Source organism: Comamonas testosteroni TK102, from assembly GCF_000739375.1.
GTDB classification, from domain to species: Bacteria; Pseudomonadota; Gammaproteobacteria; order Burkholderiales; family Burkholderiaceae_C; genus Comamonas; species Comamonas brasiliensis.
The window spans coordinates 5,710,344-5,768,014 of record NZ_CP006704.1; the positions used below are offsets into that span (position 1 = coordinate 5,710,344).

At 59.0% G+C, this 57,671-nt stretch carries 39 protein-coding genes, 6 tRNA genes and 9 rRNA genes (2 of these 54 cut by a window edge); 20 read left to right on the top strand and 34 right to left on the bottom strand.

What is annotated here, in order from left to right:
• From O987_RS25890 to O987_RS25905, 4 genes are all read left to right on the top strand, one after another.
• Nucleotides 1-176, top strand: partial view of an urease accessory protein UreF gene (locus O987_RS25890; RefSeq protein ID WP_029158545.1) — the end only. Its footprint begins 541 nt before the window's first position; the window shows 176 of its 717 coding nt (coding positions 542-717); its start codon lies beyond the left edge, outside the window; the stop codon is at nt 174-176.
• Between the two features lie 13 nt (nt 177-189).
• Nucleotides 190-522: an antibiotic biosynthesis monooxygenase family protein gene (locus O987_RS25895; RefSeq protein ID WP_043375666.1), complete on the top strand. Its 333-nt coding sequence runs from the start codon at nt 190-192 to the stop codon at nt 520-522.
• A gap of 32 nt (nt 523-554) precedes the next feature.
• Nucleotides 555-1,214 (top strand): urease accessory protein UreG, encoded by a 660-nt coding sequence (gene ureG, locus O987_RS25900; protein WP_003060601.1) that lies wholly within the window; start codon nt 555-557, stop codon nt 1,212-1,214.
• Nucleotides 1,215-1,839: 625 nt separating this feature from the next.
• A complete protein-coding gene (locus tag O987_RS25905; protein WP_003060599.1) occupies nt 1,840-2,355 on the top strand; it encodes a GNAT family N-acetyltransferase in 516 nt (171 codons plus the stop codon).
• A gap of 106 nt (nt 2,356-2,461) precedes the next feature.
• Here the strand turns inward: O987_RS25905 and O987_RS25910 are convergent, their stop codons facing one another.
• Both O987_RS25910 and O987_RS25915 read right to left on the bottom strand, forming a co-directional pair.
• Nucleotides 2,462-3,598: a 3-deoxy-7-phosphoheptulonate synthase gene (locus tag O987_RS25910; protein ID WP_003060596.1), complete on the bottom strand. Its 1,137-nt coding sequence runs from the start codon at nt 3,596-3,598 to the stop codon at nt 2,462-2,464.
• Nucleotides 3,599-3,694: 96 nt separating this feature from the next.
• A complete protein-coding gene (locus O987_RS25915; RefSeq protein WP_003060594.1) occupies nt 3,695-4,012 on the bottom strand; it encodes a DMT family transporter in 318 nt (105 codons plus the stop codon).
• Between the two features lie 407 nt (nt 4,013-4,419).
• Between O987_RS25915 and fos the strand changes: the two genes are divergently transcribed.
• Entirely contained in the window at nt 4,420-4,830 is a 411-nt protein-coding gene (gene fos, locus O987_RS25920; protein ID WP_003060592.1) for a fosfomycin resistance glutathione transferase, read from the top strand.
• Here fos and O987_RS25925 read toward each other — a convergent pair whose 3' ends face one another.
• Both O987_RS25925 and O987_RS25930 read right to left on the bottom strand, forming a co-directional pair.
• The gene (locus tag O987_RS25925) at nt 4,831-5,328 is read right to left on the bottom strand and encodes a PIN domain-containing protein (protein ID WP_003060589.1); all 498 of its coding nucleotides are present in this window, start codon (nt 5,326-5,328) and stop codon (nt 4,831-4,833) included.
• Nucleotides 5,325-6,611, bottom strand: a complete 1,287-nt coding sequence (locus tag O987_RS25930) for a THUMP domain-containing class I SAM-dependent RNA methyltransferase (RefSeq protein WP_003060586.1) — start codon at nt 6,609-6,611, stop codon at nt 5,325-5,327. Before O987_RS25930 ends, O987_RS25925 begins: the two co-directional genes overlap by 4 nt.
• Nucleotides 6,612-6,790: 179 nt before the next feature.
• Between O987_RS25930 and O987_RS25935 the strand changes: the two genes are divergently transcribed.
• The 5 genes from O987_RS25935 to O987_RS29620 all read left to right on the top strand — a co-directional run bounded on the left by O987_RS25935 (nt 6,791) and on the right by O987_RS29620 (nt 11,886).
• Nucleotides 6,791-7,129: a tRNA-binding protein gene (locus O987_RS25935; RefSeq protein ID WP_003060580.1), complete on the top strand. Its 339-nt coding sequence runs from the start codon at nt 6,791-6,793 to the stop codon at nt 7,127-7,129.
• A gap of 64 nt (nt 7,130-7,193) precedes the next feature.
• Nucleotides 7,194-8,426 carry a DUF711 family protein gene (locus O987_RS25940; RefSeq protein WP_043375669.1) on the top strand — a complete coding sequence of 411 codons (1,233 nt, stop codon included), beginning with the start codon at nt 7,194-7,196 and terminating at the stop codon, nt 8,424-8,426.
• A gap of 134 nt (nt 8,427-8,560) precedes the next feature.
• On the top strand, nt 8,561-9,487 hold the full coding sequence (locus tag O987_RS25945) for an aspartyl/asparaginyl beta-hydroxylase domain-containing protein (protein WP_080731616.1): 927 nt from the start codon (nt 8,561-8,563) through the stop codon (nt 9,485-9,487).
• Between the two features lie 508 nt (nt 9,488-9,995).
• The gene (locus O987_RS25950) at nt 9,996-10,559 is read left to right on the top strand and encodes a hypothetical protein (protein ID WP_144244977.1); all 564 of its coding nucleotides are present in this window, start codon (nt 9,996-9,998) and stop codon (nt 10,557-10,559) included.
• Nucleotides 10,560-10,602: 43 nt separating this feature from the next.
• A complete protein-coding gene (locus O987_RS29620) occupies nt 10,603-11,886 on the top strand; it encodes a hypothetical protein (RefSeq protein ID WP_235214222.1) in 1,284 nt (427 codons plus the stop codon).
• 80 nt (nt 11,887-11,966) lie between these two features.
• Here the strand turns inward: O987_RS29620 and O987_RS25960 are convergent, their stop codons facing one another.
• The 6 genes from O987_RS25960 to argS all read right to left on the bottom strand — a co-directional run bounded on the left by O987_RS25960 (nt 11,967) and on the right by argS (nt 18,597).
• Nucleotides 11,967-13,568: an RNA polymerase factor sigma-54 gene (locus O987_RS25960; protein WP_043375674.1), complete on the bottom strand. Its 1,602-nt coding sequence runs from the start codon at nt 13,566-13,568 to the stop codon at nt 11,967-11,969.
• A 145-nt stretch (nt 13,569-13,713) separates the two neighbouring features.
• The gene (gene lptB, locus O987_RS25965; RefSeq protein ID WP_003060565.1) at nt 13,714-14,496 is read right to left on the bottom strand and encodes an LPS export ABC transporter ATP-binding protein; all 783 of its coding nucleotides are present in this window, start codon (nt 14,494-14,496) and stop codon (nt 13,714-13,716) included.
• Nucleotides 14,493-15,149: a lipopolysaccharide transport periplasmic protein LptA gene (gene lptA / locus O987_RS25970; RefSeq protein WP_029158548.1), complete on the bottom strand. Its 657-nt coding sequence runs from the start codon at nt 15,147-15,149 to the stop codon at nt 14,493-14,495. Before lptA ends, lptB begins: the two co-directional genes overlap by 4 nt.
• Before the next feature lie 130 nt (nt 15,150-15,279).
• Entirely contained in the window at nt 15,280-15,930 is a 651-nt protein-coding gene (locus tag O987_RS25975) for a thiol:disulfide interchange protein DsbA/DsbL (protein WP_003060558.1), read from the bottom strand.
• Between the two features lie 155 nt (nt 15,931-16,085).
• Nucleotides 16,086-16,790 carry an SPOR domain-containing protein gene (locus O987_RS25980; protein WP_003060555.1) on the bottom strand — a complete coding sequence of 235 codons (705 nt, stop codon included), beginning with the start codon at nt 16,788-16,790 and terminating at the stop codon, nt 16,086-16,088.
• A 97-nt stretch (nt 16,791-16,887) separates the two neighbouring features.
• Entirely contained in the window at nt 16,888-18,597 is a 1,710-nt protein-coding gene (argS, locus tag O987_RS25985; protein ID WP_019043171.1) for an arginine--tRNA ligase, read from the bottom strand.
• Nucleotides 18,598-18,791: 194 nt separating this feature from the next.
• Here argS and O987_RS25990 point away from each other — a divergent pair, with 194 nt between their 5' ends.
• The 3 genes from O987_RS25990 (at nt 18,792) to O987_RS26000 (ending at nt 22,948) form a co-directional block, all read left to right on the top strand.
• The gene (locus O987_RS25990; protein WP_043375676.1) at nt 18,792-19,355 is read left to right on the top strand and encodes a sigma-70 family RNA polymerase sigma factor; all 564 of its coding nucleotides are present in this window, start codon (nt 18,792-18,794) and stop codon (nt 19,353-19,355) included.
• Nucleotides 19,352-20,326: a FecR domain-containing protein gene (locus O987_RS25995; protein ID WP_043375678.1), complete on the top strand. Its 975-nt coding sequence runs from the start codon at nt 19,352-19,354 to the stop codon at nt 20,324-20,326. The genes O987_RS25990 and O987_RS25995 overlap by 4 nt, the downstream gene beginning before the upstream one ends.
• A 174-nt stretch (nt 20,327-20,500) precedes the next feature.
• A complete protein-coding gene (locus O987_RS26000) occupies nt 20,501-22,948 on the top strand; it encodes a TonB-dependent siderophore receptor (protein WP_235214223.1) in 2,448 nt (815 codons plus the stop codon).
• Nucleotides 22,949-23,012: 64 nt separating this feature from the next.
• Here O987_RS26000 and O987_RS26005 read toward each other — a convergent pair whose 3' ends face one another.
• Together O987_RS26005 and O987_RS26010 are read right to left on the bottom strand one after the other, a co-directional pair.
• A complete protein-coding gene (locus O987_RS26005; RefSeq protein ID WP_043375680.1) occupies nt 23,013-23,459 on the bottom strand; it encodes a DUF2214 family protein in 447 nt (148 codons plus the stop codon).
• 84 nt (nt 23,460-23,543) lie between these two features.
• On the bottom strand, nt 23,544-24,479 hold the full coding sequence (locus tag O987_RS26010) for a LysR family transcriptional regulator (protein WP_003060536.1): 936 nt from the start codon (nt 24,477-24,479) through the stop codon (nt 23,544-23,546).
• Nucleotides 24,480-24,867: 388 nt separating this feature from the next.
• Here O987_RS26010 and O987_RS26015 point away from each other — a divergent pair, with 388 nt between their 5' ends.
• Together O987_RS26015 and O987_RS26020 are read left to right on the top strand one after the other, a co-directional pair.
• The gene (locus O987_RS26015) at nt 24,868-26,067 is read left to right on the top strand and encodes a sensor histidine kinase (RefSeq protein WP_043375682.1); all 1,200 of its coding nucleotides are present in this window, start codon (nt 24,868-24,870) and stop codon (nt 26,065-26,067) included.
• Nucleotides 26,068-26,079: 12 nt separating this feature from the next.
• Nucleotides 26,080-26,766, top strand: a complete 687-nt coding sequence (locus O987_RS26020; RefSeq protein WP_043375684.1) for a response regulator transcription factor — start codon at nt 26,080-26,082, stop codon at nt 26,764-26,766.
• A gap of 69 nt (nt 26,767-26,835) precedes the next feature.
• Here the strand turns inward: O987_RS26020 and O987_RS26025 are convergent, their stop codons facing one another.
• On the bottom strand, nt 26,836-27,195 hold the full coding sequence (locus O987_RS26025; RefSeq protein WP_003060530.1) for a hypothetical protein: 360 nt from the start codon (nt 27,193-27,195) through the stop codon (nt 26,836-26,838).
• 476 nt (nt 27,196-27,671) lie between these two features.
• Between O987_RS26025 and O987_RS26030 the strand changes: the two genes are divergently transcribed.
• The 5 genes from O987_RS26030 to O987_RS26050 all read left to right on the top strand — a co-directional run bounded on the left by O987_RS26030 (nt 27,672) and on the right by O987_RS26050 (nt 31,724).
• Nucleotides 27,672-29,864 (top strand): malate synthase G, encoded by a 2,193-nt coding sequence (locus tag O987_RS26030; RefSeq protein ID WP_003060528.1) that lies wholly within the window; start codon nt 27,672-27,674, stop codon nt 29,862-29,864.
• A 206-nt stretch (nt 29,865-30,070) separates the two neighbouring features.
• Nucleotides 30,071-30,289 carry a cysteine-rich CWC family protein gene (locus O987_RS26035; RefSeq protein ID WP_029158549.1) on the top strand — a complete coding sequence of 73 codons (219 nt, stop codon included), beginning with the start codon at nt 30,071-30,073 and terminating at the stop codon, nt 30,287-30,289.
• A gap of 54 nt (nt 30,290-30,343) precedes the next feature.
• Nucleotides 30,344-30,532 (top strand): 4-oxalocrotonate tautomerase, encoded by a 189-nt coding sequence (locus tag O987_RS26040; protein WP_003060526.1) that lies wholly within the window; start codon nt 30,344-30,346, stop codon nt 30,530-30,532.
• A gap of 78 nt (nt 30,533-30,610) precedes the next feature.
• The gene (locus O987_RS26045) at nt 30,611-30,799 is read left to right on the top strand and encodes a 4-oxalocrotonate tautomerase (RefSeq protein ID WP_003060524.1); all 189 of its coding nucleotides are present in this window, start codon (nt 30,611-30,613) and stop codon (nt 30,797-30,799) included.
• Between the two features lie 157 nt (nt 30,800-30,956).
• Nucleotides 30,957-31,724, top strand: a complete 768-nt coding sequence (locus O987_RS26050) for a class II glutamine amidotransferase (RefSeq protein ID WP_029158550.1) — start codon at nt 30,957-30,959, stop codon at nt 31,722-31,724.
• A gap of 177 nt (nt 31,725-31,901) precedes the next feature.
• Here O987_RS26050 and rrf (O987_RS26055) read toward each other — a convergent pair.
• The 21 genes from rrf (O987_RS26055) to trkA form a co-directional block, all read right to left on the bottom strand.
• Nucleotides 31,902-32,014: ribosomal RNA gene (rrf, locus tag O987_RS26055) — 5S ribosomal RNA — on the bottom strand.
• Nucleotides 32,015-32,180: 166 nt separating this feature from the next.
• Nucleotides 32,181-35,058 (bottom strand): 23S ribosomal RNA (locus O987_RS26060).
• 411 nt (nt 35,059-35,469) lie between these two features.
• Nucleotides 35,470-35,545 (bottom strand) — tRNA-Ala (locus O987_RS26065).
• 28 nt (nt 35,546-35,573) lie between these two features.
• Nucleotides 35,574-35,650 (bottom strand) — tRNA-Ile (locus O987_RS26070).
• 93 nt (nt 35,651-35,743) lie between these two features.
• Nucleotides 35,744-37,276 (bottom strand): 16S ribosomal RNA (locus tag O987_RS26075).
• Nucleotides 37,277-37,627: 351 nt separating this feature from the next.
• A 5S ribosomal RNA gene (rrf, locus tag O987_RS26080) occupies nt 37,628-37,740 on the bottom strand.
• Between the two features lie 166 nt (nt 37,741-37,906).
• Nucleotides 37,907-40,784, bottom strand: a 23S ribosomal RNA gene (locus tag O987_RS26085).
• Between the two features lie 411 nt (nt 40,785-41,195).
• Nucleotides 41,196-41,271 (bottom strand) — tRNA-Ala (locus O987_RS26090).
• A 28-nt stretch (nt 41,272-41,299) separates the two neighbouring features.
• Nucleotides 41,300-41,376 (bottom strand) — tRNA-Ile (locus O987_RS26095).
• A 93-nt stretch (nt 41,377-41,469) separates the two neighbouring features.
• Nucleotides 41,470-43,002, bottom strand: a 16S ribosomal RNA gene (locus O987_RS26100).
• Between the two features lie 351 nt (nt 43,003-43,353).
• Nucleotides 43,354-43,466: ribosomal RNA gene (gene rrf, locus O987_RS26105) — 5S ribosomal RNA — on the bottom strand.
• Nucleotides 43,467-43,632: 166 nt separating this feature from the next.
• Nucleotides 43,633-46,510: ribosomal RNA gene (locus tag O987_RS26110) — 23S ribosomal RNA — on the bottom strand.
• Between the two features lie 411 nt (nt 46,511-46,921).
• Nucleotides 46,922-46,997 (bottom strand) — tRNA-Ala (locus O987_RS26115).
• A gap of 28 nt (nt 46,998-47,025) precedes the next feature.
• Nucleotides 47,026-47,102: transfer RNA gene (locus tag O987_RS26120), tRNA-Ile, on the bottom strand.
• A 93-nt stretch (nt 47,103-47,195) separates the two neighbouring features.
• Nucleotides 47,196-48,728, bottom strand: a 16S ribosomal RNA gene (locus O987_RS26125).
• Together the 16S, 23S and 5S rRNA genes with 6 tRNA genes alongside form the textbook arrangement of a ribosomal RNA operon.
• A 411-nt stretch (nt 48,729-49,139) precedes the next feature.
• Nucleotides 49,140-50,087 (bottom strand): glutathione synthase, encoded by a 948-nt coding sequence (gshB, locus tag O987_RS26130; protein ID WP_003060520.1) that lies wholly within the window; start codon nt 50,085-50,087, stop codon nt 49,140-49,142.
• 73 nt (nt 50,088-50,160) lie between these two features.
• Entirely contained in the window at nt 50,161-51,339 is a 1,179-nt protein-coding gene (locus tag O987_RS26135) for a benzoate/H(+) symporter BenE family transporter (protein ID WP_043375687.1), read from the bottom strand.
• 138 nt (nt 51,340-51,477) lie between these two features.
• Complete coding sequence (locus O987_RS26140) at nt 51,478-53,346, bottom strand: potassium transporter Kup (RefSeq protein WP_003060516.1); 1,869 nt, start codon at nt 53,344-53,346, stop codon at nt 51,478-51,480.
• 78 nt (nt 53,347-53,424) lie between these two features.
• Nucleotides 53,425-54,720 (bottom strand): glutamate--cysteine ligase, encoded by a 1,296-nt coding sequence (gene gshA / locus O987_RS26145; protein ID WP_043375691.1) that lies wholly within the window; start codon nt 54,718-54,720, stop codon nt 53,425-53,427.
• 78 nt (nt 54,721-54,798) lie between these two features.
• Nucleotides 54,799-56,265, bottom strand: coding sequence for a TrkH family potassium uptake protein (locus tag O987_RS26150; RefSeq protein WP_043375692.1), 1,467 nt, complete (start codon nt 56,263-56,265; stop codon nt 54,799-54,801).
• Between the two features lie 9 nt (nt 56,266-56,274).
• Nucleotides 56,275-57,671: the 3' portion of a Trk system potassium transporter TrkA gene (gene trkA / locus O987_RS26155; RefSeq protein WP_043375694.1), read on the bottom strand. It continues 64 nt past the right edge of the window; 1,397 of the gene's 1,461 nt are visible here — the last part of the coding sequence; the start codon falls outside the window, past its right edge; its stop codon occupies nt 56,275-56,277.

Below are 57,671 nucleotides of genomic sequence, written 5' to 3' on the forward strand. Positions count from 1 at the left end.
TTCCCCTGGGCCAGAGCGCCGGCCAGCGCATCCTGGCGCGACTGACTTCAGAGATTCCCGCCGCCGTCGAATACGCGCTGGCGTTGCCGGACAACGCAAGACAGGCTTTCTCGCCCATGCTGGCCATTCTCTCGGCCCAGCATGAACACCAGTATTCTCGACTTTTCCGTAGCTGAACCTCCATCCGCCATGTCTGCACTGTTTGCCGCCACGCCCCGGCCACCGTACTACGCCGCCATCTTCACTTCCTTGCGCAGCCCGGCGGACCAAGGCTATGGCGAGATGGCCGATCGCATGGCACAGCTGGCCAGCCTGCAGGCCGGCTATCTGGGCGCCGAAAGCAGCCGCGATGCCCAGGGCTTCGGCATCACCGTGTCTTACTGGGAAAGCGAGCAGGCCATCCATGAATGGAAGCACAACGCCGAGCACCAGATCGCCCAGGAAAAAGGTCACACCACCTGGTACCAGCACTTCGAGCTGCGCATTGCCAAGGTGGAGCGTGCCTATGGCAAGACCCGCTGATCGCAACCCTCTCATTCCCGAAAGAACTCACCATGTCGACCGCACTGCACCATATCCCCAACCGAACCAAGAAGCTGCCTCCGCTGCGCGTGGGCATAGGCGGGCCCGTGGGCTCGGGCAAGACCACGATTCTGGAGATGCTCTGCAAGGCCATGCGCGGCAAATGGGACCTGGTCGCCATCACCAACGACATCTACACCAAGGAGGACCAGCGCCTGCTGACCATCAGCGGCGCCCTGTCCGCCGAGCGCATCATGGGTGTGGAAACCGGCGGCTGCCCGCATACGGCGATCCGCGAGGACGCCTCCATCAACCTGGAGGCCATTGACCGCATGCTCAAGGACTTCCCCGATGCCGACATCGTCTTCATCGAATCGGGTGGCGACAACCTGGCTGCCACCTTCAGCCCCGAGCTGTCGGATCTGACCATCTACGTGATCGACGTGGCAGCAGGCGAGAAGATTCCGCGCAAGGGCGGCCCCGGCATCACCAAGAGCGATCTCTTCGTCATCAACAAGACCGACCTGGCTCCCCATGTCGGCGCCAATCTGGACATCATGCGCAGCGACACCATCAAGCAGCGCACCACGCCCAAGGGTCTCAAGCCCTTTGTGATGACCAACCTCAAGACGCTGGAAGGTCTGGACGAGGTGGTGACCTTCATAGAGAAACAGGGTCTGCTGGCGGCCTGAACACTTCCTTCAGGACGAAAAAAAGCCGCCTGGAGCGGCGGCTGTTTCTCGAACCAGTGCGTGATTACTGGTTGGCCAGATCCAGATGGAACTCGCGAGCTTCTTGGATGAATTCGATCAGGGAGTTGATAGCTTGGCGCATGATGAACTTTCTATGAAATCAAGAGATGCACTTCAAGCGATGGACAACACGCATCTCATGTGCTGTCGTTCGCGGGTTTAACCTTAAGGGTTAACCCTTGGCGCTAAGTATAAACCACTATCTGCATTTTTGCAAAGCCCGTCCTGTGCAAAGGTCGTCAGACTCGCCAGTGCATTGACTCGAAGTGCTTGCTCACGCAGTTGCAAGGCCTGTGCAGATCAATATTCGCGAGATTCCTGCATCAAAATTGCCGCGGTACGCTGTACTTTTCACCAGTACGTCACCGAATTTGCCCGCCGACTGCTACGCTATGGCCTGTTGACAATATTTGTGGCGGGCTCACAACTCCCGCAGTCGGAAAGTGGAAATGGCGCGAGATTGTGGTTTGCAGCAGATGGGCGGGCTTGCGTCCCATCGGATGAATGCCGACATCCAGCCCGGCCAATATGCCGCGCCCGCCTTCCACCGCAGCGGAGCGCGCGCATGACCTCCACGCCGACCGGCCCGAGCACGCCCGCCGCCTGGCATATCACCACCATGAACCCCGCAGAAGCGCCCTGGCATCTGCTGCTGCTGGCCGATCCCTCGCGCGAGCGCGTCAAGCGCTATCTGCCCGGCTCCACCTGCTTTGCAGCGCGCCAGACGGAACAGTTCACGCCCAGCGGCCTCGGGGCCTTGATCGGCGTATGCGTGCTGATCCCCGAGGGCGACGGCCTTCACCGATGGGAGCTGATGAATATGGCCGTGTCCACGGCTTGGCAGAGCAAGGGCATAGGCTCGGCCCTGCTGCTACGAGCCATCCGCGAAATGCGTGAACGCGGCGTGCAGCAGCTGGATGTGGGAACCGGCAGCTTTGGCGACCAGCTGCTGTTCTATCAACGCCTGGGTTTTCGCGTCACCGACATCGAGCGCGACTTCTTTTTGCAGAACTACACCACCCCGCTGTGGGAGCGCGGCGTGCAGCACAAGGACATGCTCAGGCTGACACTGGATCTCTGAAAGCATGGGCGGCCGGCCCAAGATCCGGAAGGCCGTGTGCCTGAAAAGAACAAAGAACAAGAGGCGCCGCGGCGCCTCTTGTTCATCCAGCCTCGTCCTTTCGGCCTCAGGCCGTCTTGAGGCGACGCGCGCGCACGGCGGCGGCCAGTTGCTCCAGCACCGGGGTGGTCTGCTCCATGCTGATGCAGGCATCGGTGAGCGAAACGCCGTATTGCAGCTCTTCACCCTCCACGATGTCCTGACGGCCTTCGTGAATATGGCTTTCGATCATCACGCCGGTGATGCGCGTGTCGCCCCCGGCAATCTGCCGGGCCACATCCGCCGATACATCGATCTGGCGGCGATGCTGCTTGCTGCTGTTGGCATGCGAGAAATCGATCATCACCTGCGGGTGCAGACCGGCTTTTTCCAGCACTTCGCACGCAGCCTGGACATGGGCTGCGTCGTAGTTGGGAGCCTTGCCGCCGCGCAGGATGATGTGGCAGTCCTGATTGCCACGTGTCTCGAAGATCGCGCTCTGGCCCATCTTGGTCATGCCCATGAACGCATGCGAAGACTGGGCGGCCAAAATGGCATCGCTGGCCACCTTCACGCCGCCATCGGTGCCGTTCTTGAAGCCCACGGGGCAGCTCAGACCGCTGGCCAGCTGGCGATGGCTCTGGCTCTCCGTGGTCCGCGCGCCAATCGCGCCCCAGCTGACCAGGTCGCTGATGAACTGAGGCGACAGCAGATCCAGGAATTCCGTGCCGGCAGGTAGACCCAGCGCCAGCACATCGAGAAGCAGGCGGCGTGCCAGCTCCAGCCCTTCGTTGACGGCAAAGCTGCCGTCGCGGTACGGATCGTTGATATAGCCCTTCCAGCCCACTGTGGTGCGCGGCTTCTCGAAGTAGACCCGCATCACGATCAGCAGATCGTCCTTGAGCGCATCGGCCTGGACCTTGAGCTGGCGCGCGTAATCCATGGCCTGATCGTGATCGTGAATGGAGCAGGGTCCGACCACCACCACCAGCCGGTCATCCTGGCCATGCAGCACGCGCGAGATGGCTGCACGGCTGGTTTCGACCAGCTGCTGCGCCTCTTCGGTCACGGGCAGCCACTCTTCCAGCAGTGCCGGAGTCAGCAGCGGGCGCACGATCTTGATGCGCGTGTCGTCAATGCGGGTCTTGTCCAGCGTGGTCAGTTTGGGCTGGGCCTTGCGGGCCGAAGCTGCGCCGGGATGCAGGGGCGTCGTGGAGGATGTCATCCCGCTATTGTCGCGCCATGCGCTTCACCCCACGCGTTCGTCCCCCGTCGTCATTCACAAGGAACTGCAGCGCCGGCCGGGACGAAGCCCGGGCATTCATTCCGCCGACAGCTTCATCAGCACCAGACCGCTGACGATCAGGACAGCCGCTCCCACGCGCATGGCGCTGAGCTGCTCGCCCAGCACCGTGACGCCCACCAGGAATGCACCCACGGCGCCGATACCGGTCCAGATCGTATACGCCGTCCCCAGAGGCAGACTGCGCATGGCCACCGACAACAGGCCAAAGCTGGCGATCATGGCCACGATGGTGATGGCGCTGTATTTGAGGTTGGTGAAACCATGGGACTGCTTCATGGTGAAGGCCCAGACCACTTCCAGAACGCCAGCCACCAGCAGATAAACCCAAGCCATAGAAAACCTCTTTGAAGATCGAATGGCCAGGCCGTCCCGGCAGGAATACAGGCCATGCATAGCATGGCCCGGCAAGGTCGTCCCTGCGGCATGAATCCTAATCCGCATGCGCAAATCCAGGCCAGCCATGGGTGGTTCGGCCGCCACAACCATGGCCCGGTGTCTCGTTGGCTCCGGCCGGCAATGCCTGCGGATTCCATGGGGCAGTGCAAGGTTTGACGGACAGCGACGGACTTCGCGGGCCCGATGCCGGCAGAAGCGGCGTCCTGGACTTCTGGATGCCCCGGGGCGCAACACAGGCGGTGCGCAGCTCCTGCTGACCCGCGAGGACTGCGCCATTCAGGGACAGCGCTGATGCAAGGCAATGACACACTGGACGGCATGTGCCATGCCCACCCATTGCCATCATGCTTTCAGGACTGAACCACCTCACTCTGGCCGTCGCGGACCTGCCACTCAGCGTGGACTTCTATGTCCGCGTGCTGGGCTTGCGTCTGCGCGCTCAGTGGGATCAAGGTGCCTATCTGGCACTCGGCGATCTGTGGCTGTGCCTGTCGTCAGACAAACAGCGAAGCCAGGCCCGCAGCGCTGACTACACCCACTACGCATTCACCCTTGCTCAGCAGGACTTCGCGCACTTTGTGGAGCATGCCAGGTCATGCGGTGTCCGGGAGTGGAAGAGCAACCGCAGCGAAGGCGATTCCTTCTACTTTCTGGACCCGGACGGCCACCAGCTCGAAGTCCATGTCGGCTCGCTGGAAAGCCGCCTGGCGCAATGCCGCTTGCGGCCTTATGCGGGCATGCGGTTTTTCGACTGACTACGCCTCAAGCGCAGCGATTTCCTCTTCCATCACCACCACATTGCCCACCGTCGCACCATAGTGCGTTGCCACGCGCTTGCGCTGCTTGAGCACGGCCCTGTCCTTGCTGACCAGCAAGGCCTTGTGCAGGCTGGCCAGATCAAGGAAATGCTGGTCATCGGGATCGGTGCAGGTAAAGCGGATCTTGGGTGCTTCAGGCACGTATTCAACGGCCTCATCAAACGCCGCCATCACGCCTTCGGGCGTCTTGCCATAGTAGCTGACGCGCGGTGCAATCTGGCTGTAGTGCAGCACGCGCCCCAGCTCGATGCGCTGGGCCTCATCGGCAATCCAGCGCACCTCGCCACGGGCGACCAGATCGCGGATGACGGGGATGTCCGGGTCGTCAAAGATCAGCATGTCCAGCACCACATTGGTGTCCAGAATCATGGGACGCGGCAAGGGGCCGTCGTAGCCGGCGTTGCAGTCCGGCCAGCGCAGAGGCGCGATCTTCATTGGGCTCGGCCTTCCGGAGCATCGCCATCAGCGGCTTTGCGCGGCTTGGTCGATCCCTTGATCATGTCGAAGCGGAACAGACGGCACTCGATGGGGCCGTTCCACATGGGTGTGCGGCGCGACTCCTTGAGGCGCATCTTGCTGGGCAGCTTGAGGTCGGGCGTCAGCATCCAGGCGCTCCAGCCGCTGTAGTTCCTCTTCCAGTGGCTGGCCAGCTGGTTGAAGAATTCGCCGCCGTCCTCGGTCTGCGCGGTTTCGCGGCCTGCGCGTTCGACCTGGCCCATGCGCTCTGCGGCATTGCGGCCGGAGGCGCCAGCCGCGGCAATACGCTCGCCATAGGGCGGGTTCAGGATCATCATGCCGGGCTGCTCGCTGGGCGGCATGCGCTGCAGCGCATCACCGCCGCGCAGGCTGACCGAATCGGCAACGCCGGCGCGCTCGGCATTGCGCTGGGCAAAGTCCACCATGCGGAAGGCGATGTCCGATCCGTAAATGCCCACGGGAGACTCGGGCAGGATGGCAGCCTCGGCCTCGTCCAGCATGGCTTCCCAGACATGGCGCTGGAATGGGATCAGCTTCTCGAACGCAAAGCGACGCAGAATGCCGGCCGGAATCCTGCGCGCGATCTGGGCGGCCTCGATCACCAGGGTACCGCTGCCGCAGCAGGGGTCGTACAGCGGCTGGGGATCGTCGCCATGCGGGTTCCAGCCCGAGGCTGCAATCATGGCTGCGGCCAGGGTTTCCTTGAGCGGGGCATCGCCCTTGTCTTCGCGCCAGCCGCGCTTGAACAGTGCCTCGCCCGAGGTGTCGATATAGATGGTCGCGCCGTCGGTCGTCAGGTGCAGATGCACGCGCACATCGGGGTGATGGGTCTCCACGCTGGGGCGCACGCCGTTGCGCTTGGCGCGAAAACGGTCGGCGATCGCGTCCTTGACCTTGAGCGCCGCGAAGTTCAGGCTGGTCAGCGGGCTGTGCTGGGCAGTGACTTCGATCTTGAAGGTTTCCTTGGGCGTGAACCAGATCTCCCAGGCCACCTCGCTGGCGGCGCGGTACAGATCGTTCTCGCTGCGGTACATGGTGTGGGACAGCTCGATCAGCACGCGCTGAGCCAGGCGGCTGTGCAGATTGAGCAGCATGGCATCGCGCCACATGCCGCGCAGCATGACGCCGCCCCGGCCCACGAGCAGATCCTGCCCGCTGGCGCCGGTGATGGCGTGGACCTCGTCGGCCAGAAAGCCCTCGACGCCGGCGGCGCAGGGCAGAAACAAATGCAGTTGGTTCATAGAAATCAGTGCGCGCCAGCAACGGCGCAGGCGCCGGACGCTCACGGGAGCCTGTTGTGCGCTTTACAGGGCATAAGCATACGCGCTAGGCCTTTTCCGGTGCCCGCGCACGACAAGCGTTGCTCTACAGATGCATCCAGGGCCCCAGGCATGATGCCAGACCGAGGAGCAATGACGACATGGAAGAAATCAGCTGGAACGACTTTATGAAGGTGGAACTGCGCGTAGGCCGCGTGCTGCAGGCCGAGGTCTTTGCCGAGGCCCGCAAACCCGCCTACAAGCTGCTGGTGGACCTGGGGCCCGAGCTGGGCCAGCGCAAGTCCAGCGCGCAGATCACCGAGCATTACCAGCCCGAGGAGCTGATAGGGCGGCTGGTGGTGGCCGTGGTCAACTTTCCGAAGAAGCAGATTGGGCCCTTGATGAGCGAATGTCTTGTGACCGGTTTTCACGATGCCACGGGAGCCGTGGCCCTGTGCGTGCCCGACAAGGAGGTGCCACTGGGCACACGCCTGCTGTGATCGGCATATTCAGATTTCAGATGCAAAATGGCCGCCAGCCATTCTCCTGCCTACGGATACTGCTATGAATATCAGCTTCAACCCGCTGGTGCGCGTGCGCACCGTCACCGCCTTCGTCAACCTGAGCGCCGATAAGGCACAGTGGCAGGCCGGCCTGACCCAGGCCAAGCAGCAATGCGATGCCGTGGCCGATGCCATCGAGGCGCTGGGCTACCAGGTACAGTCCATCCGCATTGTGAGCAACCCGTTCGGCGAATACCTGGACGTCTGCCGCATCGACAGCGCCCTCGCCGGCCTGCAGCACATTGCCGAAACGCTCAAGACCATCAACACCGGCAAACGCCGCATCCGCTTTGCCGTGGGCGAAGCGCGCAATGCTCAGGAAGTGGCCCTGCTGCCGCAGCTGATTGCCGCCTATGGCGACCTGTGCAACGCCTGTGTGAACATCGATCTGGATGAACATGGCTTCCTGCAAACCGGCTTGCTGGCCCACAGCGTGCAGGCCATCCAGCAAATCGCGCGCACCACGCCACGCGGCGAAGGCAACTTCAACTTCACGGTCAACTTCAACTGCGCACCCGGCATCCCCTATTTCCCGGCCAGCTACCACCGCGGCCAGCACCACGGCGCCCTGGTGCTGGGTCTGGAAACGCCAGACCTTATGGTGGCTGAATTGAAGGCGCTGCAGCAGCAGCGCCTGCAACTCGATCACGCCGCGTGGTTCAGGCTCGCCTTCGAGCGCCTGAGCCAGACCCTGAACGAGCACGCCGGCGCCATACAGCGCTGCGCCGACGGCGTGACGCTGGCCGAGGGCTGGCACATCGCGGGCATGGACACCTCGGCCGCGCCATCCAAGTCCTGCGCCTCCATGGTCGATGTCTACCAACTGTTGGGCGTGCCATATTTCGGTGCCAGCGGCACGGTGGAAGCCTCGGCCCTGCTGACCCGCGTCTTCAAATCGGTCAGCGGCGTGACGCAGATCGGCTTCAGCGGCCTGATGCTGGCCGTGACCGAGGACCAGGGACTGGCCCAGGCCAGCCTCGACGAGGAGTTCGATATCCGCGCCCTGCTGACCTACAGCAGCGTCTGCGGCATCGGCCTCGATACCGTGCCCGTGCCGGGCGACAGCAGCGCCGAGCAGATCGCCGCCGTCATGCGCGATACGGGCACCATGGCTTTTCGCCTCAACAAGCCGCTGACGGTGCGCCTGTTCCCCGTGCCGGGGCTTAAAGCGGGCGACAAAACGGTCTTCGAGAGCGCGGATCTGTGCAACTGCGCCGTGCTGGCCCTGCCCTGAATATCGATCCGGACCTGCTGCCGCGCCTGACAGCCAAGTGCCGGCAGCTATGGCTTTTGATATTCCCCTACCCTGGTTCTGTTTGACCTGCCACCATGGTGGCAGCCGGGGTGCCCCCGGTAAAATTGATCCTTATGGCAAAAATTATCGTTCTGGCACTGGTGCTGCTCTTCTTTGGCTGCGGGCTGTATATGCATCTGCGCGGCAAGGTGCGCCACAAGGTGGTCAAGCAATTGTTTGACCACTCCACGTTCACAGCGCCGTTCAACGTCTTCATGCTGATGTTCAGCAAGGTGCCGCGCACGCCCTATCTGCCCACCAGCACCTTCCCCGAGCTGGCGCCGCTGCAGGCCAACTGGCGTGAAATCCGCGAGGAAGCCGTCAATCTGCAAAAGAACATGCAGATCAAGGCCGCCGCCAACAACGACGATGCAGGCTTCAACTCCTTCTTCAAGACCGGCTGGAAGCGCTTCTATCTCAAGTGGTACGGTGACGCCCACCCTTCGGCCATGGAGCTGTGCCCCAAGACCACGGCCCTGGTGAAGTCGATTCCCAGCGTCAAGGCCGCCATGTTTGCCGAGCTGCCGCCCGGCGCCAAGCTCAATCTGCACCGCGACCCCTACGCGGGCTCGCTGCGCTATCACCTGGCCGTGCTAGCCCCCAACGACGACCGCTGCATGATCGAGGTCGACGGCCAGCCCTATAGCTGGCGCGAAGGTGAAGGCGTGATCTTCGACGAAACCTTTATGCACTGGGCCGAGAACCGCAGCGAAGGCAACCGCATCGTGCTGTTCTGCGATGTGGAGCGCCCCATGACCAATGGCTTTGCGCAGTGGCTCAATCACTGGCTGGGCAAGAACGTGGTGGCCGCCGCCAGCTCGCCCAACAATGAAGGTGACCCGCGCGGCATGATCAGCAAGCTGTTCAAGATCTCGTTCTATGCGGGCAAGTACCGCCGCGCCTTCCGCGACTGGAATCCGACCTTCTACAAGATCCTCAAGTTCGGACTGATGATCGGCGTGCTGGTCTGGTTTATCTGGTGGTTGATTCCGTCCCGATAAGCCTGCACTGAAGGCCAAGCCCCCCAAAAGCCGCTGACGCATGTCCAGCGGCTTTTTTTCGCCTTCTCGGCGGGACATCTCAAAAATCCCGTCTCAAATCCCGCCCCCATGGAGCGTGCGTATTCCTGTCCATAAGACAGCAAAAGCATCTCGGTGCCTGGAATTTATCTGCCATGCAATATCCGTCATTACAAAAACAAATCAGAATCAAACTAAATAGCAACGGGTTACAAAATATGTCATTAAAAACCTTTACTCACAATCAAAGGGTATTTTAAGCATCAAAACAATTGTCAACCCGGCATGGACTTTGATTAAAAGTAAACCCAGATCATTTCAATGCAAGGGTTTACCCTTAATAAAAGATATAACCTAAAAAGAGGTCGATAAAATTTCTTCACCTGTTAAAAATCACAGGAATCGGCCTTTTATCAAACAAATAGCAGGGAGTGAAATTTATGCATTTTCAAACGAAAAATTTTTTAACGCCCCTCCGAGGAGAGCGACAGTGCTAAAAAACATAAAAATACTATTGATTGCATCCCTGGTGGGATCAATCGTTGCATGCGGCGGCGGCGATGGTGACAGCCACGGCGGAGGAAGTGGCGGCACTCCGCCAGGCCCTGGCGTCACTCAAACTCCCGCTGAAAAAATAGCGGCACTTGAGTCGTCCGGAGAGATTCCCAAGCTGGAACGCGGCCCTGATATCAGCGGGCCCGACAGCAATACCAGCGGTGTGCGCGACGATATCGAATCACTGCTGGCCGCCGAATATACCGGCGCCCGACTTGCCGCCGCGATGCAAACCGCAAGAGCCTTTCAAAAGGCCTTGCTTGTCGACACCGAGAACATCAATGCGGTCAAGGCCATCAGCAAAGAGATTTCCCGGGGCATCAACTGCATATATTCCCAATTTGATGGTGCCGATGGCTCCAAGCAGCCGGCCCGAGTCGCGCAAGAGCTGGAATCGATGACGGCCAATACCAAGGACCGGTTATTGGCATATCTGAAATACAACAAGGCACTTGATGGAACCTCCTCCGCTTTGCCAGAGGGAGATACCTGTGAATAAGATTCTCAAAAAATGCACATGCATTTTGCTGTCATTCATCGTCGTGAGCACCCCGCTCACCGGTGGCGCTCAAGTCGTCAACCCCGATACGAATCTGTGCCGGGAAACGGGGATCGCCTTTGCCTTTCTGAACGGTGTCCAAACCACCGAATCGCAGGCCAATCGAGCCCTGCAGGAGCTCAAGCGCATTCACGGTCAGACCGCACCCGGCGGCGATCAGATCAAGTATGAAACCCTGTACAACTATTCCAACGGATTCGAGGATTTCGTCGAAACCTTCGAACAGCGCCTGCAGGAGCAGGAAGGCTTGCTGGCAGGCCGGTACGAGCTCTTCTTCGAGGCCCTGAATGGTGGCGGCTCATGGTGGAGCAGCATAGTCAACACCGTGTCGGCAGCGGCCGGATTGCTCACGGGATTCGTTGACTGGTACAAGTCGGCAGCCATCAGCCAGCTCAGCTCCCTGCTGGCCCAGCCGCCGACGCTTGCCAACTATATGGAGCATCAATCGCGCATCGATAACTGGATTCTCGAAGGCAAGAAGATTCTCTTTGTCGCCCACTCTCAGGGCAATCTGTTTGCGAACGCTGCGTATGCCTATGCGGCACCGAAATCCGCTGCAGGCTCGGTGAAGGTGGTGCACATTGCGCCGGCATCGCCCACGCTCAACGGCGAACACACCCTGGCGGATCTGGATCTGGTCATCAATGGCCTGAGAGCCGTGGGCACGGTGGCCAGCATCACGGACAGCATTCCCGGCTATCTGCTGCGCCCCACCGGCGTGAATGGCGAGAAAGACCTGCTCGGTCATGGTTTGATCGAGATTTACATCAACCCGGGCCTGGATATCTCCAACCGCGTGAAGAGCCACATCACGACCGCACTGTCCACACTCGTGGCTCCGCCTGCCCAAGCGACATCCGGCTTTTTCACCACCACCCTGACATGGGACGGCAGCGGTGACGTCGATCTGCACACCTATGAGCCATCAGGCTCGCACGTCTACTACCGCAACATGCGCGGCACCAGCGGCTATCTCGATGTGGACAATACCGTCGCCTACGGACCCGAGCACTACTATGCATCCTGCGATTCGGCAAGGCTGCAGGAGGGTACCTATCGAGTCGCCATCGCCAACTACGCCAGGGCCGCCGGCAGAGTCGCCACGGTACAGGTCGCATCCTGGGATGACGGCGTGCTGGGCACCAAGTCGGTCACCCTCGGCGCTGCCACCGGCGACGATCCGGTCTATGCCATGTTCAATGTCGTGGTGAGCAAGAACGCCCAGAACGGCAAGTACTCCGCAACGCTGGCCCCACTCGCCCCATAAGCGACGACGCACATCCGGCCCGAGGCAAGCGGTCTTCATCAGGCCGCTTGCCTTTTTGCTCCGAGCCGCAAGGCGATTCGCTACAGCGCCTTGCGCAGCGTGGTCGTCGGTATCTTGAGCTGCTCGCGGTATTTGGCGACAGTGCGGCGCGCACACTCAATGCCCTGCTCCTTGAGCATGTCGGCCAGCTTGGCGTCCGACAGCGGCTTTCTGGCATCTTCGGCATCGACAAACTGTTTGATCAGCGCACGTACGGCCGTGCTGGAGGCACTGCCGCCGGTTTCCGTGCCCAGGCCCGAACCGAAGAAATACTTGAGCTCGAAAGTACCTTGGGGCGTGGCCATGTACTTGGCCGTGGTCACGCGGCTGATGGTGGACTCGTGCAGGCCCAGCGTGTCGGCGATATCGCGCAGTACGAGCGGGCGCATGGCCAGCTCGCCATGCACAAAGAAGTTCTTCTGCCGCTCCACGATGGCTTCGGAAACACGCAAGATGGTGTCGAAGCGCTGCTGGATGTTCTTGATGAACCAGCGCGCCTCCTGCAGCTGCTGCTGCAGCGCCGCATGACCGTCGCTGTTCTTGTGGCGACGCAGCACTCCGGCATAGATGTCGTGCACGCGCAGACGCGGCATGACCTCGGGGTTGAGCTGCACGGAAAAGTCTGCCCTGCCCGAGCCGGCCCGCACCGGGCGCACGATGACATCGGGCACCACGATATGGCGCTCCACGTCGACAAAGCGGCGTCCCGGACGCGGCTCCAGCCTGGCGATCAGGGCCATGGCCTCGCGCAGCTGTTCCTCGCGCGCGCCGCACAGGCTGGTGAGCTTGCGCAGATCGCGCCGCGCCAGCAAGTCCATGGGCTGCGCGCAGATGGCCTGCGCCAGCAGCAGCCGGTTCATATGCGCCTCGGTCGTGCCCTCGTCCTCGGCCGTGCGGATCAGGTCGCGCAGCTGCAGCTGCAGGCACTCGGCCAGATCGCGCGCGCCCACGCCCACCGGCTCCAGGCTTTGCAGCAGCTTCAGCGCAATGGCAAAGTGCTGCTCCAGCTCCTCGCGCTCTTCCAGATCGTCGCCGGCCAGGCTCTGCGCCAGCTCCTGCAGGGAATCCTCGAGATAGCCGTCGTCGCTGAGCGACTCGATGAGAAAGCGCAGCGCCGCCGTGTCTGCCGCGCCCAGATGCAGGCTCAGCGCCTGACGATGGAGAAAGTCGGTCAGGCTCTGGTGCTCGCGCGCCAGATCGATGGCATCGGTTTCGTCATCGCCATCGCGGTTGCGCGTGGAGCTGCTGGCCGAGGGCGTATCCCACTCGCTGCTGGATTCGCCGCCCCATTCGCCGTCCTGGCCGTCCATGCCGTCGGCCTCCCAGTTCAGGGTTTCCGGGGTTTCGGGGCTCGGTGCTTCCGCTACTGTTTCAGTAGCTAATTGCGCTTGCGATGCTTCTTTTTCAGCATGAATACTATCTGAAGTACTGTATTCACTGGCGCTACTAGCTACATCTAAAGGAGCATCTCCCGCAGTTTCGGCCTCATCGCCCGCACGCTCCAGAAAAGGGTTGTCGACCAGCATCTGCTCGACTTCCTGCGCCAGCTCCAGAGTGGAGAGCTGCAGCAGCTGAATGGATTGCTGCAGCTGCGGCGTCAGTGATAAATGCTGCGAAACGCGTAGCGAGAGACCTGGCTTCATCGAGGCGCGGCTCCCAGACAATCATTGCAAACGCGCGCAGTGCTATGGGTTTGCCGCCGGGCTGCCCCAGGGCAAACCCCGGCGCAGACGGCCAGGGCCCCTTCTGGGGGCAGCGACCATACAAAGTGAGGGAGCGTGGGGGTCATCACATTCTGAAATGTTCGCCCAGATAGACGCGGCGCACATCGGCGTTCTCCACGATCTCCTCGGGCGTGCCTTCGGCCAGCACATGGCCGTCGCTGATGATGAAAGCGTGGTCGCAGATGCCCAGCGTCTCGCGCACATTGTGGTCGGTAATCAGCACGCCGATGCCGCGCTCCTTGAGGAAGCCGATGATGCGCTGGATCTCGATCACCGCAATCGGGTCGATACCGGCAAACGGCTCGTCAAGCAGGATGAAGCGCGGCTGCGTGGCCAGGGCACGTGCGATTTCCACGCGCCGGCGTTCACCGCCGGACAGCGCCAGCGCCGGCGACTGGCGCAGATGCTCGACGCGCAGCTCCTGCAGCAGGCCCGTGAGGCGCTTTTCGATCTCGCCCTGCGTCAGCGCCTTGCCCTGCTCGTCCTTTTGCAGCTCCAGCACGGCGCGCACATTGTCTTCCACGCTGAGCTTGCGAAAGATGGAGGCTTCCTGGGGCAGATAGGACAGGCCCAGGCGCGAGCGCTGGTGAATCGGCATGCCGCCCACCGGCTGGCCGTCGATGAAGATCTCGCCGCCATCGCTGCGTACCAAGCCCACGATCATGTAGAACGATGTGGTCTTGCCCGCACCGTTGGGGCCGAGCAGACCGACCACCTCGCCTTTTTGCACGGACAGCGATACATCCTTGACCACCTTGCGGCTGCCATAGGACTTGGCCAGATGCTTGGCCTCCAGGCGGCTGTCGGACTCGCCGCTGCGGCTGCTGGAGAAGGTCGGCTCGCTCATTTCTTCTCGTCGGCTTTCTCGCCGCCCAGCGTCATGCTCGGGCGCAGCTGGGTGGCAGGTGTGGCGGGCTTGGGCTGTGCGCCCGGCGTACCGTCCTTGGGCGCCATGATGGCGCGCACGCGACCGCCCTGGCCCACGGAGGAGCTAGGCAGGCCGCCGCTGGTCTTCTGACCATCGACGGTATAGACGTCGGTGATGTTGTTGTAGACGATGATGGAGCCCGTGACCTGGTCGCTGAGCTGGCCACCACGGTAGCGGCGCATCTCGCCACGGCGGATGAACTTGACGATATCGGCCTTGCCGTCGTATTCGATGACTTCGCCTTCGCCTTCGATGAACTCTTCGGGCTGGCCGGCCAGGGTGTCGCGCTTCTGACGGAAGAAGGCACGCTTGCCGGGTTCGGCCTTGATCACCCCGTACTGATAGCCCTCGGCATCCTGACGCACATCAAGCTGGGCGCCGCGCAGCACGATGGAGCCCTTGGTCATCACCACATTGCCGGTGAAGACGCTGGTCTGCTGCAGCTCGTCGTGACGAAGCGCATCCGCCTCGATATTCATGGGCTTGGCGCTGTCGGCCTTTTCGGCATGGACCATGCCGGTCGCTGCTGCCAGGGCGCAGGCCAGCGCAAGAGGTAGGAGTGTTTTTTTCATGGAAGGCACGTTTCTTGCATCCATTGTAGTCATTCCCTTTTTGCAACTTGCGTAAAAACCACCCACAAAAAAGCCCGCGCTACGGCGGGCTTGCGGGGCATCAAACGTCGTTGGCGCCTGAAATCAAGCGTCAGGCCTTGCGGCTGGAGGCGATCAGCGCATTGACCACGCGCAGCACATTGTCCATATTGCCGGCCTTGGTGCCATCCGTGTAGTAGCGGCCGGCCACGCCCATGGCGGGCACGCCTTCCACGTCATACTCGTTTTGCAGCTGGGTGGCCTTGCGCGCCTGATTGGCCACGGTGAAGGAGTTGTAGACCTCCTTGAACTTGGCCAGATCCACGCCCTGCTTGCCGATCCAGTCAAAGATGGCCTCATCGTTCTTGAGCGGGTTGCGGTCCACGTGAATGGTACGGAACACCTTGGCATTCAGCTGGGGCAGCAGGTTCATGCCTTCCAGGGCGTAGTACAGCTTTTGCTGTGGCACGAAAGAGGCATTGAAGGCCACGGGCACCTGGCGCACCACCACATCGGCGGGCTGGGTCTTGGCCCAGGCTTCGAACTGGGGCTCGAAGGCATTGCAATGCGGGCAGCTGTACCAGAAGAACTCCACCACCTCGACCTTGCCGGCCGGCGCGCTCACGCTGGCGGGCTTGCCCAGCTTGATGTAGTCCTTGCCTTCCCTGGGCGCGGCACCCTGGGCCCAGCTGGAGGAGGTGCCCAGAGTCAGGGCACCGGCGGCAGCTGCCGAGGCAGCCAGAGAGAATTCGCGACGTTTCATCTAAACAAACTCCTGTATCAGGTCTGCAGTATCAGAGCCCAACGGCCCCAAAAAGTTCAGCAAAGTCCTAAATCTCGCACCCGCTGTCCGGGACGCCTCGGGCCGCGGCCTGAGGGCTCCACAGAGAGAGGCTGCACAACGCCTCGCAGGGCCGATTATCGCGCCGCACGCACCAGGGTCGAGTCCACGCCCGCGCCGTCGAGCTTGCCCTTGAGCTGCTCGGCGTCGTCACGCTTGCTGAACGGCCCCACGCGCACACGGAAAACGGTGATGCCGTTTTGCTCACGCTCGCTGATGCGCGACTCCCAGCCCAGCATGGCCAGCTTGGCACGCTGCGCTTCCGCTTCGCTCTGGCCGCGGAAAGCGCCTGCCTGCACAAAGTAGTTGAATGCCGAGTCCGAGGACGATGCTGCCTGGGCCGCCGCCTTTTCCTTGTCGGCGCGCGCCTTTTCTGCCTTGTCGGCCGCTGCGGAGCGCTCCTTGACCAGATCGCCCAGCGGATCGCCCGATCCGGGCTTGGCCGTCTTGTCCGGCGTGGATGGTGCCGGCGGCGTGGTGACTCCGCCGGTTGCGGTGGGCTGCACGGCAGGCGTGGGCGGCGTCACCGTCACTTCGCTGGGCGGGACGGGCGGTGTCACCGGCGCCGGTGCGGGCTGGCGGCTTTGCAACGGTGCGTTGGGGTCCCAGTTCTTGTTGCGCTCGGCCTCAGCCGCATCGCGCTGAGTGTTGTTGCCACCCTTGTTGAGGAAGGGCACCGGTACCTTGGTCACATAGATGGCCACGGCCAGTGCCGCAGCCAGACCGATGACCATGCCAAAGATAAGCCCCAGGATGGTTCCACCGCGTTGCTGGTTCTTCATATCAGTCGCTTAACGCTTTCTGCTTCGATTGTTCCGCTCTCAGATCCATCGCCCCCGCTGCACAACCGGCAGGGGAGCGATGGCCAGAAAACCGGGATTACATGCGCTCGGGCGCGCTCACGCCCAGCACCGCCAGACCATTGTGCAATACCTGGGCCGTGGCAGCGACCAGGGCCAGACGTGCGAGCTTGACCTTCTCGTCGTCCACCAGAATGCGCTCGGCATCGTAGTAGCTGTGATAGCTGGAGGCCAGATCGCGCAGGTAGAAGGTCACGTCGTGCGGCGCGTTGCCTTCGGCAGCAGCGGTCAGCATCTCGGGGTACTTGGCCAGCAGCAGCATCAGGGCCTGGGCCTGCGGGCCTTCCAGTGCGGACAGATCCACATCCTTGAGCGCGGGCACGCCAGCACCGCCGGCTTCCTGCCAGGCGCGCAGCACGGACTGGATACGCGCATGGGCGTACTGCACGTAGTACACGGGGTTGTCGTTGTTCTGGGCCACGGCCAGATCCACGTCGAAGGTGTACTCGGTGTCGGGCTTGCGCGAGAGCAGGAAGAAACGCACCGCGTCCTTGCTGGTCCACTCGATCAGATCGCGCAGCGTGACGTAGGAGCCGGCGCGCTTGCTGATCTTGACCTCTTCGCCGTTGCGCACCACGCGCACCATGGTGTGCAGCACGTAGTCGGGGTAGCCCTCGGGGATGCCTACATCGGCAGCCTGCAGGCCGGCGCGCACGCGGGCAATGGTGCCATGGTGGTCCGTGCCCTGGATATTCACCACCTTGGTGAAGCCGCGCTTGAACTTCTGGATGTGATAAGCGACGTCAGGCACGAAGTAGGTGTAGCCGCCGTCGGTCTTGCGCATCACGCGGTCTTTGTCGTCACCGTAGTCGGTGGACCTGAGCCACAGCGCGCCGTCCTGCTCATAGGTCTTGCCGTTGGCGATCAGGCGGTTGACCGTTGCCTCGACATGACCGTTTTCATAGAGGCTGGACTCCAGGTAGTACTCGTCGAACTTCAGGTTGAACGCCTGCAAGTCCTTGTCCTGTTCATTGCGCAGGTAGGCCACGGCGAACTGGCGAATATTGTCGTAATCCTCGACATCGCCATTGGCAGTGAACTCGCGGTCATCGGCCTTGATGGTTTCCTTGTTCAGGAAGGCCTTGGCGATGTCGGCAATGTAGTCACCGTTGTAGAAATTCTTGGCCAGCGGGTTGTCGCTGTCGGTGGGCCAGCATTCGTCACCGGGCTTGAAGCCCTTGGCGCGCAGCTGGGTGCTCTTGGTCAGGGTGTCGATCTGCACGCCCGCGTCGTTGTAATAGAACTCGCGGTGAACTTTCCAGCCCTGGCTGGAATACAGGTTGCTGATCGCATCGCCGATCGCTGCCTGGCGGCCATGGCCCACATGCAGAGGGCCGGTGGGGTTGGCGGAAACGAACTCGACGAGGATGTTCTCACCGCGATCGGCCTGGTAGCCGAACTTCTCGGCCTGCGCCAGCACCTCGCGCACCACCTCCTGCTTGGCAGCAGGCTTGAGGCGGATATTGAGAAAGCCCGGGCCTGCAATTTCAATCGCATCCACCCATTGCTGGAAGGCGGCAGTAGCCTCCAGCGCGGTCTTGAGCTGCTCGCCCAGGGCGCGGGGGTTGGCCTTCAGAGGCTTGGCCAGCTGCATGGCCGCCGTGCAGGCGAAGTCGCCATGGGCTGCCACTTTGGGGTTTTCAAACGCAGCGCGTGCGCCGGCGCCGGGCGAGAGTGTTTCGAGCTCAGCAGCCAGGGCTGCGAGCAATTCCTGTTTGACGGAGAGCATCGCGGGATTTTACGTGCCGGATTCAAGTCCTGCCGAATCGCTGGCGCCACACCCCTGTTCCAGGGCCGGTTCACGCTCCGCATCGCCCCTGCCGTCAGCAGCAGACAGGAGATGCAAGGCGGCTTGCCTGCCCATGCCCTGCCAGCAACACCAAGCGGTCCATCAAATGGCAATCATTCTCATTTAAAACTAGAATGCAGCCCATGCCCACGCCCCGCCCCTCTCTCGACCCCATGCAGCAGGCGCAACAGCTGTTTACCGGCCATCACGCCTGGTTGCTGTCAAGACTGAAGGCCAGGCTGCGCAATACGGCAGAGGCACAGGATGTGGCTTCCGAGACCTTCTTGCGCGTGGTCGCAGCGCCCAACCCGGTGCCCATCGATGAACCGCGCGCATTTCTAACCACGATCGCCAAGCGCCTGCTGTTCACGCTGTGGCGGCGGCGTGAGCTGGAGCAGGCCTATCTGCAGGCCATGAGCGAGAGCCCGCCGGAGCTGGCCCCTTCACCCGAGGAACGGGCACTGCTGCTAGAGACGCTGGACACGATTGCCCATGCGCTCGACGGCCTGAGCCTCAAGGCCCGCCAGACCTTTTTGCTGAGCCAGCTCGACGGCCTGACCTATCACGCCATTGCCGAGCAGCTGGACATCTCGCACAGCACCGTGCGCCGTCATATGACCGAAGCATTTCGCCGCATCGCGATCGCCCAGCTTCATCAGCAGGCCGGTCTGGCACCGGCCAGGGCAGGCCAGGCATGAGCCCGTCGCTCAATCCAGCCACCGAGGCCGCCATCGAGTGGCTGGTCTGCCTGCATTCGGGCCAGATGAGCCAGGAACAACGCCGGGGCTTTGAACAATGGCTGGAAGCCGCCCCCGCCCACAGGGCGGCCTGGCAGCAGTTGCAGGCACCGCTGCAGACTCTGCTGCAGCCCTTGCGCAGCTCGGGCCCCGAGCACGTGGGCCAACTGCTGGGTCAGACCCTGGCCCGCGCCGAGGCCGGCACGCGCCGGCGCCGCCAGATCCTGCGCGGTGCCCTTGTCCTGGGCGGCATAACAGCCGGCTGCGGCTGGTTGCTGGACCGCCAAACCCCTCTCGCACAATGGAGTGCCAGCCTGCGCACCGACACCGGACAGCGCCGTGAATTCACCCTGCCCGATGGCAGCACGGTGACACTGGATGCGCGCTCGGCCGCCGATCTGGCATTCGACGCGGGCCAGCGGCGCGTCATTCTGCGTCAGGGGGCGCTGGTGGCCCGAGCTGCACCGCAGACACCGGGCGGACCCGCTTTTGTGGTGCAAACCATGCATGGACAGATACGCGCCCTGGGCACGCGTTTCAGCGTATGCCTGAATCCGCAGTTCAGCAGCGTCGGCATGCTGGAGCACAGCGTGCGCATCACGACCGCAGGCGGCGCGCAGCAAGTGCTAGCCGAAGGGCATAGCGCCCGCTTCGATACCCAGGGCATCTGGGCCGATGCCAGCGCGCCCAGCAGCATGGCGGCCTGGCAGCAGGGCATGCTGGAGGCACATGACCTGCCGCTGGGCGAGGTCGTGCAGGCACTGCGCGCCTATCGTCGCGGATGGATTCGGGTCTCGGCGCATGCCGCCGCGCTTCAGGTCTACGGCACCTATTCCCTGGAAGACACCGACCGCGCCCTGGCGGCACTCGCCGAGACCCTGCCCATCCGGCTGCGCAGCTACTCCGGTGGTGCACTGGTGATGATCGAGTAGTGCCAGCCTGAACCGCATCGCCCGATGGCGAAGCCGCTCAGACGGCAGCAAACCTTCGAGACAGCGGTTGCCTCGTTACAGCCTGCCAAAAAATTGAACACTTTTTCTCCGCGGCTCGACAAGCCATGGATAGCTCCTGATCGAGCGCCCGGTTTCTCTTGTCGAAAGCAATGCATGCTGCACCACCGTTCCCTGCACCTGAGCGCCCTGGCCTTGGCCTGCGCCATGAGTGCCCAGGCCCAGACCCCATCCCCGACCGCACAACGCCACTACGATATGCCGGCCCAGCCCCTGGGCAGTACCCTCGCACGCATCGCGGCCGATAGCGGCCAGCAACTCAGCCTGGATGCCGAGCTGGTGCGCGGCCACACGGCCCCTGCTCTGCTCGGCAGCTACACCGCGGAGCAGGCCGCGCGCGCCGCCCTGGCCCGCAGCGGGCTGGAGCTGGTGCACACCGCCGGCGGCAACTGGAGTCTGCGTGCAGCGCCAGCCGGCAAACCGGCATCCGCCGCCGAGCCGCAGCAAGGCAGTGGCGCGACCCTGGCGGAAGTGCGCGTGACCGCGCAGGCAGAACGCCATGCCACCACGGAACAGACGGGCTCCTACACCAGCCGCGCCGTCACCATCGGCAAGGGCGAACAGGCCATGAAGGACATTCCGCAGTCCATCAGCGTGGTCACGCGCCAGCTCATGGACGAGCAGAACGCCACCTCGGTCTACGACGCCCTGGCCAGCACCACGGGCATCACCCTGCTGCAAAGCCCGCAGGGCGGCAAATACATCTACTCGCGTGGCTTCGACATCGCCACCCTGCAGTACGACGGGGTCAATGTGCAGCGCCTGTACGGGCGCTCCAGCAATTACGGCGGCAGCACCGCCATCTATGACCGTGCCGAGATTCTGCGCGGCTCGGCCGGGCTGCTGCAGGGCGGCGGCGATCCCAGCGGCGCCGTCAACCTGGCACGCAAGCGCCCGCTGAAAGAGGGCGGCGTCAGCGTCACGGCCAAGGCCGGCTCCTGGGATCGCTATGCGGCCCAAGTCGATGGCAGCCGCGCGCTGAATGCCGAAGGCACGCTGCGCGGCCGGGTCGTGCTGGACGTGGAGGACGAGCATTCCTTCATCGACTACGTGAACCGCCGCAACAACACGCTGTACGGCACGCTGGAGTACGACCTCTCGCCCCAGACCCAGGTCAGCATCGGCGCCAGCTACGAGTCCTTCAAGGGCAGGCCCTTCATCTCGGGACTGCCGCGCTACAGCGACGGGCGCGACATCGCCCTGCCGCGCTCCACCTACCTGGGCGCCAACTGGAACCGCCAGGACAATAGCACCCGCACTCTTTATGCCGACCTGACGCACCAGTTCAACGATCATTGGCGCGCCAAGGTCTCGGCCATCCAGGTGCAGGAAGATGTCTATCTCAAGTACGCCTCCTCACAGCGCGCCGTCAACCCGGCCACCGGGCTGGGCGGCACCGTGGCCAATATCACCGATGCCAGCCAGAAAGCCTCGGGCATCGATGCCAACCTGACCGGCGAATTCACGGCCTTCGGCCGCCGGCACGAGATGGTGCTCGGCGCCAGCTACAACCACACGCGCCTCAACACCGACTACAGCTCCAAGACCCCGTTCACCCCCATCGACGTGTTCGCGCCCAACCCCTACCGGGCCGAGCCCAGCGATGCCGAGATTCGCTACGCCAACACCGAGAACCGCCTGGCCACCACCCGCCAGCTGGGCGCCTATGCTGCGCTGCGCCTGCAACTGAGCGACCCGCTCAAGCTGGTGGTGGGAGGTCGTGCGGCCTCCTACAAGACCATCTGGGACACGACCGTCACCACACTGGGCACCGCCACCCCTTCGTCCACCCTGCAGGACAACCACCGCTTCATGCCGTTTTCGGGCCTGATCTATGCAATCAACCCCAGCTGGTCGGCCTACGCCAGCTATGCCAATATCTTCAATCCCCAGTGGTCGCTGAACGCTGCGGGCCAGAACCTCAAGCCCATCCAGGGCGCCACCTACGAGGTCGGCCTCAAGGGCGAAATCCTGGGCGGCCGTGCCAACACGGCCTTTGCCCTGTATCGCGTGGATCAGAAAAACCGCGCCACCGAAGATCTGTCCTCGGGCCCGAACTGCCGCGACGGTTACTACTGCTACAGCGACGACGGCCGCGTACGCAGCCAGGGCTTGGACGCCGAGATCAGCGGCGAACTCAGCCGCGGCTGGAACCTGTTTGCCGGCTATACCTTCAACCGCAACACCTACGAGCGCGACATCAACAACCAGGGCCTGGACTTCAATACCTACACGCCCAAGCACATGCTGCGCCTGTGGACCACCTACCAGCTGCCCGGCGCCTGGAGTGCCTTCACACTAGGCGGTGGCGTGAACACCCAGAGCGCCTCCTACCGCAAGATCGGCACGGTGGACATCACTGCGCCCGGGCGTGCCGTGTGGAGCAGCTATGTGCGCTATCAGATCAACCGGCAGTGGCAGGCCTCGTTGAACTTCAACAACATGTTCGACAAGCGCTACTACACCTCGATCGGCAACCTGGTCAACAGCAGCCACTATGGCGATCCGCGCAATGTGATGCTGACGCTGCGCGGCACATTCTGAATGCAGCAGACGTGAAAAAGGCCGCTTTGCAGCGGCCTTTGCCTTTTGCAGGGGCTGGCGCAGACTACATGCCGCGCGCCCAGAAGATGGCAACCACGGCGATCACCGGCACCACATGGCCCTGCCACATCACCCACTTGCGGGCCTGCTTGATCTCATCGGGCGCCGGCAGCTGACCGCTCGCATCCAGCGTCCTCTTCCAGCGGCGGAAGGTCAGCGTGGGCTTGAGCGAGAGCAAAAAGGCGATGACGAACAGCGTCATCTTGAGATGGAACAGCGGCGAGGCCGTATAGGCTCCCATGCCCTTGACGCCCCAGAGCAGGCGCGCAATACCGGTCAGCAGCAGGACGATGGCGGCAATGCCGTAAATCATGTCCAGTCTGGCCAGACGCTGCACCACCGCTACATTCATCCACTCCACACGGCACAGGGCGGCCTGGCTGGTCAGAAACACCACCAGGGTCAGGATCGCCAGCAGATGGGCGCTGGCAAGAACAGCTTCAAAGGTCATGGCTTCATCGTAGCAAAAAGGACGGGTTCAGCGGCCCGGATCGGGCCACGGCGGCCGGTCCATTGTCTACCGTTTCAGGCCCGCTCAGAGATCCACGCCGAGACGAAAGAAGTCCGGCTGGTTGTAGTGGTGCTTGAGATAGTCGATCCACATGCGCACGCGCAGCGGCATGTGCTTGCGCTGGGGGAAGACCACGAAGATGCCGTTGGGCGGCGCCGCAAACTCTTCCAGCACGGGCACGAGGCGACCGGCGGCGATCTCGGCCTCCACCTCCCAGGTACTGCGCCAGGCAATGCCCCAGCCGCCCAGGCACCAGTCGTGCAACACCTGACCGTCGGAGCAGTCCAGCGGGCCGCCCGGCTTGAAGTGCACGACCTCGCTGGTGCCGCTTTCGGGATGCGGGATGCGGAAGGCCCAGCCCCGCGTCTGCGAGGCATCGGACGACAGCGTCAGGCAGTCATGCTGGGTCAGTTCGCTGGGATGCTTGGGCGTGCCGCGGCGCTCCAGATAGCCGGGCGTGGCCACGCACAGGCGGCGGTTGTCGGCGATGCGCACGCTGACCAGGGCCGAGTCCGGCAGATCGCCCACGCGCACCGCGCAATCGAAGCCCTCGCCCGCCAGATCGACCACGCGGTCGCTGAGGTTCAGCGAGATGGTGACATCGGGGTGCAAGTCGCGAAAACGCGGCACCAGCGGCGCCACATGGCGGCGGCCGAAACCGGCAGGCGCCGTGATGCGCAGATGGCCCGTGGCCTTGACGCCGCCGGCCGACACACTGGCCTCTGCATTGCACACATCGGAGAGCAGGCGCTGGCAATCTTCCAGGAAGGCACTGCCTTCATGGGTCAGCGATATGCGGCGCGTGGTGCGCACCATGAGCTTGACCCCCAGATGCTCTTCCAGAGCATCCAGACGGCGCCCCATGATGGCGGGCGCCACACCTTCGGCCTTGGCGGCAGCCGTCAAGCTGCCCCTGGTCGCTACCGATACAAAAGACTCAAATGCCTTGAGTTTGTCCATGACCGCTGCTCCTGTCTGTTCCGTGTTGTCTCCTGCTGCGGTAGGGTGCACTATTAATACAAGAGCACATACCGCACAAGCAGTCTTGATTTCTCAAATGTTTTTATCGAAAGTTCTTTAAACAAGAGCGCTGACTGCTATCACTATAAAAGTCATTAATCAACGCCGCATGCCTGTCCCGCATGTGACTTCAGTGCGATATATCTTACTTAGAAGTCACAAGTTGCCAGTGAATCTTTGATGTTTATATATGTTTATATCAAAATTTACCGTTTTCCCTGAAGCAGGAATATCGCTTATTCGCCAGCGCCATGAGCTTGTGGGCACCGTCAGGCGTTAAACCTATGATTTGCAAAACACATTTACAAATCCGCTGCCACCTGCCTTCATGAGCTTTTCACCCGTTTCTGCCGCCCAACTGGCCGATCTGCTGGGCCGCTCCGGCCAGGGCTGCGCGCTCTGGAATGCCAAGGGAGTGCTGCTCATGGCCACTCCCGCCTGGTGCCAATGGCTGGAGGTGGACGAGGGCGCAAGCCCAGTCGGCCAGCCGCTGCAGCGCCTGCTGCCCGCCAGCATCTGGCACACCCATGGCCAGCGCTTCGCCGCCGCCGCCCGGGGGCTGCGCCAGGAATACGACGACACCCGCAGCGGCGACTTCGGTGCGCAGCGCCACCGCCGCATACAGCTCACGCCGGGAGCCGCCGATGCCCAGGGCCGGCATGAGGTGCTGATGCAGCTCAGCGACATCGACCGCGAATATGCGCGCGGCGAAGTCATGGCCCGCCAGCGCGAGCAGTTGCAGGCCTTGCACGAACAGCTGCGCAGCCACCGCCAGGACGCCGGCGAACTGGACCGGCTGCGCACCCTGCTGGACTGGCGCACGGCCATGCTGAGCGAGCACAACGAGATGCTGCAGCTGCTGTCGCACGAAATCCGCCAGCCGCTGAACAATGCCTCGGCCGCCATGCAGGCCACGCTCAAGGCCATAGAAGACCTGCATCTGGCCGATGCCGCGCCGGCCACCAGGGCTTTGCTGCGCGCCGAGCATGTGCTGCAGCAGGTGATGGGCACGCTGGACAACACCCTGGCCGCCGGCACAATCTTGGCGGCCGGAGGCAAGGCCGGCGCCTCCAGCGAAACCGATCTGCCCACGCTGATCAAGCTGGTGCTGCACGATATTGCGGCCGACCTGCGCCCGCGCATCGAGATGCAATGGCTGACCACGCCCCGCACCGTGCAGTTGCACCCGGCTCTGATGCGGCTGACGATTCGCAATCTGCTCAACAACGCCCTGGCCTATGCGCCCGCCGACAGCCCGGTGCAGCTGCGCATCTCCGAGTCCGACGAACCGCTGGCGCTGATCCTGGAAGTCATCGACCAGGGCCCGGGCATCCCCGAGGAACTGCTTGCGCACCTGTTCGAAAAAGGCGCTCGCGGTCATCACAGCCACAGCCGCCACGGGGCCGGCCTGGGCCTGTTCATCGTGCGCTCGGTCCTGCAGTTGCACCAGGGTACAGTGCAAGCTCTGCCGCACAGTCCGCATGGCACGGTCATGCGTCTGGTCATTCCCCAAGGTCTTGCCGAATAAGGTCCGCCGCCCATGCTGCCTGCCACTCTTGCCCTGGTCGACGACGACACCGATTACCGCGAATTCCTGGCTCAGCACTTGCGCAGCCAGGGGGTGAATGTCACGGCATACGGCGACAGCAGCGACCTGCTGGCCGACGACGCGCCCTATCGCTTCGACTTCTATGTGCTGGATCTGATGCTGCCCGGCGTGGCCGGCACCGAGCTGCTGCGCATCATCCGCAAGCGCACCCAGGCCGGCGTGCTCATCGTCTCGGGACGCCTGGGACCGGAGGTGTTTGCCGAGGTCATCAACGCCGGTGCAGATATGTATCTGACCAAGCCCGTGACCTTCGAGCAAGTGGAACTGGCCGTGCGCGCCGTGCACCGGCGCATCATGACCACGGCACGCACGGCCACAGCCTGGAAGCTGGACAGCCGCCGCAGCCTGCTGACCGCGCCCGACGGCCAGAGCGTGGAACTGGGAGTCACCGATCTGATACTGATGGAGTGTTTTTTGCAGGCCCGGGGCGACACCGTCAGCCGGGACCACATTCGCAGCCTGCTGGCCCATACCAGCGCAGCCGAATCCGACAACAGCCTGCACGCCACCATCTACCGGCTGCGCCGCCGCATCGAAAAGGCAACCCCCGTGGCCGTGCCGCTGCAGTCACAGCAGAAGGTGGGCTACCAGTTCCGCGCTCCGCTGATAGCCGCCTGAGCAGGCCGGCTCAGACCGCAAAACAAGAACGGGCCCGCAGGCCCGTTGCGCGTCTTCAGAGCAGCTGAATCACATCACGAACCTGGACTCCACGTCCGACACCTTGCGCCTGGCCAGGGCCAGGTTGGCGCGGCCGTTGTCCAGCACGTAGTAGATGAAGATGCCGTTGATCTTCTCGGCCGGGCGCAGGATGTGATACTGCTTGCCCAGGGTGATGAGAATGTCTTCGATGCTGTCGTTCAGGCCCAGGGACTGCATGGTCTTCATCTTGGCGCGCACCACCTCGGTATTGCCCGCAGCGGCCAGTTCCAGGTCCACGCCCGAGCCGATGCTGCCGAGCAGCATGCCGCTGTTGTAATCCACCACTGCAGCGCACATGGCGCCATCCAGGGTCATCAGGTCTTGCAGGCTTTCGTTCAGATTCGCCATCAGGAGCTCCTTGGTAAAGATTGGCTGGCCGATATCGGAAGATGCTCAATTTGTTTCAAGCTTAACGAATCATTTCTGAGCGCGGACATCCACTTATGACAGACAAAACCCTGTCATTTGATGGCATGCACTCACTTCAAGATGAAAAAGGGCACCCGAAAAAACCGCCCAATCCACTGCTGAGCCAGACCAGGCGAGCGATCACAGCTATCGCTTCAGAAGAGATCCCGCAGCGCTTTCGGCGCGTGCCGAGGCGGCCGTCGCTGAAGTCGTTGCACAGACCGCTCAGAACTGACGAAGGCTGGCGGCTGCGGTGCATAAAACGCATAAATCCCGCAGACTCCATATAAAAACATCATGAGTTTTGAACTATTTAGGCTATTTATGTACTCAAAGAATTCAAATAAAGTCTCCCCACATGCTGCCCGTGATGGGCAACGACTCCTGAATCCAGAGACATCAACCAGAGGTTTCCAATGACTGATCGCACCCAAGTCCACGGCCTGCAAGTCGCCACCGAGCTGTACAACTTTGTGAACACGCAAGTGCTGCCTGGCACGGGCGTTGACCAGGACACCTACTGGAAGGGCTTCGACGCCATCGTGGCCGATCTGGCGCCCAAGAACGCAGCCCTGTTGGCCGAGCGCGATCGCCTGCAGACGGAGCTCGATACCTGGCACAAGGCCAACCCCGGCCCCATCACCGACATGGTGGCCTACCGCAAGTTTCTGACGACCATCGGCTATCTGGTCGAGTCCCCCAAGGACGCCAAGGCCACGACCGAAAACGTGGATGCCGAACTGGCCATCCAGGCCGGCCCCCAGCTGGTGGTGCCCATCCTGAACGCCCGCTACGCCCTGAACGCCGCCAACGCCCGCTGGGGCTCGCTGTACGACGCGCTGTATGGCACGGACGCCATCAGCGAAGCTGGCGGTGCTGAGAAGGGCAAGGGCTACAACCCCGTGCGCGGCGCCAAGGTCATCGAGTTCGCACGCAACTTCCTGGATCAGGCCGTGCCTCTGGCCTCGGGCTCGCACAAGGATTCCACCGGCTACGCCGTCGAAGGCGGCAAGCTGGTCGTGTCCCTGAAGGACGGTAGCAAGACCGGCCTGAAGGACGAAGCCAAGTTCATCGGCTACCAGGGCGATGCTGCGGCTCCCAAGTCGGTGCTGCTCAAGAACAACGGCATCCACATCGACATCATCGTCAACAAGTCCACCCCCATCGGCAGCACCGATGCTGCCGGCGTGGCCGATGTGGTGGTCGAAGCCGCCCTGTCCACCATTCTGGATCTGGAAGACTCCGTGGCCGCCGTGGATGCCGAAGACAAGGTCAACGGCTACGCCAACTGGCTGGGCATCTTGAAGGGCACGCTGACCGAGTCCTTTGAAAAGGGCGGCAAGGTCGTGACCCGTGGTCTGAACCCCGACCGCGAATACACCGGCGCCGATGGCAAGCCCGTGAAGCTGCACGGCCGCTCGCTGATGTTCGTGCGCAACGTGGGCCACCTGATGACCAACCCCGCCGTACTGTGGGGCCCCGAGCACAAGGAAATCCCCGAAGGCATCATGGACGCGCTGGTGACCACCGCCATCGCCATCCACGACATCAAGGGCAACGGCGTGGGCGGCATCAAGAACAGCCGCACCGGCAGCGTCTACATCGTCAAGCCCAAGATGCACGGCCCCGCCGAAGCTGCTTTTGCCAACGAGCTGTTCGGCCGCGTGGAGCAGGTTCTGGGCCTGCCCGAGAACACCGTCAAGCTCGGCATCATGGACGAAGAGCGCCGCACCTCGACCAATCTGAAGGCCGCCATTGCAGCCGCCCCGGCACGCGTTGCCTTCATCAACACCGGCTTCCTGGACCGCACCGGCGATGAAATGCACACTGCCATGTATGCCGGCCCCATGGTCCGCAAGGCCGACATGAAGACCTGCGCCTGGCTGCCCGCCTATGAAAAGAACAACGTGCTGGTCGGCCTGAACATGGGCCTGCGCGGCCGCGCCCAGATCGGCAAGGGCATGTGGGCCATGCCCGACCTGATGAAGGCCATGCTGGAGCAGAAGATTGCCCAGCCCAAGGCTGGTGCCAACACCGCCTGGGTGCCCTCGCCCACCGGCGCCACCCTGCACGCCCTGCACTATCACCAGATCAATGTGGCCGACGTGCAAAAGGGTCTGGAAAGCCCCAACGCCGACGCCGAGTGCGACGAGCTGCTGAACGCCATCCTGCAAGTGCCCGTGTCCACCAACCCCAACTGGAGCGATGCGGAAAAGCAGCAGGAAGTGGACAACAACGTGCAAGGCATCCTGGGCTATGTGGTGCGCTGGATCGACCAGGGCGTGGGCTGCTCCAAGGTGCCCGACATCCACAACGTGGGCCTGATGGAAGACCGCGCCACACTGCGCATCTCCAGCCAGCACATCGCCAACTGGCTGCAGCACGGCATCGTCACCGAAGCCATGGTGCGCGACAGCTATGCCCGCATGGCCAAGATCGTGGACGAGCAAAACGCCGGCGACGCCGCCTACAAGAGCCTGGTGGCCAATCCCGATGGCGCGGCCTACCAAGCCGCTCTGGACCTGGTGTTCAAGGGCAAGGAACAGCCTTCCGGCTACACCGAGCCTCTGCTGCACGCCTGGCGTCTGAAGGTCAAGGCCGGCGCTTGATGGCCGGTTATGGCCGGGTAAGCCCGGACCACTCCTGAATAAGGAGTGGCTTGCGCTTGATATCAATGGATTTGAAAGTTTTTCCTATCTGGATCCGTTGATTCAAGTGCGCAAGCTGCTATCAAAATGCACTCCATGTCCACACATCGAGTGCATTTTTCTTGACCTCGCCACTCCCGGTGCGGTATGGCTTCTACACTGCGGCCATGCCCATCGATCCTCTCGTAGACGCCAGCCGCTGCCCTCTGTGCGGCCAGCCCAACCAGTGCGCCATCAGCGCCGGCCTGCCGCCGCACAGCTGCTGGTGCATGCAGACCCCGGTTTCCCGGGATGCGCTGGAGCGGCTGCCCGCCGAGGCACGCGGCAAGGCCTGCATCTGCCCAGCCTGTGCGCGGCCGGTTGCCGACGATTCCACCCCTGCCTGATCCTGCGCTCACCGCCTTGCACCTCGGGCATTCCACCACAGCTAGGAGACCTTGATGCCCACCTATCGCATTGAACTGTTTGAAGGCCGCAGCGTTGAACAAAAGCGCAAGCTGGCCGAAGAAATCACCCGCGTGACCACCGAGGTGCTGGGTAGCGCCCCCGAGTCCGTGGACATCATCATCACCGACGTACCTCGCCACAACTGGGCCACCGGTGGCAAGCTCTGGTCGGAGCAGAGCTGAGTCCGGCCGGACCGAGCCCGAACCGCACGCCCTTATGATGGGCCTTTCTCAACCTCAAGCCAGCAAGGAAACCTGCACATGCCCACCTACCATGTCGAAATGATGGAAGGCCGTACCGTCGAACAAAAGCGCAAGCTGGTCGAAGAAATCACCCGCGTCAGCGTTGAAGTGCTGGGCGGCTCGCCCGAATCGGTGGACATCATCATCACCGACATCAAGCGTCACGACTGGGCCACCGGCGGCAAGCTCTGGCTGGACCGCGAATAGGCTGTCGCAGCCCTCTTGCGCAAAGCAGCTTCGGCTGCTTTTTTCATGCAGGCTTGGCAGCGGTTGACGATCTCTGCCATACAGCACCATCATTGACGAAATCATCGATAGATTCTTAGGCTATAAAGCTTTTTTGCTTGAAAGATATGACGAAGCCATGTGCCAGCTGCTTGGAATGAACTGCAACACGCCCACCGATGTGCGCTTTAGCTTCTCAGGCTTCACACAGCGTGCAGGCAATACCGGCGACCACACCGACGGCTGGGGCATCGCCTTCTTCGAAGACAAGGGCCTGCGCCACTTCGTCGATCACGAACGCGCCATCGACTCCCAGATCGCCAAGCTCATCCGCGAATACCCGATCAAGAGCACCAACGTCATCGCCCATATCCGCAAGGCCACCCAAGGCGTGGTCAGCCTGCAGAACTGCCACCCCTTCGTGCGCGAGCTCTGGGGACGCAACTGGGTCTTCGCGCACAACGGCGACCTCAAGAACTTCATCCCCAAGCTGCACGCCCACTTCCAGCCCATTGGCAACACGGACAGCGAGCGGGCCTTCTGCTGGATCATGCAGGAGCTGTGGAAGTCCCATGCCGGTGTGCCCAGCATCGAAGAGCTGACCCACACCCTGCGCGAGCTGGCCGCCAAGATCGCACCGCATGGCACGTTCAACTTCCTGCTCTCCAACGGCGAAGCGCTCTGGGCCCATGCCACGACCCACCTCTGCTATGTCGAGCGCCGCCACCCCTTCACCCAGGCACAGCTGTCCGACGAAGATCTCAGCGTGGACTTCTCCCGCGAAACCACGCCCCAGGACAAGGTAGCCATCATCGTCACCGCCCCTCTGACCCAAAACGAGCAATGGGTCCCCTTCCAGAACGGCGAGCTGAGGGTGTTCGTGCATGGCCAGGCAGCGCCCTACTGATACGCACCAGATCCCCGTCGCCGAATGAAAAAAGAGAGCGCCTAGCGCTCTCTTTTTATGGGTTTTCGGTATTTTTGAAGCTGCAATACTTTGACAGCATGCGACAGGTGCTCCTCATTTTGAAGCACTCAATAAAAAACCCCGTAATCTTGCGACTACGGGGTTTTCACTGTAAGAGCCTGACGATGACCTACTTTCACACGGGAACCCGCACTATCATCGGCGCAAAGTCGTTTCACTGTCCTGTTCGGGATGGGAAGGAGTGGTACCAACTTGCTATGGTCATCAGGCATAAACTTTTTGTCAGATTGACAGCGCCTCGATTAACTTCTTAATCTCGCTCACCTTCAATCCAACGAATTCATAGAGTCTTCAATCAGCTTTTCGATTGCGCCTTTTCGGCATAACTAGAACTTGCGTTCTGTCTTTTATTTTTCCAGGCTTGCCCAAAGTTATAGGGTCAAGCCGCACGGGCAATTAGTACTGGTTAGCTTAACGCATTACTGCGCTTCCACACCCAGCCTATCAACGTCGTGGTCTACAACGACCCTTCAGGGGGCTCAAGGCCCCGGCAGATCTCATCTTGAAACGAGTTTCCCGCTTAGATGCTTTCAGCGGTTATCTCTTCCACACTTAGCTACCCTGCGATGCCACTGGCGTGACAACAGGTACACCAGAGGTGTGTCCACTCCGGTCCTCTCGTACTAGGAGCAGGCTTCCTCAAATCTGCAGCGCCCACGGAAGATAGGGACCAAACTGTCTCACGACGTTTTAAACCCAGCTCACGTACCTCTTTAAATGGCGAACAGCCATACCCTTGGGACCGACTACAGCCCCAGGATGAGATGAGCCGACATCGAGGTGCCAAACACCGCCGTCGATATGAACTCTTGGGCGGTATCAGCCTGTTATCCCCAGAGTACCTTTTATCCGTTGAGCGATGGCCCTTCCATACAGAACCACCGGATCACTATGTCCTGCTTTCGCATCTGCTCGACTTGTCAGTCTCGCAGTTAAGCACGCTTATGCCATTGCACTATCGTCACGATGTCCGACCGTAACTAGCGTACCTTCGAACTCCTCCGTTACGCTTTGGGAGGAGACCGCCCCAGTCAAACTGCCTACCATGCACTGTCCCCGATCCAGATAATGGATCCAGGTTAGAACCTCAAACGCACCAGGGTGGTATTTCAACGTCGGCTCCATGAGATCTAGCGACCTCACTTCAAAGCCTCCCACCTATCCTACACAGATCCGTTCAAAGTCCAATACAAAGCTACAGTAAAGGTTCATGGGGTCTTTCCGTCTTTCCGCGGGGAGATTGCATCATCACAAACATTTCAACTTCGCTGAGTCTCAGGAGGAGACAGTGTGGCCATCGTTACGCCATTCGTGCAGGTCGGAACTTACCCGACAAGGAATTTCGCTACCTTAGGACCGTTATAGTTACGGCCGCCGTTTACTGGGACTTCAATCAAGAGCTTGCACCCCATCATTTAATCTTCCAGCACCGGGCAGGCGTCACACCCTATACGTCCACTTTCGTGTTTGCAGAGTGCTGTGTTTTTATTAAACAGTCGCAGCCACCAATTTTTTGCAACCCCTTTGAGCTCCGTTTGTACAACTTCACTTACTTGGGGTACACCTTCTCCCGAAGTTACGGTGTCAATTTGCCGAGTTCCTTCTCCTGAGTTCTCTCAAGCGCCTTAGAATACTCATCTCGCGCACCAGTGTCGGTTTGCGGTACGGTCGTCAATAGCTGAAGCTTAGTGGCTTTTCCTGGAAGCAGGGTATCACTCACTTCGTGTGCAAGCACACTCGTTATCACGCCTCATCTCAGCTCTCCGGATTTGCCTAAAGAGCACGACTACACGCTTGAACCAACTATTCCAACAGTTGGCTGAGCTAACCTTCTCCGTCCCCACATCGCACTATTGATCGGTACAGGAATATTGACCTGTTTCCCATCAGCTACGCATCTCTGCCTCGCCTTAGGGGCCGACTCACCCTACGCCGATGAACGTTGCGTAGGAAACCTTGCGCTTACGGCGAGGGGGCTTTTCACCCCCTTTAACGCTACTCATGTCAGCATTCGCACTTCTGATACCTCCAGCATCCGTTACCAGACACCTTCACAGGCTTACAGAACGCTCTCCTACCACGTGCCATAAATGGCACATCCGCAGCTTCGGTAACTGGCTTAGCCCCGTTACATCTTCCGCGCAGGACGACTCGATCAGTGAGCTATTACGCTTTCTTTAAATGATGGCTGCTTCTAAGCCAACATCCTGACTGTTTTAGCCTTCCCACTTCGTTTCCCACTTAGCCCGTTTTAGGGACCTTAGCTGGCGGTCTGGGTTGTTTCCCTCTTGAGTCCGGACGTTAGCACCCGGTGCTCTGTCTCCCAAGCTGTACTCGTCGGTATTCGGAGTTTGCATAGGTTTGGTAAGTCGCCATGACCCCCTAGCCTAAACAGTGCTCTACCCCCGACGGTAATACTTGAGGCACTACCTAAATAGTTTTCGGAGAGAACCAGCTATTTCCAAGTTTGTTTAGCCTTTCACCCCTATCCACAGCTCATCCCCTAATTTTGCAACATTAGTGGGTTCGGACCTCCAGTACCTGTTACGGCACCTTCATCCTGGCCATGGATAGATCACTTGGTTTCGGGTCTACACCCAGCGACTAATCGCCCTATTCGGACTCGATTTCTCTTCGCCTCCCCTATTCGGTTAAGCTTGCCACTGAATGTAAGTCGCTGACCCATTATACAAAAGGTACGCCGTCACCCCGAAGGGCTCCGACTTTTTGTAAGCATACGGTTTCAGGATCTATTTCACTCCCCTCCCGGGGTTCTTTTCGCCTTTCCCTCACGGTACTGGTTCACTATCGGTCGATGATGAGTATTTAGCCTTGGAGGATGGTCCCCCCATATTCAGACAGGGTTTCTCGTGCCCCGCCCTACTTGTCTGCAGCCTAGTACCACCGATCGGTTTTCACATACGGGACTATCACCCACTATGGTCGGCCTTTCCATGCCGTTTTGTTAACTGATCGACTATCACTGCAAGGCTCTTCCGAATTCGCTCGCCACTACTATCGGAATCTCGGTTGATGTCTTTTCCTCTGGGTACTTAGATGTTTCAGTTCTCCAGGTTCGCTTCGAGCACCTATGTATTCAGTGCACGATACCTCTTGCGAGGTGGGTTCCCCCATTCAGAAATCTCCGGATCAAAGCTTATTTGCCAGCTCCCCGAAGCTTATCGCAGGCTATCACGTCTTTCGTCGCCTATCATCGCCAAGGCATCCACCATATGCTCTTAGTCACTTGACCCTATAACTTTGGATTCTCTTAGCGAGAATCAAAGCCTGGTGTTCAAAGACTGGTGAGGTCTTGCACCTCACGCGTTATGCCGTAATGTGAATATCTTTGGCTGCATCTTTCGATACAGCTTAGAGAATATTCGTCATTACTAGATAAATTTGCATTCGCAAAATATCTGTTTTGACGCAATCAAAATGTTGCTGGCGGCACGGTGCACAAACCTTGGTTTGCGCTTTCCACCAGCAACGCTGATTTCGACTCTATGAATTTTTAAAGAACAGCCTATTGATCAAAGATCAATATAAAAGCAGTCTGAAGCAGACTGCTTTTATATTGAATTTGGTTTTTTTCGCTTCCGATCCGCTTGCGCTTCACATCTGCTGAGCCAACGATTATAGCACCTTTCGGCGCTATCATTTTTGGTGGAGGATGACGGGATCGAACCGACGACCCCCTGCTTGCAAAGCAGGTGCTCTCCCAGCTGAGCTAATCCCCCGGGATCCTCGAACCAGATATTGGAATCTTGGTGGGTCTAGTTGGGCTCGAACCAACGACCCCTGCGTTATCAACACAGTGCTCTAACCAGCTGAGCTACAGACCCATTCCATGCAGCCCGCTGTCACTCAGCAGGCCACCTGGCTTGTTCCAACAACCGATAAGTGTGGACGTTCAATTTGAAGCAGCATTTTTCCAGAAAGGAGGTGATCCAGCCGCACCTTCCGATACGGCTACCTTGTTACGACTTCACCCCAGTCACGAACCCCGCCGTGGTAAGCGCCCTCCTTGCGGTTAGGCTACCTACTTCTGGCGAGACCCGCTCCCATGGTGTGACGGGCGGTGTGTACAAGACCCGGGAACGTATTCACCGTGACATTCTGATCCACGATTACTAGCGATTCCGACTTCACGCAGTCGAGTTGCAGACTGCGATCCGGACTACGACTGGCTTTATGGGATTAGCTCCCCCTCGCGGGTTGGCAACCCTTTGTACCAGCCATTGTATGACGTGTGTAGCCCCACCTATAAGGGCCATGAGGACTTGACGTCATCCCCACCTTCCTCCGGTTTGTCACCGGCAGTCCCATTAGAGTGCTCAACTGAATGTAGCAACTAATGGCAAGGGTTGCGCTCGTTGCGGGACTTAACCCAACATCTCACGACACGAGCTGACGACAGCCATGCAGCACCTGTGTGCAGGTTCTCTTTCGAGCACCAAACCATCTCTGGTAAGTTCCTGCCATGTCAAAGGTGGGTAAGGTTTTTCGCGTTGCATCGAATTAAACCACATCATCCACCGCTTGTGCGGGTCCCCGTCAATTCCTTTGAGTTTCAACCTTGCGGCCGTACTCCCCAGGCGGTCAACTTCACGCGTTAGCTTCGTTACTGAGTCAGTTAAGACCCAACAACCAGTTGACATCGTTTAGGGCGTGGACTACCAGGGTATCTAATCCTGTTTGCTCCCCACGCTTTCGTGCATGAGCGTCAGTGCAGGCCCAGGGGATTGCCTTCGCCATCGGTGTTCCTCCGCATATCTACGCATTTCACTGCTACACGCGGAATTCCATCCCCCTCTGCCGCACTCTAGCTTTGCAGTCACAATGGCAGTTCCCAGGTTGAGCCCGGGGATTTCACCACTGTCTTACAAAACCGCCTGCGCACGCTTTACGCCCAGTAATTCCGATTAACGCTTGCACCCTACGTATTACCGCGGCTGCTGGCACGTAGTTAGCCGGTGCTTATTCTTACGGTACCGTCATGACCCGGGGATATTAGCCCCAGGCTTTTCGTTCCGTACAAAAGCAGTTTACAACCCGAGGGCCTTCATCCTGCACGCGGCATTGCTGGATCAGGCTTTCGCCCATTGTCCAAAATTCCCCACTGCTGCCTCCCGTAGGAGTCTGGGCCGTGTCTCAGTCCCAGTGTGGCTGGTCGTCCTCTCAGACCAGCTACAGATCGCAGGCTTGGTAAGCCTTTACCCCACCAACTACCTAATCTGCCATCAGCCGCTCTAGTAGCACAAGGCCCGAAGGTCCCCTGCTTTCATCCGTAGATCTCATGCGGTATTAGCTACTCTTTCGAGTAGTTATCCCCCACTACTAGGCACGTTCCGATGTATTACTCACCCGTTCGCCACTCGTCAGCATCCGAAGACCTGTTACCGTTCGACTTGCATGTGTAAAGCATGCCGCCAGCGTTCAATCTGAGCCAGGATCAAACTCTATAGTTCGATCTTGAATTTAAAGTCTTTCGACTGCTCACTCACTTGACGGAATCAAGAAGAATCAATTCTTCCTCATTACTGTTTTTGTGAGCGTTTGATAACTCCGAAGAGTTTGTTCCGAAGAACTGGCTGCTTGCCCTCAAACGCCCACGCTTATCGGCTGTATTTTTTTAAGGAGCCGAGCGCAAAATCAAGAAGCTTGACTTTGAATCTCGTTGCTTGCTGCGATCAGCGAAGCCTTCAATTGTAGCACTGTTTTCACAGTACTTTTAAAACGTTTTTGCGTTTTCTTCTCACCCCTCAGAACAAGGAGGGAGAAGAAAACGCCTGGCGTGAGCCAGGCGTTTTGGCGTAAGAGCCTGACGATGACCTACTTTCACACGGGAACCCGCACTATCATCGGCGCAAAGTCGTTTCACTGTCCTGTTCGGGATGGGAAGGAGTGGTACCAACTTGCTATGGTCATCAGGCATAAACTTTTTGTCAGATTGACGGCGCCTCGATTAACTTCTTAATCTCGCTCACCTTCAATCCAACGAATTCATAGAGTCTTCAATCAGCTTTTCGATTGCGCTTTTTCGGCATAACTAGAACTTGCGTTCTGTCTTTTATTTTTCCAGGCTTGCCCAAAGTTATAGGGTCAAGCCGCACGGGCAATTAGTACTGGTTAGCTTAACGCATTACTGCGCTTCCACACCCAGCCTATCAACGTCGTGGTCTACAACGACCCTTCAGGGGGCTCAAGGCCCCGGCAGATCTCATCTTGAAACGAGTTTCCCGCTTAGATGCTTTCAGCGGTTATCTCTTCCACACTTAGCTACCCTGCGATGCCACTGGCGTGACAACAGGTACACCAGAGGTGTGTCCACTCCGGTCCTCTCGTACTAGGAGCAGGCTTCCTCAAATCTGCAGCGCCCACGGAAGATAGGGACCAAACTGTCTCACGACGTTTTAAACCCAGCTCACGTACCTCTTTAAATGGCGAACAGCCATACCCTTGGGACCGACTACAGCCCCAGGATGAGATGAGCCGACATCGAGGTGCCAAACACCGCCGTCGATATGAACTCTTGGGCGGTATCAGCCTGTTATCCCCAGAGTACCTTTTATCCGTTGAGCGATGGCCCTTCCATACAGAACCACCGGATCACTATGTCCTGCTTTCGCATCTGCTCGACTTGTCAGTCTCGCAGTTAAGCACGCTTATGCCATTGCACTATCGTCACGATGTCCGACCGTAACTAGCGTACCTTCGAACTCCTCCGTTACGCTTTGGGAGGAGACCGCCCCAGTCAAACTGCCTACCATGCACTGTCCCCGATCCAGATAATGGATCCAGGTTAGAACCTCAAACGCACCAGGGTGGTATTTCAACGTCGGCTCCATGAGATCTAGCGACCTCACTTCAAAGCCTCCCACCTATCCTACACAGATCCGTTCAAAGTCCAATACAAAGCTACAGTAAAGGTTCATGGGGTCTTTCCGTCTTTCCGCGGGGAGATTGCATCATCACAAACATTTCAACTTCGCTGAGTCTCAGGAGGAGACAGTGTGGCCATCGTTACGCCATTCGTGCAGGTCGGAACTTACCCGACAAGGAATTTCGCTACCTTAGGACCGTTATAGTTACGGCCGCCGTTTACTGGGACTTCAATCAAGAGCTTGCACCCCATCATTTAATCTTCCAGCACCGGGCAGGCGTCACACCCTATACGTCCACTTTCGTGTTTGCAGAGTGCTGTGTTTTTATTAAACAGTCGCAGCCACCAATTTTTTGCAACCCCTTTGAGCTCCGTTTGTACAACTTCACTTACTTGGGGTACACCTTCTCCCGAAGTTACGGTGTCAATTTGCCGAGTTCCTTCTCCTGAGTTCTCTCAAGCGCCTTAGAATACTCATCTCGCGCACCAGTGTCGGTTTGCGGTACGGTCGTCAATAGCTGAAGCTTAGTGGCTTTTCCTGGAAGCAGGGTATCACTCACTTCGTGTGCAAGCACACTCGTTATCACGCCTCATCTTAGCTCTCCGGATTTGCCTAAAGAGCACGACTACACGCTTGAACCAACTATTCCAACAGTTGGCTGAGCTAACCTTCTCCGTCCCCACATCGCACTATTGATCGGTACAGGAATATTGACCTGTTTCCCATCAGCTACGCATCTCTGCCTCGCCTTAGGGGCCGACTCACCCTACGCCGATGAACGTTGCGTAGGAAACCTTGCGCTTACGGCGAGGGGGCTTTTCACCCCCTTTAACGCTACTCATGTCAGCATTCGCACTTCTGATACCTCCAGCATCCGTTACCAGACACCTTCACAGGCTTACAGAACGCTCTCCTACCACGTGCCATAAATGGCACATCCGCAGCTTCGGTAACTGGCTTAGCCCCGTTACATCTTCCGCGCAGGACGACTCGATCAGTGAGCTATTACGCTTTCTTTAAATGATGGCTGCTTCTAAGCCAACATCCTGACTGTTTTAGCCTTCCCACTTCGTTTCCCACTTAGCCCGTTTTAGGGACCTTAGCTGGCGGTCTGGGTTGTTTCCCTCTTGAGTCCGGACGTTAGCACCCGGTGCTCTGTCTCCCAAGCTGTACTCGTCGGTATTCGGAGTTTGCATAGGTTTGGTAAGTCGCCATGACCCCCTAGCCTAAACAGTGCTCTACCCCCGACGGTAATACTTGAGGCACTACCTAAATAGTTTTCGGAGAGAACCAGCTATTTCCAAGTTTGTTTAGCCTTTCACCCCTATCCACAGCTCATCCCCTAATTTTGCAACATTAGTGGGTTCGGACCTCCAGTACCTGTTACGGCACCTTCATCCTGGCCATGGATAGATCACTTGGTTTCGGGTCTACACCCAGCGACTAATCGCCCTATTCGGACTCGATTTCTCTTCGCCTCCCCTATTCGGTTAAGCTTGCCACTGAATGTAAGTCGCTGACCCATTATACAAAAGGTACGCCGTCACCCCGAAGGGCTCCGACTTTTTGTAAGCATACGGTTTCAGGATCTATTTCACTCCCCTCCCGGGGTTCTTTTCGCCTTTCCCTCACGGTACTGGTTCACTATCGGTCGATGATGAGTATTTAGCCTTGGAGGATGGTCCCCCCATATTCAGACAGGGTTTCTCGTGCCCCGCCCTACTTGTCTGCAGCCTAGTACCACCGATCGGTTTTCACATACGGGACTATCACCCACTATGGTCGGCCTTTCCATGCCGTTTTGTTAACTGATCGACTATCACTGCAAGGCTCTTCCGAATTCGCTCGCCACTACTATCGGAATCTCGGTTGATGTCTTTTCCTCTGGGTACTTAGATGTTTCAGTTCTCCAGGTTCGCTTCGAGCACCTATGTATTCAGTGCACGATACCTCTTGCGAGGTGGGTTCCCCCATTCAGAAATCTCCGGATCAAAGCTTATTTGCCAGCTCCCCGAAGCTTATCGCAGGCTATCACGTCTTTCGTCGCCTATCATCGCCAAGGCATCCACCATATGCTCTTAGTCACTTGACCCTATAACTTTGGATTCTCTTAGCGAGAATCAAAGCCTGGTGTTCAAAGACTGGTGAGGTCTTGCACCTCACGCGTTATGCCGTAATGTGAATATCTTTGGCTGCATCTTTCGATACAGCTTAGAGAATATTCGTCATTACTAGATAAATTTGCATTCGCAAAATATCTGTTTTGACGCAATCAAAATGTTGCTGGCGGCACGGTGCACAAACCTTGGTTTGCGCTTTCCACCAGCAACGCTGATTTCGACTCTATGAATTTTTAAAGAACAGCCTATTGATCAAAGATCAATATAAAAGCAGTCTGAGGCAGACTGCTTTTATATTGAATTTGGTTTTTTTCGCTTCCGATCCGCTTGCGCTTCACATCTGCTGAGCCAACGATTATAGCACCTTTCGGCGCTATCATTTTTGGTGGAGGATGACGGGATCGAACCGACGACCCCCTGCTTGCAAAGCAGGTGCTCTCCCAGCTGAGCTAATCCCCCGGGATCCTCGAACCAGATATTGGAATCTTGGTGGGTCTAGTTGGGCTCGAACCAACGACCCCTGCGTTATCAACACAGTGCTCTAACCAGCTGAGCTACAGACCCATTCCATGCAGCCCGCTGTCACTCAGCAGGCCACCTGGCTTGTTCCAACAACCGATAAGTGTGGACGTTCAATTTGAAGCAGCATTTTTCCAGAAAGGAGGTGATCCAGCCGCACCTTCCGATACGGCTACCTTGTTACGACTTCACCCCAGTCACGAACCCCGCCGTGGTAAGCGCCCTCCTTGCGGTTAGGCTACCTACTTCTGGCGAGACCCGCTCCCATGGTGTGACGGGCGGTGTGTACAAGACCCGGGAACGTATTCACCGTGACATTCTGATCCACGATTACTAGCGATTCCGACTTCACGCAGTCGAGTTGCAGACTGCGATCCGGACTACGACTGGCTTTATGGGATTAGCTCCCCCTCGCGGGTTGGCAACCCTTTGTACCAGCCATTGTATGACGTGTGTAGCCCCACCTATAAGGGCCATGAGGACTTGACGTCATCCCCACCTTCCTCCGGTTTGTCACCGGCAGTCCCATTAGAGTGCTCAACTGAATGTAGCAACTAATGGCAAGGGTTGCGCTCGTTGCGGGACTTAACCCAACATCTCACGACACGAGCTGACGACAGCCATGCAGCACCTGTGTGCAGGTTCTCTTTCGAGCACCAAACCATCTCTGGTAAGTTCCTGCCATGTCAAAGGTGGGTAAGGTTTTTCGCGTTGCATCGAATTAAACCACATCATCCACCGCTTGTGCGGGTCCCCGTCAATTCCTTTGAGTTTCAACCTTGCGGCCGTACTCCCCAGGCGGTCAACTTCACGCGTTAGCTTCGTTACTGAGTCAGTTAAGACCCAACAACCAGTTGACATCGTTTAGGGCGTGGACTACCAGGGTATCTAATCCTGTTTGCTCCCCACGCTTTCGTGCATGAGCGTCAGTGCAGGCCCAGGGGATTGCCTTCGCCATCGGTGTTCCTCCGCATATCTACGCATTTCACTGCTACACGCGGAATTCCATCCCCCTCTGCCGCACTCTAGCTTTGCAGTCACAATGGCAGTTCCCAGGTTGAGCCCGGGGATTTCACCACTGTCTTACAAAACCGCCTGCGCACGCTTTACGCCCAGTAATTCCGATTAACGCTTGCACCCTACGTATTACCGCGGCTGCTGGCACGTAGTTAGCCGGTGCTTATTCTTACGGTACCGTCATGACCCGGGGATATTAGCCCCAGGCTTTTCGTTCCGTACAAAAGCAGTTTACAACCCGAGGGCCTTCATCCTGCACGCGGCATTGCTGGATCAGGCTTTCGCCCATTGTCCAAAATTCCCCACTGCTGCCTCCCGTAGGAGTCTGGGCCGTGTCTCAGTCCCAGTGTGGCTGGTCGTCCTCTCAGACCAGCTACAGATCGCAGGCTTGGTAAGCCTTTACCCCACCAACTACCTAATCTGCCATCAGCCGCTCTAGTAGCACAAGGCCCGAAGGTCCCCTGCTTTCATCCGTAGATCTCATGCGGTATTAGCTACTCTTTCGAGTAGTTATCCCCCACTACTAGGCACGTTCCGATGTATTACTCACCCGTTCGCCACTCGTCAGCATCCGAAGACCTGTTACCGTTCGACTTGCATGTGTAAAGCATGCCGCCAGCGTTCAATCTGAGCCAGGATCAAACTCTATAGTTCGATCTTGAATTTAAAGTCTTTCGACTGCTCACTCACTTGACGGAATCAAGAAGAATCAATTCTTCCTCATTACTGTTTTTGTGAGCGTTTGATAACTCCGAAGAGTTTGTTCCGAAGAACTGGCTGCTTGCCCTCAAACGCCCACGCTTATCGGCTGTATTTTTTTAAGGAACCGAGTGCAAAATCAAGAAGCTTGACTTTGAATCTCGTTGCTTGCTGCGATCAGCGAAGCCTTCAATTGTAGCACTGTTTTCACAGTACTTTTAAAACGTTTTTGCGTTTTCTTCTCACCCCTCAGCACAAGGAGGGAGAAGAAAACGCCTGGCGTGAGCCAGGCGTTTTGGCGTAAGAGCCTGACGATGACCTACTTTCACACGGGAACCCGCACTATCATCGGCGCAAAGTCGTTTCACTGTCCTGTTCGGGATGGGAAGGAGTGGTACCAACTTGCTATGGTCATCAGGCATAAACTTTTTGTCAGATTGACGGCGCCTCGATTAACTTCTTAATCTCGCTCACCTTCAGTCCAACGAATTCATAGAGTCTTCAATCAGCTTTTCGATTGCGCCTTTTCGGCATAACTAGAACTTGCGTTCTGTCTTTTATTTTTCCAGGCTTGCCCAAAGTTATAGGGTCAAGCCGCACGGGCAATTAGTACTGGTTAGCTTAACGCATTACTGCGCTTCCACACCCAGCCTATCAACGTCGTGGTCTACAACGACCCTTCAGGGGGCTCAAGGCCCCGGCAGATCTCATCTTGAAACGAGTTTCCCGCTTAGATGCTTTCAGCGGTTATCTCTTCCACACTTAGCTACCCTGCGATGCCACTGGCGTGACAACAGGTACACCAGAGGTGTGTCCACTCCGGTCCTCTCGTACTAGGAGCAGGCTTCCTCAAATCTGCAGCGCCCACGGAAGATAGGGACCAAACTGTCTCACGACGTTTTAAACCCAGCTCACGTACCTCTTTAAATGGCGAACAGCCATACCCTTGGGACCGACTACAGCCCCAGGATGAGATGAGCCGACATCGAGGTGCCAAACACCGCCGTCGATATGAACTCTTGGGCGGTATCAGCCTGTTATCCCCAGAGTACCTTTTATCCGTTGAGCGATGGCCCTTCCATACAGAACCACCGGATCACTATGTCCTGCTTTCGCATCTGCTCGACTTGTCAGTCTCGCAGTTAAGCACGCTTATGCCATTGCACTATCGTCACGATGTCCGACCGTAACTAGCGTACCTTCGAACTCCTCCGTTACGCTTTGGGAGGAGACCGCCCCAGTCAAACTGCCTACCATGCACTGTCCCCGATCCAGATAATGGATCCAGGTTAGAACCTCAAACGCACCAGGGTGGTATTTCAACGTCGGCTCCATGAGATCTAGCGACCTCACTTCAAAGCCTCCCACCTATCCTACACAGATCCGTTCAAAGTCCAATACAAAGCTACAGTAAAGGTTCATGGGGTCTTTCCGTCTTTCCGCGGGGAGATTGCATCATCACAAACATTTCAACTTCGCTGAGTCTCAGGAGGAGACAGTGTGGCCATCGTTACGCCATTCGTGCAGGTCGGAACTTACCCGACAAGGAATTTCGCTACCTTAGGACCGTTATAGTTACGGCCGCCGTTTACTGGGACTTCAATCAAGAGCTTGCACCCCATCATTTAATCTTCCAGCACCGGGCAGGCGTCACACCCTATACGTCCACTTTCGTGTTTGCAGAGTGCTGTGTTTTTATTAAACAGTCGCAGCCACCAATTTTTTGCAACCCCTTTGAGCTCCGTTTGTACAACTTCACTTACTTGGGGTACACCTTCTCCCGAAGTTACGGTGTCAATTTGCCGAGTTCCTTCTCCTGAGTTCTCTCAAGCGCCTTAGAATACTCATCTCGCGCACCAGTGTCGGTTTGCGGTACGGTCGTCAATAGCTGAAGCTTAGTGGCTTTTCCTGGAAGCAGGGTATCACTCACTTCGTGTGCAAGCACACTCGTTATCACGCCTCATCTTAGCTCTCCGGATTTGCCTAAAGAGCACGACTACACGCTTGAACCAACTATTCCAACAGTTGGCTGAGCTAACCTTCTCCGTCCCCACATCGCACTATTGATCGGTACAGGAATATTGACCTGTTTCCCATCAGCTACGCATCTCTGCCTCGCCTTAGGGGCCGACTCACCCTACGCCGATGAACGTTGCGTAGGAAACCTTGCGCTTACGGCGAGGGGGCTTTTCACCCCCTTTAACGCTACTCATGTCAGCATTCGCACTTCTGATACCTCCAGCATCCGTTACCAGACACCTTCACAGGCTTACAGAACGCTCTCCTACCACGTGCCATAAATGGCACATCCGCAGCTTCGGTAACTGGCTTAGCCCCGTTACATCTTCCGCGCAGGACGACTCGATCAGTGAGCTATTACGCTTTCTTTAAATGATGGCTGCTTCTAAGCCAACATCCTGACTGTTTTAGCCTTCCCACTTCGTTTCCCACTTAGCCCGTTTTAGGGACCTTAGCTGGCGGTCTGGGTTGTTTCCCTCTTGAGTCCGGACGTTAGCACCCGGTGCTCTGTCTCCCAAGCTGTACTCGTCGGTATTCGGAGTTTGCATAGGTTTGGTAAGTCGCCATGACCCCCTAGCCTAAACAGTGCTCTACCCCCGACGGTAATACTTGAGGCACTACCTAAATAGTTTTCGGAGAGAACCAGCTATTTCCAAGTTTGTTTAGCCTTTCACCCCTATCCACAGCTCATCCCCTAATTTTGCAACATTAGTGGGTTCGGACCTCCAGTACCTGTTACGGCACCTTCATCCTGGCCATGGATAGATCACTTGGTTTCGGGTCTACACCCAGCGACTAATCGCCCTATTCGGACTCGATTTCTCTTCGCCTCCCCTATTCGGTTAAGCTTGCCACTGAATGTAAGTCGCTGACCCATTATACAAAAGGTACGCCGTCACCCCGAAGGGCTCCGACTTTTTGTAAGCATACGGTTTCAGGATCTATTTCACTCCCCTCCCGGGGTTCTTTTCGCCTTTCCCTCACGGTACTGGTTCACTATCGGTCGATGATGAGTATTTAGCCTTGGAGGATGGTCCCCCCATATTCAGACAGGGTTTCTCGTGCCCCGCCCTACTTGTCTGCAGCCTAGTACCACCGATCGGTTTTCACATACGGGACTATCACCCACTATGGTCGGCCTTTCCATGCCGTTTTGTTAACTGATCGACTATCACTGCAAGGCTCTTCCGAATTCGCTCGCCACTACTATCGGAATCTCGGTTGATGTCTTTTCCTCTGGGTACTTAGATGTTTCAGTTCTCCAGGTTCGCTTCGAGCACCTATGTATTCAGTGCACGATACCTCTTGCGAGGTGGGTTCCCCCATTCAGAAATCTCCGGATCAAAGCTTATTTGCCAGCTCCCCGAAGCTTATCGCAGGCTATCACGTCTTTCGTCGCCTATCATCGCCAAGGCATCCACCATATGCTCTTAGTCACTTGACCCTATAACTTTGGATTCTCTTAGCGAGAATCAAAGCCTGGTGTTCAAAGACTGGTGAGGTCTTGCACCTCACGCGTTATGCCGTAATGTGAATATCTTTGGCTGCATCTTTCGATACAGCTTAGAGAATATTCGTCATTACTAGATAAATTTGCATTCGCAAAATATCTGTTTTGACGCAATCAAAATGTTGCTGGCGGCACGGTGCACAAACCTTGGTTTGTGCTTTCCACCAGCAACGCTGATTTCGACTCTATGAATTTTTAAAGAACAGCCTATTGATCAAAGATCAATATAAAAGCAGTCTGAGGCAGACTGCTTTTATATTGAATTTGGTTTTTTTCGCTTCCGATCCGCTTGCGCTTCACATCTGCTGAGCCAACGATTATAGCACCTTTCGGCGCTATCATTTTTGGTGGAGGATGACGGGATCGAACCGACGACCCCCTGCTTGCAAAGCAGGTGCTCTCCCAGCTGAGCTAATCCCCCGGGATCCTCGAACCAGATATTGGAATCTTGGTGGGTCTAGTTGGGCTCGAACCAACGACCCCTGCGTTATCAACACAGTGCTCTAACCAGCTGAGCTACAGACCCATTCCATGCAGCCCGCTGTCACTCAGCAGGCCACCTGGCTTGTTCCAACAACCGATAAGTGTGGACGTTCAATTTGAAGCAGCATTTTTCCAGAAAGGAGGTGATCCAGCCGCACCTTCCGATACGGCTACCTTGTTACGACTTCACCCCAGTCACGAACCCCGCCGTGGTAAGCGCCCTCCTTGCGGTTAGGCTACCTACTTCTGGCGAGACCCGCTCCCATGGTGTGACGGGCGGTGTGTACAAGACCCGGGAACGTATTCACCGTGACATTCTGATCCACGATTACTAGCGATTCCGACTTCACGCAGTCGAGTTGCAGACTGCGATCCGGACTACGACTGGCTTTATGGGATTAGCTCCCCCTCGCGGGTTGGCAACCCTTTGTACCAGCCATTGTATGACGTGTGTAGCCCCACCTATAAGGGCCATGAGGACTTGACGTCATCCCCACCTTCCTCCGGTTTGTCACCGGCAGTCCCATTAGAGTGCTCAACTGAATGTAGCAACTAATGGCAAGGGTTGCGCTCGTTGCGGGACTTAACCCAACATCTCACGACACGAGCTGACGACAGCCATGCAGCACCTGTGTGCAGGTTCTCTTTCGAGCACCAAACCATCTCTGGTAAGTTCCTGCCATGTCAAAGGTGGGTAAGGTTTTTCGCGTTGCATCGAATTAAACCACATCATCCACCGCTTGTGCGGGTCCCCGTCAATTCCTTTGAGTTTCAACCTTGCGGCCGTACTCCCCAGGCGGTCAACTTCACGCGTTAGCTTCGTTACTGAGTCAGTTAAGACCCAACAACCAGTTGACATCGTTTAGGGCGTGGACTACCAGGGTATCTAATCCTGTTTGCTCCCCACGCTTTCGTGCATGAGCGTCAGTGCAGGCCCAGGGGATTGCCTTCGCCATCGGTGTTCCTCCGCATATCTACGCATTTCACTGCTACACGCGGAATTCCATCCCCCTCTGCCGCACTCTAGCTTTGCAGTCACAATGGCAGTTCCCAGGTTGAGCCCGGGGATTTCACCACTGTCTTACAAAACCGCCTGCGCACGCTTTACGCCCAGTAATTCCGATTAACGCTTGCACCCTACGTATTACCGCGGCTGCTGGCACGTAGTTAGCCGGTGCTTATTCTTACGGTACCGTCATGACCCGGGGATATTAGCCCCAGGCTTTTCGTTCCGTACAAAAGCAGTTTACAACCCGAGGGCCTTCATCCTGCACGCGGCATTGCTGGATCAGGCTTTCGCCCATTGTCCAAAATTCCCCACTGCTGCCTCCCGTAGGAGTCTGGGCCGTGTCTCAGTCCCAGTGTGGCTGGTCGTCCTCTCAGACCAGCTACAGATCGCAGGCTTGGTAAGCCTTTACCCCACCAACTACCTAATCTGCCATCAGCCGCTCTAGTAGCACAAGGCCCGAAGGTCCCCTGCTTTCATCCGTAGATCTCATGCGGTATTAGCTACTCTTTCGAGTAGTTATCCCCCACTACTAGGCACGTTCCGATGTATTACTCACCCGTTCGCCACTCGTCAGCATCCGAAGACCTGTTACCGTTCGACTTGCATGTGTAAAGCATGCCGCCAGCGTTCAATCTGAGCCAGGATCAAACTCTATAGTTCGATCTTGAATTTAAAGTCTTTCGACTGCTCACTCACTTGACGGAATCAAGAAGAATTAATTCTTCCTCATTACTGTTTTTGTGAGCGTTTGATAACTCCGAAGAGTTTGTTCCGAAGAACTGGCTGCTTGCCCTCAAACGCCCACGCTTATCGGCTGTATTTTTTTAAGGAACCGAGTGCAAAATCAAGAAGCTTGACTTTGGATCTCGTTGCTTGCTGCGATCAGCGAAGCCTTGAATTCTACCACAACTTTACCGACTGATTTCTTTCAGGCCGGCTAGCAAAAATTTGCATTTCGCTCAGTGCAGCCTTGCATTGTACACAGATTTTTGCTGTCCAGACAACACCCGCACGGACATCCAGACAAAGAACCCCGGCAGGCAAGGCCTGCCGGGGTTCTTTGCCGCTTCCTCAGACGCGAGCAGCCTGCTCCAGTGCGTCGACAAACAGCGACGCCACATCGCAGCCGGTCTGATCAAAGATCTCCTGGAAGCAGGTGGGACTGGTCACATTGATCTCGGTGACGTTATGGCCGATGACATCCAGCCCGATCAAGAGCAAGCCACGCTGCACCAGACGCTCCCCAATGAACTCGGCAATTGCCTTGTCCTGCTCTGCCAACGGCTGTGCAACCCCTTTGCCGCCGGCCGCCAGATTGCCGCGCACCTCATTGCCCTGCGGAATGCGAGCCAGACAGAACGGCACGGGCTTGCCGCCGATGATGAGCACCCGTTTGTCGCCATGAACGATGTCGGGCAGGAACTTCTGCACCATGACACTGGTGGAGCCGCCCTGATTCAGGGTTTCGATGATGCTGCCTAGATTGCGACCGTCTTCGCCGACTCGGAAGATGCCCATCCCCCCCATGCCGTCCAGCGGCTTGAGGATGATGTCCTGGTGCTCTGCATGAAAGGCACGGATGTCCTCGGCACTGCGCGTGACCAGCGTCGGCGAGATGAATTGCGCAAACTCCATGATGGCAAGCTTCTCGGGATGCTCGCGCAGGGCACCGGGCTTGTTGAAGACCTTGGCTCCCTCACGCTCGGCCTGGCCGAGCATGTGCGTGGCATAGAAGAACTCGGAATCGAACGGAGGGTCCTTGCGCATGACGATGGCGCCAAAGTCCGCCAGCACCGCCCGCGTAGACTGGGTTTCCTCGAACCAGCGATCCTTGTCCCCGGTCAGGGTGATATGCCGCACCCGAGCCTTGACCTTGCCACCGCTTTGCCAGGAGATATGGCAAGGCTCGCAGGCCACGATCTGGTGACCTCGGCGCTGGGCCTCACGCATCATGGCAAAGGTGGAATCCTTGTAGATGACAAAGGATTCCAGCGGATCGGCGACAAACAGTATTTGCATGGTGAAGAACTCTAGCGGTTGATACAGGCATCATGCCGAGCCGGACATAACACCACAATATGACGGCTGATACTCAGGCCTTGCGAGCCCGCAGACTCTGGACAAGCAGGGCAAGGCTACCCGCGACCACACCCCAGAAGGCAGAGCCCACACCCGCGATGACGACACCGCTGAGCGTCACCAGAAAAGTGATGAGCGCGGCCTCTCTGTGCTTTTCCTCCTTGAAGGCCGTAGCCATGCCGCCGCCTATGGAGCCCAGCAAGGCCAGTCCGGCGATGCAGGCCACCAGCTCCTTGGGAAAAGCCGTCAGCAGACCGGTGACCACCGCGCCAAAGATAGCTATCAATATATATAGCAGTCCACACACGGCAGCAGCGGTATAGCGCTTGTTTCTGTCCTCATGCGCCTCGTCTCCCATGCAGATCGCCGCCGTGATGGCGCTGAGGTTGAGGGCATAGCCGCCAAAAGGCGCCAGCAGCAAGGTCGCCACGCCGGTCATGCTGATGACCTTGGACACCGGTATCGGATAGCCCGTGGCGCGAATCACCGCCACGCCCGGCAGATTCTGGGAAGCCATGGTCACGACAAACAGGGGTAACGCCAGACTGATGAGCGCCTGCAGCGAGAACTCGGGGGCCGTATAGACGGGCATGGCCAGCCCGCCATGCACGGCCGACCATTGCATCTGCCCGCGCAGCGCCTCCCAGGCGGTTCCGGCCAGCAGGGTGATGATGACCGCATAGCGCGCAGCCATACGCCGCGAAAGCAGATAGGCAAGCAGCATGACCAGTACCAGCGACAGATTGGTCTCGGCCGCAGAGAAAGCCTGCATGCCGAACTTGGCCAGAACGCCGGCCAGCAGGGCCGACGCAATTTCCATGGGGATGCGGTTCATGATGCGCTCGAACCAGCCAGTCACCCCCACCAGGATGATGAGGGCAGCACTGACGATGAAGGCACCGATCGCCTCCCCCATGGAGAAACCGCCCGCCAGCCCGGCGGTCGCCAGCACCGCCGCCCCTGGGGTGGACCAGGCCACCATGACCGGCATGCGCAGAATCAGCGATGGGACCAGCGAACACAGACCCATGCCCAGGCCCAGCGCCCAGATCCAGGAAGTGATCTGCTCAGGCGTGGCATGAAACGCCTGTGCCGCCTGAAACACAAGGGCTACCGAACTGGTAAAGCCCACAAGCACGGCCACAAAGCCTGCGGCCACGGCGGCAGGACTCAAGTCTTTGAAAAAGCGCATCCGTGCATTCTGGCACCAGCCCCGCCAAAAATGATGCAGCCCGCGGAAGCGCGAATGGCGAAGCCGATCATCACTTCAAGATCAATAGCTATCAGCGCTTGCTGGTAAAGCGCCAAAGGCCTATTTGACTCAAAGTATCTACAGCTCGATCTTGGAGCCCAGCTCCACCACCGAGTTGCTCGGCAGGTGCAGGAAGTCCGCCACACGGCTCGCGTTCTTGTGCATCTGAGCGAACAGCTTTTCGCGCCAGTGCGCCATGGAGTTGTTCATGCGCGGAATGATCACGTCGCGCGACAGGAAATAGCTGGTGGCCATGGAATCCAGCTTGCAGCCCTGGGTGCGCAGCTGCGCCAGCGCTGCCGGCACGTCGGGTTCGTTCTTGAAGCCGTAGTGGATGATGACTTCCCAGCAGTCGCCCCCCAGAGACTCGGACTCCACCCGCTTGTCCATCCCCACCCAGGGCACTTCGTGGTTACGCACGGTCACAAAGAGATTGCGCTCGTGCAGCACCTTGTTGTGCTTGAGGTTGTGAAGCAGCGCATGCGGCACGGTACCGGGCTCGCCCGAGAGAAAGACTGCCGTGCCGGGGACTCGCATGGGGGGATGGCGCCAGGTGGCTTCCAGGAACTGGCGCAGATCCAGCGCATCCGCCTGCAGCTTCTGATGCAGCAATTCACGCCCCCGGCGCCAGGTCAACATCAGCGTGAAGACCGTGCCACCGATGAGCAGCGGGAACCAGCCACCTTCAAACAGCTTGAGCAGGTTGGAGGCAAAGAACGCCAGATCCACGACGAAGAAGAAGCCCGTCGCCAGCAGGCACAGGGCCAGCGGATAGTTCCAGCGGTAGCGGATGACAAAGAAGGTCAGCATGGTGGTGATCAGCATGTCCAGCGTCACCGCGATACCGTAGGCCGCCGCCAGATTGCCGCTGCTGCGAAACAGCAGCACGGCCAGAGCAATCGCCACAAACAGGCCCCAGTTCACCAGAGGCATATAGATCTGGCCGGTTTCCTTCACGCTGGTGTGGCGCACTTCAAGACGCGGGAAGTAGCCCAGCTGTATGACCTGGCGCGTCACGCTGAAGGCCCCGGTGATCAGCGCCTGCGAGGCGATCACCGTGGCCATGGTGGCCATGATGACCAGCGGCAGCAGCGCCCAGCTGGGTGCCATCATGAAAAACGGGTTCTTGACGGCCTCGGGATTGGCCAGCAGCAAGGCGCCCTGCCCGAAGTAGTTCAAGGTCAGCGCCGGCATGGCAATGCTGAACCAGGCCAGGCGGATCGGCTTCTTGCCAAAATGCCCGAGATCGGCATACAGCGCCTCGGCGCCGGTCACGCAAAGCACGACCGAGCCCAGAATGATGAAGCTGATGCCCGGACTTCCCCACATGAAGCGGACCGCGTAATGCGGGCTCAGCGCGGCCAGGATTTCCGGATGCCCCATGATCTGGTGCACGCCGAGCAAGGCGATGCAGGCAAACCAGGTCACGGTGACGGGACCAAAGAACTTGCCTATGCCTGCGGTACCGCGCTTTTGCACGAAGAACAGCAGAAACAGGATCACCAGCGTCAGTGGAATCACGGCCTTGGTGAAATGCGGCGAGATGACCTCCAGCCCCTCGACCGCCGAGAGCACGGAAATCGCCGGCGTGATCACGCCGTCGCCATAAAACAGCGAGGTGCCGAACATGCCCACCAGAAACAGCGTGCTGGACAGACGCGGCTTGTCCTTGACCGTCTGCGAGGCCAGGGCCAGCATGGCCACCAGTCCGCCCTCGCCGTTGTTGTCGGCGCGCAGCACCAGGACCACATACTTGAGGGAGACGATGACCGTGAGCGTCCAGAACAGCACCGACAGCACGCCATAGACGTTGTCCGGCGTGAACGGCACATAGCCCGAGCCGAAAACCTCCTTGACCGAGTACAAGACACTGGTGCCGATGTCTCCATACACGACACCGATCGCGCCCAAGGTCAGGGCGCCTAGCGAGGATTTCGAATTTTGCACAGGTCAGGAGCGACTCGTAAGGCAGTCACCGAGTGGGGAAATTGTCGGCATTGTGCGCTGTCCTCAGCGTCCGTGAAATCAGTCGTAGATTTCTGCGTCGGGATTAGTGGCTTCCAGCTCGTAGCTGGCAGCCAACATGGCCAAACGTGCTATCACGCCATACATATAGAAGCGGTTCGGTGCGCTGGCGCCCGGACGCGCGCTGACCTGAGGCAGGTGATTGCTCTGCTGGAAAGCCAGGGGCACATAGCCCGCACCGGGGGCGTTGAGGTTCTCGTCCTCGCCGCGCTCGGGGTGCATGCGGTAGAAACCACCCACAACGTAACGGTCCATCATGTAGACCACAGGCTCGGCCACGGCGTTGTGCATGCGCTCATAGGTCAGCACTCCCTCCTGCACGATGACGTCATGCACGGTCTGGCCATCCTTGATGACACCCATCTTGTTGCGGCTCTTGCGCGGCAGCGCGGCCAGTTCCTTGGCGTCGCGCACGGTCATCACGCCCATGCCGTAGGTGCCGTTGTCGGCCTTGACCACGGCAAACGGCTTCTCCTTGATGCCGTATTCCTTGTATTTGCGGCGCACCTTGGCCAGGATCACGTCCACCTGCTCGGCCAGGGCTTCCATGCCCGTGCCTTCGGCAAAATCGATGTTCTCCACATGCCCGAACAAGGGATTGATCAGCCAGGGATCGATGCCCAGCAGCTTGCCGAAGCGCTTGCCGACTTCCTCGTAGCTCTGGAAGTGGCGACTCTTGCGACGCACATTCCAGCCCGCATGCAATGGCGGCAGCAGGTATTGCTCGTAGAGCTCCTCGATGATGCCGGGCACGCCGGTCGAGAGATCGTTGTTGAGCAAAATCGTGCAGGGGTCGAAATCCTTGAGGCCCAGGCGACGCTTGCTGCGGATCACCGGCTCCAGCTTGATCTCGTCGCCCAGCGGCAGCGTGATGGACAGCGTCTTCTTGATCTCGGGGCTGATGGAGCCGATACGCACATTGAGACCCGCCATGCTGAAGATGCGCTTGAGCTGCAGCACGCTGGCCAGATAGTGGGTGTTGCGCGTGTGGTTCCCGGGGATGATGAGCAGATTGCGCGCCTCGGGACATATCTTTTCGATAGCAGCCATCGCAGCCTGCACGGCCAGCGGCAGCATTTCATCGGTCAGATTGTTCCAGCCACCTGGAAACAGGTTGGTATCCACCGGCGCCAGCTTGAAACCCGCATTACGAATGTCCACCGAGCAGTAGAACGGCGGCGTGTGCTCCATCCATTCCAGGCGGAACCAACGCTCAATGGCAGGCATGGAGTCGAGAATGCGCTGCTCAAGTTCGTTAATGGGGCCGGTCAAAGCCGTGACGAGATGTGGAACCATAAATACCCTCAGGAGACGGTGGTGGGGGGCAATTGTAGAGATTGAAGCATGAGATAGGTGTTTTCCCCAGCCTTTGTCTCAACGACGCCAAAATGCCGGCGAAAGCAAAGCCATGAAACTCAGTATCTCGAGCCGCCCCAACAGCATGCCCAGAGTACACACCCAGATCTGGAAATCCGTCAACACTGTGTAGTTGGATGCGGGCCCAACGGCCCCCAGGCCCGGCCCCATGCAGTGCACGCTGGCCAGCACGGCGGAGAAGGCGGTCAGAGGGTCGAGATCGGTCAGCAGCAGCACCATGCTCAGCACAATGACGGTGGCACCGTAGACCAGCATGTAGGCCAGCACCGAAAAAATCATCGGGTTATCTACCACCGCATCGCCCAGCCGCACCGGCTGCACAGCGCGTGGATGCACCAGACGCGTCATCTCGCGCCTGGCCTGCTTGACCAGAATCAGCATGCGCACCATCTTGATGCCGCCGCCTGTCGAGCCCGCGCTGGTGGCAACCCCCGACAGCAGCAGCAACAGAACGGGAATGAACACCGGCCAGGACAGATAGTCCGTGGTGGAAAAGCCGGTGGTCGTGGCGACCGAAACCGTATGGAACATGCCGTTGCGCAAGGCATCCAGCGGCCCGTAGACCCCCTTGACCCAGAGCAGCAGCGCCACCAGCAGGCCCGAGCCCAGCAGCACGCCGATCGTGGCGCGCATTTCGGGGTCACGCATAAAGCTATCGATGCGCCCCTTGCGCATGGCCACGAAGTACAGCGCAAAGTTGCAGCTGGCCAACAGCATGAACAGCAGGGCCGCGGCCTCCAGCAGCGGCGAATTGAAATAGGCAAAACTGGCATCGTGCGACGACAGCCCACCCAGACTCACCGTGGCGAACATATGCATCAGCGCATCCAGCGGCTGCATTCCGCAGACCCAGAAGGCCAGGAAACAGCCAATGGAGAACAGCGCGTACACGCCCCACAGGCCCTTGGCCGTTTCGGTAATACGCGGTGTCAGCTTGGTGTCCTTGACCGGGCCGGCGGCCTCCGCCCTGAAAAGCTGAGCACCACCGACCCCCAGCAGCGGCAGCACGGCCACGGCCAGAATCAGAATCCCCATGCCCCCCATCCACTGCATGAAGGTACGCCAGACATTGATGGACACCGGCAGCTGATCCAGACCGCTGAGCACCGTGGCCCCGGTTGTGGTCAGGCCCGAGACGGCCTCGAAGTAGGCATGGGTGAAACTGATGGAAATGCCCACCCGGTTCAGCCCCATCACCAGCGGCACCATGGCGCACAGCGGCAGCACCACCCAGACCAGCGTCACCAGGATCACGCCATGGCGCGGCTGCAGGTCCTGCTTGTGGCGGTGCAGGCCACCCCAAAGCAGCAGACCCACGCCAACCGTCAGTCCGATCGACCAGGGGTAGATGCGCCAGATGCCATCCTGCGTGAACCAGGAGATGCCGAAGGGCAGCAACATGGCGCCGGCAAACATGATCATCAGCATGCCCAGCACACGCAGGACAGGAAGCAGGTCTTTCATGTACGCAGCTTAGAAAAAGGTGGCGCTGACACGGAACAGGTTTTCCACGTTGCGCACCAGCCGCTTGTTGGGCAGAAAGAACACCACATGGTCGCCGGATTCAATCACGGTATGGCTGCGTGGAATGATGACCTTGGTCTCCAATGCCGTGCCCGCCACCTCCTCGCAGGTCTTGCCCTCGGGAATGCCGCGCACGATGAGGCCGATGTGTACCTCCTCGGGCAGACGCAGCTCCTCCACCTTGCGCCCCACCACGCGTGAGCTTTTGCGGTCGCCGCGCGCCACGATCTCCAGGGCCTCGGCCACGCCACGGCGCAGACTGTGCACGGCCTGCACGTCGCCGCGGCGCACATAGGCCAGGAACTCGCCCAGCATGGCCTGCGCCGGCGACAGCGCGATATCGATCTGCGTGCCGTGCATCAGATCGGCATAGGCGCGGCGATTGATCAGCGACAGCACGCGGCGCGCGCCCATGCGCTTGGCCAGCAGGCTGGACATGATGTTGTCCTCGTCGTCGTCCGTCAGCGCGAGGAACAGATCCACCTCTTCGATGCCCTCTTCCTCCAGCAAGGCCTCATCGGTGGCATCGCCTTCCAGCACCAGCACTTCGGCAGGCAGCACCGACGACAGGCTCAGACATTGCTGGGCATTGGACTCGACGATCTTGACGTGAAAGCGCCCCGGGGTCTGCGCCAGCTTTCTGGCCAGCCGCAGGCTGACCTGGCCGCCGCCTGCAATCATGATGCGGAACACCGGGCGACTCGGACGCCCCTCGGGCAGGTTGATGGCCTTGAGAGCCTCGGATACATGTTCGGTCGCGGCCAGCATGAAGACTTCGTCACCGGGCTCTATGCGCGTGACACCGTCGCAGCGCACAAACCGGTCGGGCTCGTCCATGAAGCGGCGGTAGATCGCCACGATACGCATGGCCAGTTCCGGCATGCGCTCTCGCACCTGGGCAATCTGCAGGCCCACGGCAGGCGCGCCGGCGCGCGCGCGCACCGAGGCCAGGGCGGCCCGGCCGCCCGCAAAGGCGCGCACCTGCATGGCTTCCGGGTATTCGATGAGCTTGCGGATGTAATGGGTGACCGATTCCTCGGGACAGATGATGCGATCGACTGCAAAACCCTCCTTGCCCAGCACCGGGTCATCCACCGCAAAGCTGGACGAGCGCACCCGCGCAATGCGGGTCGGAATGTCGAACACGGCCTGGGCAATCTTGCAGCAGACCAGGTTGGTCTCGTCCATGGAGGCGCAGGCGATCAGCAGGTCGGTATCCTTGGCGCCAGCCTCGGCCAGGACCTGGGGATCGATGCCGTTGCCGACCACGCCGCGCAGGTCGAAGCGCGACTCCAGCTCACGCAATGCTCGCGCATCCGTGTCGATGACGGTGATTCCGTTTTGCT

Bases quoted from the DNA above. Each gene is read 5' to 3' on its own strand.
- O987_RS26025 (WP_003060530.1), bottom strand. From the start codon at position 27,195: ATGGCGAATCTGAACGAAAGCCTGCAAGACCTGATGACCCTGGATGGC.
- O987_RS25960 (WP_043375674.1), bottom strand. From the start codon at position 13,568: ATGAAGCCAGGTCTCTCGCTACGCGTTTCGCAGCATTTATCACTGACG.
- O987_RS25975 (WP_003060558.1), bottom strand. From the start codon at position 15,930: ATGAAACGTCGCGAATTCTCTCTGGCTGCCTCGGCAGCTGCCGCCGGT.
- O987_RS25940 (WP_043375669.1), top strand. From the start codon at position 7,194: ATGAATATCAGCTTCAACCCGCTGGTGCGCGTGCGCACCGTCACCGCC.
- O987_RS25925 (WP_003060589.1), bottom strand. From the start codon at position 5,328: ATGAAGATCGCGCCTCTGCGCTGGCCGGACTGCAACGCCGGCTACGAC.
- O987_RS25935 (WP_003060580.1), top strand. From the start codon at position 6,791: ATGGAAGAAATCAGCTGGAACGACTTTATGAAGGTGGAACTGCGCGTA.
- O987_RS25905 (WP_003060599.1), top strand. From the start codon at position 1,840: ATGACCTCCACGCCGACCGGCCCGAGCACGCCCGCCGCCTGGCATATC.
- O987_RS25995 (WP_043375678.1), top strand. From the start codon at position 19,352: ATGAGCCCGTCGCTCAATCCAGCCACCGAGGCCGCCATCGAGTGGCTG.
- lptB (WP_003060565.1), bottom strand. From the start codon at position 14,496: ATGAGCGAGCCGACCTTCTCCAGCAGCCGCAGCGGCGAGTCCGACAGC.
- O987_RS25910 (WP_003060596.1), bottom strand. From the start codon at position 3,598: ATGACATCCTCCACGACGCCCCTGCATCCCGGCGCAGCTTCGGCCCGC.
- ureG (WP_003060601.1), top strand. From the start codon at position 555: ATGTCGACCGCACTGCACCATATCCCCAACCGAACCAAGAAGCTGCCT.
- O987_RS26020 (WP_043375684.1), top strand. From the start codon at position 26,080: ATGCTGCCTGCCACTCTTGCCCTGGTCGACGACGACACCGATTACCGC.
- O987_RS25895 (WP_043375666.1), top strand. From the start codon at position 190: ATGTCTGCACTGTTTGCCGCCACGCCCCGGCCACCGTACTACGCCGCC.
- O987_RS26135 (WP_043375687.1), bottom strand. From the start codon at position 51,339: ATGCGCTTTTTCAAAGACTTGAGTCCTGCCGCCGTGGCCGCAGGCTTT.
- O987_RS25915 (WP_003060594.1), bottom strand. From the start codon at position 4,012: ATGGCTTGGGTTTATCTGCTGGTGGCTGGCGTTCTGGAAGTGGTCTGG.
- O987_RS26045 (WP_003060524.1), top strand. From the start codon at position 30,611: ATGCCCACCTACCATGTCGAAATGATGGAAGGCCGTACCGTCGAACAA.
- O987_RS25980 (WP_003060555.1), bottom strand. From the start codon at position 16,790: ATGAAGAACCAGCAACGCGGTGGAACCATCCTGGGGCTTATCTTTGGC.
- argS (WP_019043171.1), bottom strand. From the start codon at position 18,597: ATGCTCTCCGTCAAACAGGAATTGCTCGCAGCCCTGGCTGCTGAGCTC.
- O987_RS26040 (WP_003060526.1), top strand. From the start codon at position 30,344: ATGCCCACCTATCGCATTGAACTGTTTGAAGGCCGCAGCGTTGAACAA.
- O987_RS26010 (WP_003060536.1), bottom strand. From the start codon at position 24,479: ATGGACAAACTCAAGGCATTTGAGTCTTTTGTATCGGTAGCGACCAGG.
- O987_RS25945 (WP_080731616.1), top strand. From the start codon at position 8,561: ATGGCAAAAATTATCGTTCTGGCACTGGTGCTGCTCTTCTTTGGCTGC.
- O987_RS26150 (WP_043375692.1), bottom strand. From the start codon at position 56,265: ATGAAAGACCTGCTTCCTGTCCTGCGTGTGCTGGGCATGCTGATGATC.
- O987_RS26000 (WP_235214223.1), top strand. From the start codon at position 20,501: ATGCTGCACCACCGTTCCCTGCACCTGAGCGCCCTGGCCTTGGCCTGC.
- O987_RS26035 (WP_029158549.1), top strand. From the start codon at position 30,071: ATGCCCATCGATCCTCTCGTAGACGCCAGCCGCTGCCCTCTGTGCGGC.
- O987_RS26015 (WP_043375682.1), top strand. From the start codon at position 24,868: ATGAGCTTTTCACCCGTTTCTGCCGCCCAACTGGCCGATCTGCTGGGC.
- O987_RS26050 (WP_029158550.1), top strand. From the start codon at position 30,957: ATGTGCCAGCTGCTTGGAATGAACTGCAACACGCCCACCGATGTGCGC.
- O987_RS25930 (WP_003060586.1), bottom strand. From the start codon at position 6,611: ATGAACCAACTGCATTTGTTTCTGCCCTGCGCCGCCGGCGTCGAGGGC.
- O987_RS26005 (WP_043375680.1), bottom strand. From the start codon at position 23,459: ATGACCTTTGAAGCTGTTCTTGCCAGCGCCCATCTGCTGGCGATCCTG.
- gshA (WP_043375691.1), bottom strand. From the start codon at position 54,720: ATGGTTCCACATCTCGTCACGGCTTTGACCGGCCCCATTAACGAACTT.
- fos (WP_003060592.1), top strand. From the start codon at position 4,420: ATGCTTTCAGGACTGAACCACCTCACTCTGGCCGTCGCGGACCTGCCA.
- lptA (WP_029158548.1), bottom strand. From the start codon at position 15,149: ATGAAAAAAACACTCCTACCTCTTGCGCTGGCCTGCGCCCTGGCAGCA.
- O987_RS26030 (WP_003060528.1), top strand. From the start codon at position 27,672: ATGACTGATCGCACCCAAGTCCACGGCCTGCAAGTCGCCACCGAGCTG.
- gshB (WP_003060520.1), bottom strand. From the start codon at position 50,087: ATGCAAATACTGTTTGTCGCCGATCCGCTGGAATCCTTTGTCATCTAC.
- O987_RS25990 (WP_043375676.1), top strand. From the start codon at position 18,792: ATGCAGCCCATGCCCACGCCCCGCCCCTCTCTCGACCCCATGCAGCAG.